The sequence below is a fragment of the Micromonospora yongxingensis genome (assembly GCF_052601155.1).
This window is the reverse complement of sequence record NZ_JBQXEO010000037.1, coordinates 1-56991: the sequence shown is the minus strand read 5'-3', so window position 1 is coordinate 56991 and position 56991 is coordinate 1. Positions and strand designations below refer to the sequence as shown.

General features: G+C 72.5%; 56 protein-coding genes (1 of these 56 only partly in view). 38 read left to right on the top strand and 18 right to left on the bottom strand.

Annotated elements, in window-relative coordinates; all coding sequences use genetic code 11:
- A protein-coding gene (gene recQ / locus ACTWLT_RS29885; protein ID WP_445321230.1) for a DNA helicase RecQ crosses the window boundary here: on the bottom strand, positions 1-146 show its beginning. It extends 1705 nt beyond the left edge of the window; only the first 146 of its 1851 coding nucleotides appear in the window; it begins with the start codon at positions 144-146; its stop codon lies beyond the left edge, outside the window.
- A gap of 170 nt (positions 147-316) precedes the next feature.
- Here recQ and rapZ point away from each other — a divergent pair, with 170 nt between their 5' ends.
- The 8 genes from rapZ (at position 317) to ACTWLT_RS29845 (ending at position 7399) form a co-directional block, all read left to right on the top strand.
- The gene (gene rapZ, locus ACTWLT_RS29880) at positions 317-1249 is read left to right on the top strand and encodes an RNase adapter RapZ (protein WP_445321229.1); all 933 of its coding nucleotides are present in this window, start codon (positions 317-319) and stop codon (positions 1247-1249) included.
- Positions 1246-2274, top strand: coding sequence for a gluconeogenesis factor YvcK family protein (locus ACTWLT_RS29875; RefSeq protein ID WP_445321228.1), 1029 nt, complete (start codon positions 1246-1248; stop codon positions 2272-2274). The genes rapZ and ACTWLT_RS29875 overlap by 4 nt, the downstream gene beginning before the upstream one ends.
- Before the next feature lie 54 nt (positions 2275-2328).
- Positions 2329-3309, top strand: coding sequence for a DNA-binding protein WhiA (gene whiA, locus ACTWLT_RS29870; protein WP_074312802.1), 981 nt, complete (start codon positions 2329-2331; stop codon positions 3307-3309).
- Between the two features lie 262 nt (positions 3310-3571).
- Entirely contained in the window at positions 3572-4576 is a 1005-nt protein-coding gene (gap, locus tag ACTWLT_RS29865; protein WP_445321227.1) for a type I glyceraldehyde-3-phosphate dehydrogenase, read from the top strand.
- A complete protein-coding gene (locus tag ACTWLT_RS29860; RefSeq protein ID WP_445321226.1) occupies positions 4573-5772 on the top strand; it encodes a phosphoglycerate kinase in 1200 nt (399 codons plus the stop codon). Before gap ends, ACTWLT_RS29860 begins: the two co-directional genes overlap by 4 nt.
- Positions 5773-6564: a triose-phosphate isomerase gene (gene tpiA / locus ACTWLT_RS29855; protein WP_252420215.1), complete on the top strand. Its 792-nt coding sequence runs from the start codon at positions 5773-5775 to the stop codon at positions 6562-6564.
- Positions 6565-6659: 95 nt separating this feature from the next.
- A complete protein-coding gene (gene secG, locus ACTWLT_RS29850) occupies positions 6660-6920 on the top strand; it encodes a preprotein translocase subunit SecG (protein WP_252420214.1) in 261 nt (86 codons plus the stop codon).
- A 137-nt stretch (positions 6921-7057) separates the two neighbouring features.
- Positions 7058-7399: an RNA polymerase-binding protein RbpA gene (locus tag ACTWLT_RS29845; protein WP_445321225.1), complete on the top strand. Its 342-nt coding sequence runs from the start codon at positions 7058-7060 to the stop codon at positions 7397-7399.
- 31 nt (positions 7400-7430) lie between these two features.
- Here ACTWLT_RS29845 and pgl read toward each other — a convergent pair whose 3' ends face one another.
- The 6 genes from pgl to tkt all read right to left on the bottom strand — a co-directional run bounded on the left by pgl (position 7431) and on the right by tkt (position 15948).
- Complete coding sequence (pgl, locus tag ACTWLT_RS29840; RefSeq protein WP_445321224.1) at positions 7431-8201, bottom strand: 6-phosphogluconolactonase; 771 nt, start codon at positions 8199-8201, stop codon at positions 7431-7433.
- A gap of 158 nt (positions 8202-8359) precedes the next feature.
- On the bottom strand, positions 8360-9376 hold the full coding sequence (locus ACTWLT_RS29835; RefSeq protein WP_252420208.1) for a glucose-6-phosphate dehydrogenase assembly protein OpcA: 1017 nt from the start codon (positions 9374-9376) through the stop codon (positions 8360-8362).
- 39 nt (positions 9377-9415) lie between these two features.
- Positions 9416-10966: a glucose-6-phosphate dehydrogenase gene (zwf, locus tag ACTWLT_RS29830; RefSeq protein ID WP_252420206.1), complete on the bottom strand. Its 1551-nt coding sequence runs from the start codon at positions 10964-10966 to the stop codon at positions 9416-9418.
- A gap of 2 nt (positions 10967-10968) precedes the next feature.
- Positions 10969-12618 (bottom strand): phosphoglucose isomerase-related protein, encoded by a 1650-nt coding sequence (locus tag ACTWLT_RS29825; RefSeq protein WP_445321223.1) that lies wholly within the window; start codon positions 12616-12618, stop codon positions 10969-10971.
- Entirely contained in the window at positions 12615-13793 is a 1179-nt protein-coding gene (gene tal / locus ACTWLT_RS29820; protein WP_252420202.1) for a transaldolase, read from the bottom strand. Before tal ends, ACTWLT_RS29825 begins: the two co-directional genes overlap by 4 nt.
- Before the next feature lie 16 nt (positions 13794-13809).
- Positions 13810-15948, bottom strand: a complete 2139-nt coding sequence (gene tkt / locus ACTWLT_RS29815) for a transketolase (protein ID WP_445321222.1) — start codon at positions 15946-15948, stop codon at positions 13810-13812.
- Positions 15949-16212: 264 nt separating this feature from the next.
- Here tkt and ACTWLT_RS29810 point away from each other — a divergent pair, with 264 nt between their 5' ends.
- The 3 genes from ACTWLT_RS29810 to ACTWLT_RS29800 all read left to right on the top strand — a co-directional run bounded on the left by ACTWLT_RS29810 (position 16213) and on the right by ACTWLT_RS29800 (position 18722).
- On the top strand, positions 16213-17166 hold the full coding sequence (locus tag ACTWLT_RS29810; protein WP_445321221.1) for a heme o synthase: 954 nt from the start codon (positions 16213-16215) through the stop codon (positions 17164-17166).
- Positions 17167-17451: 285 nt separating this feature from the next.
- Complete coding sequence (locus ACTWLT_RS29805) at positions 17452-17787, top strand: hypothetical protein (RefSeq protein WP_252420196.1); 336 nt, start codon at positions 17452-17454, stop codon at positions 17785-17787.
- A gap of 14 nt (positions 17788-17801) precedes the next feature.
- On the top strand, positions 17802-18722 hold the full coding sequence (locus ACTWLT_RS29800; RefSeq protein WP_445321220.1) for an ATP-grasp domain-containing protein: 921 nt from the start codon (positions 17802-17804) through the stop codon (positions 18720-18722).
- A gap of 237 nt (positions 18723-18959) precedes the next feature.
- Here ACTWLT_RS29800 and ACTWLT_RS29795 read toward each other — a convergent pair whose 3' ends face one another.
- Positions 18960-19925 (bottom strand): COX15/CtaA family protein, encoded by a 966-nt coding sequence (locus tag ACTWLT_RS29795; protein ID WP_445321219.1) that lies wholly within the window; start codon positions 19923-19925, stop codon positions 18960-18962.
- Positions 19926-20101: 176 nt separating this feature from the next.
- Here ACTWLT_RS29795 and ACTWLT_RS29790 point away from each other — a divergent pair, with 176 nt between their 5' ends.
- From ACTWLT_RS29790 to ACTWLT_RS29745, 10 genes are all read left to right on the top strand, one after another.
- A complete protein-coding gene (locus tag ACTWLT_RS29790) occupies positions 20102-20824 on the top strand; it encodes a helix-turn-helix transcriptional regulator (RefSeq protein WP_445321233.1) in 723 nt (240 codons plus the stop codon).
- Positions 20821-22251, top strand: coding sequence for a Fe-S cluster assembly protein SufB (sufB, locus tag ACTWLT_RS29785; RefSeq protein ID WP_074312771.1), 1431 nt, complete (start codon positions 20821-20823; stop codon positions 22249-22251). Before ACTWLT_RS29790 ends, sufB begins: the two co-directional genes overlap by 4 nt.
- Positions 22252-22312: 61 nt before the next feature.
- On the top strand, positions 22313-23458 hold the full coding sequence (gene sufD / locus ACTWLT_RS29780) for a Fe-S cluster assembly protein SufD (protein ID WP_252420188.1): 1146 nt from the start codon (positions 22313-22315) through the stop codon (positions 23456-23458).
- Complete coding sequence (locus tag ACTWLT_RS29775) at positions 23458-23784, top strand: non-heme iron oxygenase ferredoxin subunit (protein ID WP_124771052.1); 327 nt, start codon at positions 23458-23460, stop codon at positions 23782-23784. Before sufD ends, ACTWLT_RS29775 begins: the two co-directional genes overlap by 1 nt.
- A complete protein-coding gene (gene sufC, locus ACTWLT_RS29770) occupies positions 23784-24557 on the top strand; it encodes a Fe-S cluster assembly ATPase SufC (protein WP_203177985.1) in 774 nt (257 codons plus the stop codon). Before ACTWLT_RS29775 ends, sufC begins: the two co-directional genes overlap by 1 nt.
- A gap of 20 nt (positions 24558-24577) precedes the next feature.
- On the top strand, positions 24578-25912 hold the full coding sequence (locus tag ACTWLT_RS29765; RefSeq protein ID WP_445321218.1) for a cysteine desulfurase: 1335 nt from the start codon (positions 24578-24580) through the stop codon (positions 25910-25912).
- Positions 25912-26388: a Fe-S cluster assembly sulfur transfer protein SufU gene (sufU, locus tag ACTWLT_RS29760; RefSeq protein ID WP_445321217.1), complete on the top strand. Its 477-nt coding sequence runs from the start codon at positions 25912-25914 to the stop codon at positions 26386-26388. The genes ACTWLT_RS29765 and sufU overlap by 1 nt, the downstream gene beginning before the upstream one ends.
- Positions 26385-26846: a metal-sulfur cluster assembly factor gene (locus tag ACTWLT_RS29755; protein WP_252420182.1), complete on the top strand. Its 462-nt coding sequence runs from the start codon at positions 26385-26387 to the stop codon at positions 26844-26846. Before sufU ends, ACTWLT_RS29755 begins: the two co-directional genes overlap by 4 nt.
- Positions 26847-27111: 265 nt before the next feature.
- The gene (locus tag ACTWLT_RS29750) at positions 27112-27735 is read left to right on the top strand and encodes a LysE family transporter (RefSeq protein WP_445321216.1); all 624 of its coding nucleotides are present in this window, start codon (positions 27112-27114) and stop codon (positions 27733-27735) included.
- A 159-nt stretch (positions 27736-27894) separates the two neighbouring features.
- Positions 27895-28569, top strand: a complete 675-nt coding sequence (locus tag ACTWLT_RS29745; RefSeq protein WP_445321215.1) for an acVLRF1 family peptidyl-tRNA hydrolase — start codon at positions 27895-27897, stop codon at positions 28567-28569.
- A 103-nt stretch (positions 28570-28672) separates the two neighbouring features.
- Here the strand turns inward: ACTWLT_RS29745 and ypfJ are convergent, their stop codons facing one another.
- Entirely contained in the window at positions 28673-29596 is a 924-nt protein-coding gene (gene ypfJ / locus ACTWLT_RS29740; protein WP_445321214.1) for a KPN_02809 family neutral zinc metallopeptidase, read from the bottom strand.
- Positions 29597-29859: 263 nt separating this feature from the next.
- Here ypfJ and ACTWLT_RS29735 point away from each other — a divergent pair, with 263 nt between their 5' ends.
- The gene (locus ACTWLT_RS29735; RefSeq protein WP_252420253.1) at positions 29860-31464 is read left to right on the top strand and encodes an ABC-F family ATP-binding cassette domain-containing protein; all 1605 of its coding nucleotides are present in this window, start codon (positions 29860-29862) and stop codon (positions 31462-31464) included.
- 32 nt (positions 31465-31496) lie between these two features.
- On the opposite strand, the gene ACTWLT_RS29730 is transcribed toward ACTWLT_RS29735, so the two are convergent.
- Positions 31497-32096, bottom strand: a complete 600-nt coding sequence (locus ACTWLT_RS29730) for a cadmium resistance transporter (protein ID WP_445321213.1) — start codon at positions 32094-32096, stop codon at positions 31497-31499.
- 222 nt (positions 32097-32318) lie between these two features.
- On the opposite strand from ACTWLT_RS29730, the gene ACTWLT_RS29725 reads away from it, so the two are divergent.
- The 3 genes from ACTWLT_RS29725 to ACTWLT_RS29715 all read left to right on the top strand — a co-directional run bounded on the left by ACTWLT_RS29725 (position 32319) and on the right by ACTWLT_RS29715 (position 35450).
- Positions 32319-32546: a helix-turn-helix domain-containing protein gene (locus ACTWLT_RS29725; RefSeq protein WP_007462679.1), complete on the top strand. Its 228-nt coding sequence runs from the start codon at positions 32319-32321 to the stop codon at positions 32544-32546.
- Positions 32547-32592: 46 nt separating this feature from the next.
- Positions 32593-33360, top strand: coding sequence for an enoyl-CoA hydratase/isomerase family protein (locus ACTWLT_RS29720; protein ID WP_252420249.1), 768 nt, complete (start codon positions 32593-32595; stop codon positions 33358-33360).
- Between the two features lie 113 nt (positions 33361-33473).
- The gene (locus tag ACTWLT_RS29715) at positions 33474-35450 is read left to right on the top strand and encodes an ABC transporter ATP-binding protein (RefSeq protein ID WP_445321232.1); all 1977 of its coding nucleotides are present in this window, start codon (positions 33474-33476) and stop codon (positions 35448-35450) included.
- A 20-nt stretch (positions 35451-35470) separates the two neighbouring features.
- Here ACTWLT_RS29715 and mug read toward each other — a convergent pair whose 3' ends face one another.
- The 6 genes from mug to ACTWLT_RS29685 all read right to left on the bottom strand — a co-directional run bounded on the left by mug (position 35471) and on the right by ACTWLT_RS29685 (position 39762).
- On the bottom strand, positions 35471-36076 hold the full coding sequence (gene mug, locus ACTWLT_RS29710) for a G/U mismatch-specific DNA glycosylase (protein WP_445321212.1): 606 nt from the start codon (positions 36074-36076) through the stop codon (positions 35471-35473).
- Positions 36073-36834 (bottom strand): SDR family oxidoreductase, encoded by a 762-nt coding sequence (locus tag ACTWLT_RS29705; protein WP_445321211.1) that lies wholly within the window; start codon positions 36832-36834, stop codon positions 36073-36075. Before ACTWLT_RS29705 ends, mug begins: the two co-directional genes overlap by 4 nt.
- Entirely contained in the window at positions 36819-37382 is a 564-nt protein-coding gene (locus ACTWLT_RS29700) for an SCO6045 C-terminal-like domain-containing protein (RefSeq protein WP_445321210.1), read from the bottom strand. The genes ACTWLT_RS29705 and ACTWLT_RS29700 overlap by 16 nt, the downstream gene beginning before the upstream one ends.
- Positions 37379-38197: an MbnB/TglH/ChrH family RiPP precursor modification enzyme gene (locus ACTWLT_RS29695; RefSeq protein WP_445321209.1), complete on the bottom strand. Its 819-nt coding sequence runs from the start codon at positions 38195-38197 to the stop codon at positions 37379-37381. Before ACTWLT_RS29695 ends, ACTWLT_RS29700 begins: the two co-directional genes overlap by 4 nt.
- Complete coding sequence (locus ACTWLT_RS29690; protein ID WP_445321208.1) at positions 38194-39114, bottom strand: TIGR04222 domain-containing membrane protein; 921 nt, start codon at positions 39112-39114, stop codon at positions 38194-38196. Before ACTWLT_RS29690 ends, ACTWLT_RS29695 begins: the two co-directional genes overlap by 4 nt.
- A 75-nt stretch (positions 39115-39189) precedes the next feature.
- Positions 39190-39762, bottom strand: a complete 573-nt coding sequence (locus ACTWLT_RS29685; protein ID WP_252420241.1) for a TetR/AcrR family transcriptional regulator — start codon at positions 39760-39762, stop codon at positions 39190-39192.
- Positions 39763-39850: 88 nt separating this feature from the next.
- Here ACTWLT_RS29685 and ACTWLT_RS29680 point away from each other — a divergent pair, with 88 nt between their 5' ends.
- The 3 genes from ACTWLT_RS29680 to ACTWLT_RS29670 all read left to right on the top strand — a co-directional run bounded on the left by ACTWLT_RS29680 (position 39851) and on the right by ACTWLT_RS29670 (position 42526).
- A complete protein-coding gene (locus ACTWLT_RS29680) occupies positions 39851-40711 on the top strand; it encodes a carbon-nitrogen hydrolase family protein (protein ID WP_445321207.1) in 861 nt (286 codons plus the stop codon).
- A gap of 65 nt (positions 40712-40776) precedes the next feature.
- Entirely contained in the window at positions 40777-41421 is a 645-nt protein-coding gene (locus tag ACTWLT_RS29675) for an HAD family hydrolase (protein WP_252420239.1), read from the top strand.
- 172 nt (positions 41422-41593) lie between these two features.
- Entirely contained in the window at positions 41594-42526 is a 933-nt protein-coding gene (locus tag ACTWLT_RS29670; protein ID WP_445321206.1) for a serine protein kinase RIO, read from the top strand.
- Positions 42527-42575: 49 nt separating this feature from the next.
- Here the strand turns inward: ACTWLT_RS29670 and ACTWLT_RS29665 are convergent, their stop codons facing one another.
- Positions 42576-42824, bottom strand: coding sequence for a DUF2630 family protein (locus ACTWLT_RS29665; protein ID WP_445321205.1), 249 nt, complete (start codon positions 42822-42824; stop codon positions 42576-42578).
- Between the two features lie 455 nt (positions 42825-43279).
- Between ACTWLT_RS29665 and ACTWLT_RS29660 the strand changes: the two genes are divergently transcribed.
- From ACTWLT_RS29660 to ACTWLT_RS29620, 9 genes are all read left to right on the top strand, one after another.
- Positions 43280-44617, top strand: a complete 1338-nt coding sequence (locus tag ACTWLT_RS29660) for a cytochrome P450 (RefSeq protein ID WP_445321231.1) — start codon at positions 43280-43282, stop codon at positions 44615-44617.
- On the top strand, positions 44614-45531 hold the full coding sequence (locus ACTWLT_RS29655; protein ID WP_445321204.1) for a terpene synthase family protein: 918 nt from the start codon (positions 44614-44616) through the stop codon (positions 45529-45531). The genes ACTWLT_RS29660 and ACTWLT_RS29655 overlap by 4 nt, the downstream gene beginning before the upstream one ends.
- A complete protein-coding gene (locus ACTWLT_RS29650; RefSeq protein WP_445321203.1) occupies positions 45524-47143 on the top strand; it encodes a prenyltransferase in 1620 nt (539 codons plus the stop codon). Before ACTWLT_RS29655 ends, ACTWLT_RS29650 begins: the two co-directional genes overlap by 8 nt.
- 124 nt (positions 47144-47267) lie before the next feature.
- On the top strand, positions 47268-49829 hold the full coding sequence (locus tag ACTWLT_RS29645) for a sensor histidine kinase (RefSeq protein WP_445321202.1): 2562 nt from the start codon (positions 47268-47270) through the stop codon (positions 49827-49829).
- An 86-nt stretch (positions 49830-49915) separates the two neighbouring features.
- On the top strand, positions 49916-50338 hold the full coding sequence (locus ACTWLT_RS29640; protein WP_252420233.1) for a roadblock/LC7 domain-containing protein: 423 nt from the start codon (positions 49916-49918) through the stop codon (positions 50336-50338).
- 5 nt (positions 50339-50343) lie between these two features.
- Positions 50344-50730: a DUF742 domain-containing protein gene (locus ACTWLT_RS29635; RefSeq protein ID WP_252420231.1), complete on the top strand. Its 387-nt coding sequence runs from the start codon at positions 50344-50346 to the stop codon at positions 50728-50730.
- A complete protein-coding gene (locus ACTWLT_RS29630) occupies positions 50711-51322 on the top strand; it encodes a GTP-binding protein (RefSeq protein WP_252420229.1) in 612 nt (203 codons plus the stop codon). The genes ACTWLT_RS29635 and ACTWLT_RS29630 overlap by 20 nt, the downstream gene beginning before the upstream one ends.
- Before the next feature lie 94 nt (positions 51323-51416).
- Positions 51417-51752, top strand: coding sequence for a YciI family protein (locus ACTWLT_RS29625; RefSeq protein ID WP_445321201.1), 336 nt, complete (start codon positions 51417-51419; stop codon positions 51750-51752).
- A 4-nt stretch (positions 51753-51756) separates the two neighbouring features.
- Positions 51757-53025, top strand: coding sequence for an RNA polymerase sigma factor (locus ACTWLT_RS29620; RefSeq protein ID WP_445321200.1), 1269 nt, complete (start codon positions 51757-51759; stop codon positions 53023-53025).
- Between the two features lie 71 nt (positions 53026-53096).
- Here the strand turns inward: ACTWLT_RS29620 and ACTWLT_RS29615 are convergent, their stop codons facing one another.
- Positions 53097-55949: an aconitate hydratase gene (locus ACTWLT_RS29615; RefSeq protein ID WP_445321199.1), complete on the bottom strand. Its 2853-nt coding sequence runs from the start codon at positions 55947-55949 to the stop codon at positions 53097-53099.
- A gap of 261 nt (positions 55950-56210) precedes the next feature.
- Between ACTWLT_RS29615 and ACTWLT_RS29610 the strand changes: the two genes are divergently transcribed.
- Positions 56211-56867: a DedA family protein gene (locus tag ACTWLT_RS29610; RefSeq protein ID WP_445321198.1), complete on the top strand. Its 657-nt coding sequence runs from the start codon at positions 56211-56213 to the stop codon at positions 56865-56867.
- Positions 56868-56991: the final 124 nt, after the last annotated feature.

Sequence of the window (56991 nt, the reverse complement as noted above, 5' to 3'; positions counted from 1 at the left end):
CCGGTGGGCATCAGCACCAGCGCGTCGCCGCCGGCCACCACGTGGTCGATCACCTCCCGCTGGAAGCCGCGGAACGCGTCGTAGCCGAACACCCGGCGCAGGACGCCCAGCGCGTCCTCGGTCCGCAGGTCGGTGGGGGAAGCCATCCGCGGAGTCTACGAGCCGACCCCGACACCGCACGTCCGGCGCACCCCACGGGTGCGCCGGACGGGCCGACCGGCGACGGGTGCCGGACGTTGCCCGGGCGGCGGGATAGAGTCGCTGATTGACCAATCGCGGCCGAGGGCGGCCGCGGCGCCACGGCTTGGGGGTACGGGTGAGCGAGGCGCGCACAGCCGGTGACGGGATCGACGTCCCGGCGGCCACCGACGGGCAGCCGGCGGCGGAGTCGGAGACCACCCTCGTGGTGGTCACCGGTCTGTCCGGTGGCGGTCGCAGCACGGTCGCCCGGGCGCTGGAGAACGTCGGCTACTACGTGGTGGACAACCTGCCGCAGGCGTTGATGCTCGACATGGCCGAGTTGGCGTTCAAGGCCGGCGGTGCGGCGCGACGTACCGCGATGGTGCTGGACGTGCGCTCGCGCGCCTTCTCCACGGACCTCGCCGGGGCGATCCGCGAGCTCAAGGAGCGCGGTTTCTCACCCCGGGTGGTCTTCGTCGACGCCGACGACGAGGTGCTGATCCGGCGGTTCGAGAGCGTCCGGCGTTCGCATCCGTTGCAGGGCGACGGGCGGCTGGCCGACGGCATCGCCGTGGAGCGGGGCCTGCTGGAGGAGGCCCGCGACCAGGCCGACGTGATCATCGACACCAGCCACCTGAACGTCAACCAGCTCCGCCGGCGCATCGAGGAGCTGTTCGGCGGCGAGGACGCCCGCCGGCTGCGGGTGACCGTCCTGTCGTTCGGCTTCAAGTACGGTCTGCCGCCGGACGCCGACTTCGTGCTGGACGCCCGTTTCCTGCCCAACCCGTACTGGGTGCCGGAGCTGCGCGAGCACACCGGCCGGGAGGAGGCGGTCAGCGCGTACGTGCTGGGCCAGGAGGGCGCGGACGCCTTCGTCGCCTCGTACGCCGACCTGGTCAACGCCACGACGGCCGGGTTCGAGCGGGAGGGCAAGCGGTACCTGACGGTCGCCGTGGGCTGCACCGGCGGTAAGCACCGCAGCGTGGCCATCGCCGAGGAGCTGGCCGGGCGGCTGCGCCAGTCGGGGTTGGCGGCCAACGCCCAGCACCGCGACCTGGGGCGCGAATGACGTCCCGCCGGGTGGTGGCGTTCGGCGGCGGGCACGGCCTCTCCGCCTCGCTGCGAGCGCTGCGCCACTGCGCTCCCGAACTCGACCTGGACATCACGGCCGTGGTCACGGTCGGCGACGACGGCGGGTCCAGTGGCCGGCTGCGGGCCGAGCGGGGCGGCCTGCCCCCCGGTGACCTGCGGCAGGCCCTGGTCGCGCTGGCGGGGGACCACCCGGCGACGCGACGCAGCGCGGGGCTGTTCCAGCACCGCTTCGCCGCGGCGCCCGCGGACGCGGCGTGCGCGGACCCGGCGGCCGGCGAGGACGGCCGTGGCGGCCCGGCGGCGACCAGCGGCGACGGGCTGGCCGGGCACGCGGTCGGCAATCTGGTGCTCTGCGGGCTGATGGAGCTGCTCGGCGATCCGGTGGCCGCGCTGGAGCACGCCGGGGCGATGCTGGGCGCGGTCGGCCGGGTGCTGCCGATGTCCCGCCAGCCGGTGGGCATCGAGGCGCGGGTGCGCGGCGTCGACCCGGCTGCCCCCGACGAGGTATGCACCGTGCGCGGCCAGCATCAGGTGGCGGTCACCACCGGGCGGGTGGAGTCGCTGCGGCTCACCCCGGCAGCCCCGGCGGCCTGCGCGGAGGCCCTCGCGGCGATCGGGGAGGCGGACTGGTTGATCTTCGGGCCGGGCAGCTGGTACACCAGCGTGCTGCCGCACCTGCTGGTGCCGCAGTTGGCCGACGCGATCGTGTCCAGCCCGGCCCGCCGACTGGTCACCCTGAACCTCGCGGCGGAGAAGGAGACCCTCGGGCTCTCCGTCGCCGACCACCTCGCGGCGCTGCGCTGGTACCTGCCCGAGCTCAAGGTGGATCTTGTGCTCGCCGATGCCAAGGCGGTGGGTGACCCCGAACCGGTCGAACGTGCGGCAGAATCGCTGGGTGCGCGCCTGGTCCTCGCCCCCGTCGCCATCACCGACGGGACTCCCCGCCATGATCCAGCTGCCTTGGGCGCCGCGCTGGTGCCTGTCCTGGGTGCCGATCGTTAGACACGTACGTAATCTCCGGCGACACGCCGGAACCGGTCCGTGAGGGGACGCACAATGGCGATGACGGCTGCGGTCAAGGACGAGCTGAGTCGGGTCGACGTGCCCAAGCCCTGCTGTCGGCGGGCGGAGATGGCCGCGCTGTTGCGCTTCGCTGGCGGCCTGCACATCGTCTCCGGCCGTGTGGTGGTGGAGGCGGAGTTGGACACCGGCGCGGTGGCGCGCCGGTTGCGCCGGGAGATCGCCGAGGTCTACGGCTACCCCAGCGAGATCCACGTGCTGGCCTCCGGTGGTCTGCGCAAGGGCAGCCACTTCATCGTCCGGGTGGTCAAGGACGGTGAGGCCCTGGCCCGGCAGACCGGCCTGCTGGACGTGCGCGGCCGGCCGGTCCGCGGGCTGCCCCCGCACGTGGTGGCGGCGAACGTCTGCTGCGCGGTCTCGGCCTGGCGGGGCGCGTTCATGGCGCACGGCTCGCTGACCGAGCCGGGCCGGTCCAGCGCACTGGAGATCACCTGTCCCGGGCCGGAGTCGGCGTTGGCCCTGGTCGGGGCGGCCCGCCGCATCGGCATCACCGCCAAGAACCGCGAGGTGCGCGGTGTGGACCGGGTGGTGGTCAAGGACGGCGACGCCATCGCCGCGCTGCTCACCCGGATCGGCGCGCACTCCAGCGTGCTGGCCTGGGAGGAGCGCCGGGTCCGCCGCGAGGTGCGCGCCACCGCCAACCGGCTGGCCAACTTCGACGACGCCAACCTGCGCCGCTCGGCGCGTGCCGCGGTGGCCGCCGCCGCCCGGGTGACCAGGGCGCTGGAGATCCTCGCCGACGAGGCGCCCAACCACCTCACCGACGCCGGTCGGCTTCGCCTGGAGCACCGGCAGGCGTCGCTGGAGGAGCTGGGCGCGCTGGCGGAGCCGCCGCTGACCAAGGACGCCATCGCCGGGCGTATCCGCCGGCTGCTGGCGCTGGCCGACAAGCGGGCCCGGGACCTGGGCATCCCGGATACCGAAGCAGCCGTCACGCCCGACATGCTCGTGGTCTGATAGGACGGTGGGGCCGCACGGTGCGCCCGGGAGCACGACCCGGCGCAGCGTGGCCCCGCACGCTCGGATAAGGTCGCTGCGTACGGCAAGGGGGCCGACACAGGCACTCCTCGTCGTGCCCACCGCCTCGGGCGGTCAGGTCCTCAGACCGCGGCGGGGTGCCGAGATGAACCGTCAACGGCCGGCTCCAACGGTCGGCGCACACCACTCCGCCGGCCCGTTGTCTGAAGCCGGCGGACCAGAACGCGAGGAGATGGGACCTGTGACCATCCGGGTTGGCATCAACGGCTTCGGCCGGATCGGCCGTAACTTCTTCCGGGCAGTGCTGGCGTCCGACGCCGACATCGAGGTCGTGGCGGTGAACGACCTCACCGACAACGCCACGCTCGCCCACCTGCTCAAGTACGACAGCATCCTGGGTCGTCTGCCGTACGAGGTCAAGGCCACCGCCGACGAGATCACCGTCGGTGGGAAGACCATCAAGGCGTACGCGGAGAAGGACCCGGCGTCGCTGCCGTGGGGCGAGGTCGGCGCCGACGTCGTCATCGAGTCGACCGGCTTCTTCACCGACGCCACCAAGGCGAAGGCGCACGTCGACGGCGGGGCAAAGAAGGTCATCATCTCCGCCCCGGCGAAGAACGAGGACGTCACCGTCGTCATGGGGGTCAACCACGACTCCTACGACCCGGCGAAGCACACCATCATCTCCAACGCCTCGTGCACCACCAACTGCCTCGCGCCGATGGCGAAGGTCCTGCACGACACGTTCGGCATCCAGCACGGTCTGATGACGACGATCCACGCGTACACCCAGGACCAGAACCTGCAGGACGCGCCGCACAAGGACCTCCGCCGGGCACGCGCCGCCGCGCTGAACATCGTGCCGACCTCGACCGGTGCCGCGAAGGCCATCGGCCTGGTGCTGCCGGAGCTCAAGGGCAAGCTCGACGGGTACGCGCTGCGGGTGCCGATCCCGACCGGCTCGGTCACCGACCTCACCGTCAACGTTGGTCGTGAGACCACCGTGGACGAGGTCAACGCCGCGCTGAAGGCCGCCGCGGACGGCCCGCTCAAGGGCATCCTGGTCTACAACGAGGACCCGATCGTCTCCACCGACATCGTGACCGACCCGGCGTCGTGCATCTTCGACGCGCCGCTGACCAAGGTGGTCGGCAACCAGGTCAAGGTCGTCGGCTGGTACGACAACGAGTGGGGCTACTCCAACCGCCTCGTCGACCTGGTCAAGCTGGTCGGTACCTCGCTGTGAGCATCCGGACCCTCGACGACCTGCTCGCCGAGGGGGTGTCGGGTCGGCGCGTGCTGGTGCGCGCCGACCTGAACGTCCCGCTCGACAAGCAGACCGGCGACATCACCGACGACGGCCGCATCCGCGCGGTGCTGCCGACGCTGGGCGCGCTGGTCTCCGCCGGCGCCAAGGTGGTCGTCTGCTCGCACCTGGGCCGCCCGAAGGGCGCGCCGGACCCGCAGTTCAGCCTCAGCCCGGTCGCCGGGCGGCTCGGTGAGCTGCTCGGCGCGCCGGTGCACTTCGCGACCGACACCGTCGGTGAGTCCGCCCGGTCCACCGTCGCCGACCTGGCCGACGGCCAGGTCGCCCTCCTGGAGAACCTGCGTTTCAACGCCGGTGAGACCAGCAAGGACGACGCTGAGCGGGGCGCCTTCGCCGACCAGCTCGCCGCGTTCGGCGACGCGTACGTGGACGACGCGTTCGGTGCGGTGCACCGTAAGCACGCCAGCGTCTACGACGTGCCGGCCCGGTTGCCGCACGTGGCCGGCCGGCTGGTGCTGCGTGAGGTCGAGGTCCTCTCCAAGCTCACCGGCGAGCCCGAGCGGCCGTACGTGGTGGTGCTCGGCGGGTCCAAGGTCTCCGACAAGCTGGCGGTGATCGAGGCACTGCTGCCGACGGTCGACCGACTGCTCATCGGTGGCGGGATGTGCTTCACCTTCCTCAAGGCCCAGGGCCTGGAGGTGGGCACCTCGCTGCTGGAGAAGGACATGGTCGAGACCTGCGGCAACCTGCTGGAGCGGTCCGGCGGCAAGATCATGCTCCCGGTCGACGTGGTGGTCGCGGACGCGTTCGCCCCGGACGCCGCGCACGACACGGTCCGCGTCGACGGCATCCCGAGCCACCGGCTCGGGTTGGACATCGGCCCGGAGACGGTGGCCGGTTTCGCCGCCGCGCTGTCCCAGGCGAAGACGATCTTCTGGAACGGCCCGATGGGCGTGTTCGAGATGCCGGCGTTCGCCAACGGCACCCGTGGGTTGGCCGAGGCGATCACCAAGGCCGACGCGTTCACCGTCGTCGGTGGCGGCGACTCGGCGGCGGCGGTCCGTGCCCTCGGCCTGGACGAGTCGTCCTTCGGGCATATCTCCACCGGTGGTGGCGCGTCCCTGGAATACCTCGAGGGCAAGTCCCTCCCCGGCATCGCGGCCCTGGAGAACTGAATGGCGAGCACCACCCGCCGGCCACTGATGGCCGGCAACTGGAAGATGAACCTCAACCACCTCGAGGCCAACCTGCTCGTGCAGAAGCTGGCCGCGAGTCTCACCGAGAAGCAGCTCACCGCGGTGGAGACGGTCGTGTTGCCGCCCTTCACCGACCTGCGCACGGTGCAGACGGCGGTGGACGGGGACAAGCTGCTGATCGGCTACGGCGGGCAGGACCTCTCCCCGCACGCCTCCGGCGCGTACACCGGGGACATCTCCGGCTCGATGCTGGCCAAGCTCGGCTGCACGTACGTGGTGGTCGGGCACTCCGAGCGGCGCGCCTACCACCACGAGGACGACGCGCAGGTCAACGCCAAGGTGAAGGCGGCGCTGACCCACGGTCTGACCCCGATCCTCTGCGTGGGGGAGGGGCTGGACGTGCGCGAGCAGGGCACCCACGTGGCGCACTGCTCCGATCAGCTCGACGGGGGCCTGGCTGGGCTGACCGCCGAGCAGGTACGCCAGGTGGTGATCGCGTACGAGCCGGTCTGGGCGATCGGTACCGGCAAGACCGCGACACCCGAGGACGCCCAGGAGGTCTGCGGGGCGGTTCGCAAGCGGCTGGCTGAGCGCTTCGACCAGGACACCGCCGACCAGGTCAGGGTCCTCTACGGCGGCTCGGTCAAGGCGTCCAACGTCGCCTCGATCATGGCCCAGCCGGACGTGGACGGCGGCCTGGTGGGGGGCGCCAGCCTCGACGCGGAGGAATTCGCGCAGATCTGCCGGTTCCCGGAGCACATCGCCCGCTGATCGCTCGGTATCCTTGACCCCGCCCGTCCGCCGGTCGGTGCCACCGTGCCCGATCAGACCGGGCGAGGATCGCTACGAGAGGACTGACCCCAGCCATGCCGATCTGGTTCGCATACACGTTGATCGTGTTGCTGATCATCACGAGCGTTCTGCTCACCTTGCTGATCCTGCTGCACCGCGGCAAGGGCGGCGGTCTGTCGAGCATGTTCGGCGGTGGCGTCAGCTCCAGCCTCGCCGGCTCGTCGGTGGCGGAGAAGAACCTGGACCGTTACACCGTTCTGGTGAGCATCGTCTGGTTCGCCGCCATCGTCGGGCTGGGGCTCTGGCTCCGCCTCCAGATGAACAGCGGCGCCTGAGCACGCCCGTCAAGTCGTACAATCTGCGCGCGGTCCGTTACGACGGGCCGCGCGCAGGCTTTTCTCCGCTGCACCGCGTCGCCCGCCGCCCTACCCCCTCCGGCGGCGGGTCCCTCCGACGACAGGAGCGAGCAGCCGTGCCGAGTGGCAACGTCATCCGCGGCGCCCGGGTCGGGTCCGCACCCGTCCGGCCGGACGAACGGCACCATCCCGCCCCCCGACAGGACGTCACCTACTGGTGCCGCAACGACCACCGGACCAGCATCCGGATCGCCGCGGACGCCACCGCGCCGCCGCTGTGGGACTGCCCCCGCTGCGGCCTCCCGGCGGGCCAGGACGCGCAGAACCCGCCCGGCCGGACCCGCGCCGAGCCCTACAAGAGCCATCTGGCGTACGTGAAGGAGCGGCGCACTGCCGAGGAGGGTGAGGCGTTGCTGGCCGAGGCGCTGGCCGCGCTGCGCCGCCGCCGGGGCGAGTGAGAAGGGCCCCTCAGGAAGGGGCCCCTCGGTCTCAGCGGAGGCTGCGCAGGCGGGCGGGCACGTCGGCCGCCGCCGCCCGGTCCAGCAGCCAGCGGGTACGGTCCACGCCGTGCACCCCGGCGGCCGGCAGCTGCACCGGCCCGGCGCCGGCCAGCGCCATGCCGACCGCCCGGGCCTTGTCCGCGCCGCCGGCCACCAACCAGACCTCCTCGGCGGTGTTGATCGCCGGCAGGGTGAGCGTGGTCCGCAGCGGCGGCGGCTTGGGGCTGCCCCGCACCGCGCTGCACGGCCGGCTCTCGTAGTGCACGGGATGCTCGGGGAAGATCGAGGCGACGTGCCCGTCCTCCCCGACGCCCAGCATCAGCACGTCGAAGTGCGGCAGCGCGGCGTGCCCGGGGCGGGCGGCGCGCGCCAACTCCTCGGCGTACGCGGCGGCGGCCGCCTCGGGGTCGTTGCCGGCCGGGCCGTCGGAGGCCGGCATCGGGTGCACCCGGGCCGGGTCCAGCGGCACCAGGTCCAGCAGGGCCGCCCGCGCCTGGGTCTCGTTGCGGTCCGGGTCACCGGCGGGCAGGAAACGCTCGTCGCCCCACCACACGTCGACCCGGGACCAGTCCACCGCGTCGCGGGCCGGCAGTTGCGCCACCGCCCGGTACACGGCAGCGGCGATCCGCCCACCGGTGAGCACCACCGAGGCCTCGCCCCGGTCGGCTTGGGCGTCGAGCAGCTTCACCAGCAGCCGGGCCGCCACGGCCTGCGCCAGCATGTCGGCGTCGGCGTGAACGGCGACACTCGCCTCACTCATCGGTTGTGCCTTCGTTTCCCGACCGTGGGACGGTCGCTGTCGCGTTGTGCCCGGGTTGGTACGCCCGGAGGTGGCGGGGCAGGGTGCCCCGGAGGTGCCGGGGCAGGGCCGGGATCACCCCGGCCCCGCCCGATGTGGTGCGCCGGCCGTCGCCGGGCTCAGCTCTCGCCGCTCGTGCCGGAGTGCGCGGTGACCCCGGCCTCGGCGCGCTGGGCGGTGGCCGGATCCTTCCAGACGTGCACCCGCTGCGGGGAACGCTGCTCCAGCCCGCGCAGGCCGGCGGTGGCGCCCAGGGCCTCCGCGTACACCTGGTCGGCGTCGAGGCGGCGCAGTTCCTCGGCCAGTTCGTCACCGAGCGGTCGACGGACCAGCGGCAGGGCACGGTCGTCCTGGCCGGTCCGCCGGAACACCGCCATGCTGTCCTCGCGGGTCAACGTCAGCTGGTCGCCGTTGGCGCAGCTCAGCTGCACCTCACGCATCCGCGGGAACTCGTTGGTGTCCACCCGACGGGGGGTGATGCCGAGCCTGCTGGCCAACCAGCCGACCATCAGCGCCGCCGTCGGGTCGCTGGGCGGCGCGACAACGGTCGCCTCGGTGACCCGCGCCTCGGTGGTGTCGAACGCCCCGGCGACGAGGGTCCGCCACGGGGTGATCCGGGTCCACGCGAGGTCGGTGTCGCCCGGGGCGTAGTCCCGGGCCCGCTGCCGCAGCGCCTCCACCGGGTCGGTGGCCTGCGCCGTGTCGGTGATCCGCCGGTCGGCGACCACCCCGAGGAAGTCGGTGGCGATCTCGGCCGGTGGCTCGCCGTGCCACCAGGTGACCACCGGCACGTCCGGAACCAGCAGCGGCATCACGACCGACTCGGCGTGCAGGGCCAGCCGCCCGTACATCCGGGTGACCACCGCCTCGCACGGGCCGAGCCGGCCACCGACCACGATCTCCGCGTCCAGCCGGTTGCGGTCCCGCTCGATCTCGGAGCGGACCACCACCACCAGCCGGCACGGGTGGGCGGCGGCCGCGATGGTCGCCGCCGCCTCCGCCTCGCGGACCCGTTTCTCGTCCACCACGACGATGAGGGTGAGCGCCATGCCGCTGGCCACCCCGCCGGCGCTCCGCCGCTCGGCGGCGAGCGCCTTGACCACCTCACTTCCGGTGGTGTCCCACAGCCCGATCACTGGAGCCTCCTGGTTCGCTCGCTCACGCCGCCACCCCGGTCACGCGCGCCGCCACGCGCGGCCCTCGCGGGCCAGCATCTCGTCGGCCGCCCGCGGCCCCCACTCGCCGGCGCGGTACGGCTCCGGCCGGGTGCCCACCCAGGCGTGCTCCAGCGGGTCGATCACCTGCCAGCTCTGCTCGACCTCCGCCGCGTCCGGGAACAGGGTGCGGTCGCCGATCAGCACGTCCAGCACCAGTCGCTCGTACGCCTCGGGGCTGGACTCGGTGAACGCCTCGCCGTACTGGAAGTCCATGGCGATGTCGCGGACCTCCATCGTGGTGCCCGGCACCTTCGAGCCGAACTTCAGCACCACGCCCTCGTCCGGCTGCACCCGGATGACCAACTGGTTGTTGCCCAGCGACTCCATGTCGGCGTCGTTGAACGGCAGGTGGGGCGCCTTCTTGAACATGATGGCCACCTCGGTGACCCGCCGGGGGAGGCGCTTGCCGGCCCGGATGTAGAACGGCACCCCGGCCCAGCGGCGGTTCTGGATGCCCAGCCGCACCGCCACGTACGTCTCCGTCGTGGAGTCGGCGGGAACACCCTGCTCCTCCAGATAGCCGACGGCACGTTCACCGCCGACCCAGCCGGGCAGGTACTGGCCGCGGACGGTGTCGCGGACCACGTCCTTGGGCAGGGTGATCGCCTTGAGTACCTTCAACTTCTCGGTGCGGATCTCGTCGGCGTCGAAGCTGGTCGGCTCCTCCATCGCCACCAGCGCCAAAAGCTGGAGCAGGTGGTTCTGGAGCACGTCGCGGGCGGTGCCGACGGTGTCGTAGAAGCCGGCCCGGCTGCCGATGCCGACGTCCTCGGCCATGGTGATCTGCACCGAGTCGACGTACTTGGAGTTCCACAGCGGCTCGAACAGGTTGTTGGCGAACCGCAGGGCGAGGATGTTCTGAACCGTCTCCTTGCCCAGGTAGTGGTCGATCCGGAAGACGTCCTGCCGGGTGAAGACGTCGTCGACGAGGTCGTTGAGCGCCTTCGCCGAGGGCAGGTCGTTACCGAACGGCTTCTCCACCACCACGCGGCGCCAGCCGCCGGACTTCTCGTTGTCGGCCATCCCGGTGCGGGCGAGCTGCTTGAGCACGACGGGGAACGCGGCCGGGGGGATGGAGAAGTAGAACGCCGCGTTGCCGGCGATGCCGTGGCTCTGCCGCAGCTCGTCCAGTGTCGTGGCGAGTTGGTCGAACGCGTCGTCGTCGTCGAACGACCCGCCGACGAACTTGATGTTGCCGGCCAGCCGTGCCCAGACCTCGTCCCGCCACGGGGTACGGGCGTGCTTGCGGGCCGCCTCGCACGCCAGCGTCTCGAAGTCGCCGTCACCCCAGTCGCGCCGGGCGAAGCCGAGGACCACGAAACCGGGCGGCAGCAGCCCCCGGTTGGCCAGGTCGTACACCGCGGGTAGCAGCTTCTTGCGGGCCAGGTCGCCGGTCACCCCGAAGATCACCAGAGCACACGGCTCGGGGATCCGTGGCAACCGGCGGTCCTGGGGGTCGCGCAGCGGGTTCACGCCGCCTCCTCGCTCCGCTTGTGTCACGTCGTCCATCCTCACGCCCGTAGCTCACCGGCCGCGTCGAGCAGTTGGGCGACGCCGGCGGCCCGGTCGGTCAGGTGCAGCCGCAGCAGCGGACGCTCCCGGCCGGCGAGGGCCTGCCGGTCGCCGGCGGCCTGCGCCGCCTGCAACTCGCCGAAGGTGTACGGCTTGCCCGGCACCGGCAGGTCCTCGGCGACCGCGCCGGTCACCTGGAGGAAGCTGCCGACCTGCGGGCCGCCCTTGTGGTACTGGCCGGTGGAGTGCAGGAACCGCGGCCCCCAGCCGAACGTGACCGGGCGGCCGGACGCGCCGGCCAGCAGCGGCCGCAGCCGGGCCGCGTCGGCGTCGGCGAACCGGTCGAGGTACGCCATCACCGCGAGGTAGCCGTCGTCGCCCAGCCCGTCGAGCAGCCAGCGCAGCACGCCGGCCAGGTCACCGGGGGCGCCCTTCGGCGCGTACACCTCGATCGCGCCCTCGGTGAACGACGGCGCCTCCGCCGGCAGGCCCGAGGCCAGGATCTTGTTGGTGTTCTCCTTGGACTCGGTGACGTTCGGCTGGTTGAACGGGTCGATGCCGAGCACCACGCCGGCCACCGCGGTGGCGTACTCCCAGGCCAGGAACTGCGCCCCGAGCGGGCCGTTGACCGCCACGTCCGGGTCGGTGCCGCCGCCCGGCACGTCGCCGGTGGCCAGCGCGCCGCCGTAGGTGACGCTCAGCACGTCCGGCCCGGTGGCGCCGGGGCTCTGCGGGGACTCCACCACGACGGGCAGGATGCCCACCCCGGCCTTGCCGGTCGACTCGGCGATGAGCTGCTCCGCCCAGTCGCCGAACCCGTCGATACCGGTGCCGTCGGAGATCAGCGCGACCTTGTCCCGGGCCAGCGTGGCGGCCGCACCCAGCGCGGCGCCCAGCGCCAGCGCCGGATTGTCCCGGTCGTTGCCGAGCGACGCGGCCAGCGCGTCGGCCTGGTCGATCAGTTCGGCCACGTCCACGCCGGCCAACGCGGAGGGCACCAGCCCGAACGCGGTCAGCGCCGAGTACCGGCCGCCCACGTTCGGGTCGGCCAGCACGGTGAACGCGCCCATCTCGGTGGCGGTGTTCTGCAACGGCGAACCGGGGTCGGTGACGATGACGAAGTGCCGGCCGGCCTCCGCCTCGGTCATCCCGGCGTCCAGGAACGCCTGCCAGTACGCGCGCCGGTGGCTGTCGGTCTCCACCGTCGAGCCGGACTTGCTGGCCACCACCACGACGGTGCGCTCCAGCCGGTCACCGAGCGCGGCCCGGACCTGGCCCGGGTCGGTGGTGTCCAGCACGGTCAGCGGTCGGCCCAGGGTCCGGGTGATCACCTCGGGGGCCAGCGAGGAGCCGCCCATCCCGGCGAGCACCACGTGGTCCAGGTCGGCCAGCTCCGCCTTCAGTTCGGCGAGCTGGACCAGCAGCTCCCGGCTGCGCTGGTGGGTGTCCATCCAGCCGAGCCGGACCTTCGCCTCGGCCTCGGCGTCCGGACCCCACAGGCTCGGGTCCTTCGCGGCCAGCCTGCCGGGCACCTCGGCCCGGACCAGTGCGTCCCGGGTCGAGGCGGGCGCCGACTTGTCGACCGCGTCCGCGCCGTGGACCGCGAGCCCGGCGGCGGCCTCCGCCGCCCCGGCGAGAAGATCGCTCATGCGTTACCACCGGCCTTCTCGGCGGCCTTGGCGTTGCCCGTGGCGGCCTTGTTCGGCGCACCCTTGCCCTTCGCCGCGGCCTCCAGCGACTTGCGGACGCCGTCGAGCAGTTCCTGCCAGCTGGTCTCGAACTTCTCCACGCCCTCGCGCTCCAGCGTGGCGATCACGTCGGACATGTCCACCCCGACCGTCTCCAGGTCGGTGAAGACCGTGCGGGCCGCGTCGTAGGAGCCGGTGATGGTGTCGGCGCGCGTCTCGCCGTGGTCGGCGTACGCGTGGATGACCGCCTCCGGCATCGTGTTGACCGTGCCGGGGGCGATCAGCTCCTCGACGTAGATGACGTCCCGGTAGTCCGGGTTCTTCGTCGAGGTGGACGCCCACAGCGGTCGCTGCGGGTGCGCGCCGGCGTCGGCGAGCGCCTGCCACCGGTCGGAGGAGAACACCTCGCAGTAGCGCTCGTACGCGAGCTGCGCGTTGGCGACGGCGGCCTTGCCCCTCAGCGCCTTGGCCTGCTCGGAGCCGATCTTCTCCAGCCTCTTGTCGACCTCGGAGTCGACCCGGGAGACGAAGAACGACGCCACCGAGCCGATGGTGGACAGGTCGTGCCCGTTCGCCTTGGCCTGCTCCAGGCCGGCCAGGAACGCCTCCATCACCGCCGAGTAGCGGTCCAGCCCGAAGATCAGCGTGACGTTGACGCTGATGCCCTCGGCCAGGGTGGCGGTGATCGCCGGCAGGCCGGCCTCGGTGGCCGGGATCTTGATGAAGAGGTTGGGCCGGTCAACCAGCCACCACAGCGCCTTGGCCTCGGCGACCGTCCGGTCGCTCTCGTGGGCCAGCCGCGGGTCCACCTCGATGGAGACCCGACCGTCGACACCCGCGCTGGCGTCGTACGACGGGCGCATCACGTCGCAGGCCCACCGCACGTCGTACGTGGTGAGCATGCGCACCGCCTCTTCGACGTCCACGCCACGCATGGCGAGGTCGCGAAGCTGCCAGTTGTACTCGTCGGCGTCGCTCAGCGCCTTCGCGAAGATCGTCGGGTTGGTGGTCACGCCGGCCACGTGCTTCTCGCGGCGGAGCTGGTCCAGCCCGCCGGAGCTCAGTCGTACCCGGGAAAGATCGTCGAGCCAGACCGCCACGCCTGCGGCGGTGAGCTCACTCAGCCTGTCCGTCATGCCGTCCACGCTCCCCTCAGTTGCCGGTCGTGAAACCGGTGATGTCGCCCACCCGGGCCAGCGAGGCGTGTGCCGCCGCCACGACCCGGTCGGCGGTGAACCCGAACTGCTCGAAGAGCACGGTGTGCGGGGCGCTCGCCCCGTAGTGCTCCAGGCTGACGCTCTCGCCCAGGTCGCCGACCACGCCGCGCCAGGACATCGCGATGCCCGCCTCCACGCTCACCCGTGCCTTTACCCCGCGCGGCAGCACCGACTCCCGGTACGCCTCGTCCTGCTCGTAGAACCACTCCTGGCAGGGCATGGACACGACCCGGGTCGGGGTGCCGTCGGCCTCCAGCCGCTCCCGGGCGGTCAGGCACAGCTGCACCTCGGAGCCGGTGCCGATGATGATCACCTGCGGCTTGCCGTTGGACGCCTCAGCCAGCACGTAGCCACCGTTGGCCACACCCTCCGCGCTGCCCAGGACGTCGCGGTCCAAGGTCGGCAGCGGCTGCCGGCTCAACGCCAGCGCGGTCGGCCGGTCGGTGTGCTCCAGCGCCAGCCGCCAGGCCCAGGCGGTCTCGTTGGCGTCGGCCGGGCGCACCACGTCCAGGCCGGGGATGGCGCGCAGCGCGGTCAGGTGCTCCACCGGCTGGTGGGTCGGCCCGTCCTCGCCGAGGCCGATCGAGTCGTGCGTCCAGACGTAGGTCACCGGCAGCTTCATCAGGGCGGCCAGCCGCACCGAGGGACGCATATAGTCGCTGAACACCAGGAAGGTGCCGCCGTACGGGCGGGTGCCGCCGTGCAGGGCGATGCCGTTGAGGATCGCGCCCATGGCGTGCTCACGGATGCCGAAGTGCAGCGTGCGGCCGTACTCGTGGCCGGGGAAGTCCTTGGTGGCGTGCGCGGCCGGGATGAACGACGGCTCGCCCTTCATGGTGGTGTTGTTGCTCTCCGCGAGGTCGGCCGAGCCGCCCCACAGCTCCGGCAGCACCGGCGCGAGGGCCTCGAGCACCTTGCCGGACGCGGCCCGGGTGGCCACGCCCTTCGCGTCGGCGGGGAAGACCGGCAGCGCGTCGGCCCACCCGTCGGGCAGCACGCGGCCAGCCATCCGCTCGTAGAGCGCCGTGCGCTCCGGGTTGGCCTTCTTCCAGGCGTCGAACGCGGTGGTCCACTCCTCCTGGGCGGCGGAGCCGCGGCCCATCACCTTCCGGGCGTGGGCGAGCACCTCCTCGTCGACGTCGAAGGTCTTGTCCGGGTCGAAGCCGAGGATCTGCTTGGTGGCCTTCACCTCGTCGGCGCCGAGCGCCGAGCCGTGGATCTTGCCGGTGTTCTGCTTGTTGGGCGCGGGCCAGCCGATGATGGTGCGCAGCGCGATGAAGGAGGGACGGTCGGTCTCCGCCTTGGCGGCCAGCAGCGCCGCGTGCAGGGCCTCCGCGTCCTCGTGGTAGTCGCCCTGGTCGGCGTCGCCGAGACGCCAGTCGACGGTCTGCACGTGCCATCCGTACGCCTCGTATCGGGCGGCCACGTCCTCGCTCTTGGCGATCCGGGTGTCGTCCTCGATCGAGATCTCGTTGTCGTCGTAGATCACCGTGAGGTTGCCCAGCTGCTGGTGCCCGGCGAGGGCGCTCGCCTCGTGGCTGATGCCCTCCTCGACGTCGCCGTCGGAGACGATGCACCAGATGTCGTGGTCGAACACCGACGCGCCCGGCTCGGCCTCCGGGTCGAACAGGCCACGCTCACGGCGGGCCGCCATGGCCATGCCGACCGCGTTGCCCAGGCCCTGCCCGAGCGGGCCGGTCGTGGTCTCCACGCCCGGGGTGTGCCCGTGCTCGGGGTGACCCGGCGTGAGCGAGCCCCACTGCCGCAGCGACTGCAGGTCGGACAGGCTCATCGGGTAGCCGGACAGGAACAGCTGGATGTAGAGCGTCAGGCTGGAGTGCCCGGCGGACAGCACGAACCGGTCCCGGCCGGGCCAGTTCGGGTCGGCGGGGTTGTGCCGCATGACCCGGTTGAAGAGGAGGTAGGCCGCGGGCGCCAGGCTCATCGCGGTGCCCGGGTGGCCGTTGCCGGATTTCTCGACGGCATCCATGGCCAGCACGCGGACGGTATCGACAGCCCGGCGGTCGAGGTCGGACCAGTTGAGTGCGGAGTGCTCGGGTCGGTTGGCAGCCACGATGGTTGTGCTCCTCGGCAGATGGGCGGAACCCTCACTGGTGACCCTATCGAGCGTGCCTAAACGTCCGCCCGGGGATCAGTGCATGGTGTGCGGTACGTGGCAACCGGCCGCGTCGTTCAACCCTGTGGTGTGACGGCCCGCACCGTTGTCGGGTCGGCCGGGCAGCCAAAACGACAACGCGTAGTGTGTGGGTCGGTGTGCGGCCCCCGAGCGGGCGCGGCCGATCGATCTCCCCGTGGCGATGCCGGAAGGTGGCAATCCGTGAGCATGATCACCGAGCGCCCCGCGAGCAACCCTGCCGGGCAGCCCCCGGCGCGGGCGGTCGAGGCCCCGGTGGCCCGCCGGGACGTTCGCGCGGTGCTCTCGGCGTACGTGGCGCTCACCAAGCCGCGGATCGTGGAGCTGCTCCTGGTCACCACCGTCCCGGCGATGATGCTCGCCGACGGGGGTCTGCCGTCGCTGTGGCTGATGGCCGTGGTCCTGATCGGCGGCTCGCTCGCCGCCGGCGCGGCCAGCGTGCTCAACTGCTACATCGACCGGGACATCGACCAGTTGATGCGGCGTACCAAGCGTCGCCCGCTTCCGGCGCACACCGTGTCGCCGCGCAACGCGCTGGTCTTCGGTCTGGTGCTCGCGGCGGTCTCGGTCGCCCTGATGGCGGCGTTCACCAACCTGCTGGCCGCCGGGCTGACGCTCGCCGCGATCGCCTACTACGACCTCGTCTACACGCTGTGGCTCAAGCGCTCCACGCCCACGAACACCTTCTGGGGTGGGGCCTGTGGGGCCGCCCCGGTGCTGATCGGGTGGGCGGCGGTGACCGGCTCGCTGGCGCCGGCCGCCTGGGGGCTGTTCGCGGTGGTCTTCTTCTGGCAGATGCCGCACTTCTACCCCCTCGCCATGAAGTACAAGGACGACTACGCCCGAGCCGGCATCCCGATGCTGCCGGTGGTTGCCTCCACCCGCCGGGTCAACGCCGAGATCCTGATCTTCGCCTGGCTCACCGTGCTCACCTCCCTGGCCGTCTGGCCGCTGGGGCTCAGCGCGATCTACGGCGTGCCGACCCTGGTGGTGGGCGCGATCTTCCTGGTCGAGGCGCACCGGCTCTGCCGGCGGGCGACACGTGGCGAGGCGGTCAAGCCGATGCGGCTGTTCCACTGGTCGACGACGTACCTGACGATCGTCTTCGTGGCCGTCGCGATCGACGCGCTGATCTGACGCGCGTCGCGTCGCCTGCTCCACCCCTGGCGGTGGAAGCCGCTTAATCACGATCATGGATGAGTTGTCCGGGTTTAACGTCACATCAGGGTAACTTTCGGCATGAGTCGGATCGGCTCAACCTGCGGTCCTTGAGCCCTGGTTTGCCGACGTGTTTTGGGGTGGAAAGTCCGGATATAACCGGACAGGTAGTCTGTGGTCTTCCTTAAACCTGTAGGTAATTGGCATCACAAAAGGTTCATGGTTCTCGCCCGCCTGAGTGGAACTCTGCTTAGGCTTCGCGTCATGGCAGATGGTTCCGATACGACGCTGACGGCCGAGCAGACCGCCGGCGACCAGGCGCCCAACGGTCTGGTCGCGGGCCTCAAGTCGTTCGCCTCCGGGCACGGCGGGGCGAAGGCGGTCATCGAGTACGTCGGCAAGCGTGGCGCGCGAATCGTCCTCGTGGGTTCCGACGGTGAGTGGGGCGACCAGTTCGCCGAGGACACCGTCACCGCGCGCGAGGCGTGCGCCAAGGCGGGAGTCACCGTCGAGAACGCCTGGGAGCGTGAACTGATGGACCAGATGCGCCCGAGCAACGACCTCTGGCGGTCGATGGCCCGGCGCACGATGGCCCGCTGAGATAGACACCTGAATTGACCGACCACCACCAGTCGACCCGGGGGGAACCCCGGGTCGCTCTCGTGACCTGTGCCGAACTGGCCGACCTCGACCCGGACGACCGGCTGGTCCTCACCCCACTGGCCGCCCGGGGGATCGCCGCCGAGGCGGCCGTCTGGGACGACCCCGGCGTCGACTGGTCCTCGTACGACCTGGTCGTGCTCCGCTCGCCGTGGGACTACGCGCTGCGCCGCGACGAGTTCGTCGCCTGGGCAGCCACCGTCCCGGCGCTGGTGAATCCGGCCGACGTGGTGCGCTGGAACACCGACAAGCGCTACCTCGCCGAGCTGAGCGCCGCCGGCGTGCCCACCGTGCCGACGTTCTGGATCGAGCCGGGGGAGAGCTGGCGTTCACCGGCCGACAGCGGCGAGTACGTGGTCAAGCCAGCGGTCAGCGCGGGCAGCCAGGACACCGGCCGGTACGACCTGGCCGACCCGGAGCACCGGGAACTGGCGGGCGCGCACGTGCGGCGGCTGTCCGACGCCGGTCGGGTGACCATGGTCCAGCCGTACCTGACCGCCGTCGACACCGAGGGCGAGACGGCCCTGCTCTTCCTGGCCGGCCCCGACGGGCTCACGTTCAGCCACGCGATCCGCAAGGGCCCGATGCTGACCGGCCCGGATCTCGGCCTGGACGGGCTCTACAAGGGCGAGGAGATCACCGCCCGCACCGCGACCCCGACGCAGCTGGCGGTGGCGGAGCGGACCCTTGCGGTGGTGCCGGGCGGCACGAATCAGCTCCTCTACTCCCGGGTCGACCTCATCCCCGGCCCGGACGGCGCTCCGGTCCTGGTCGAGCTGGAGCTGACCGAGCCCTCGCTCTTCGTCGGTCACGCCGAGGGCGCACCGGACCGCGTCGCCGACGCCGTCGCCATCCACCTGGCCCGCCGAGGCTGACCCGACCCAGGCGTCCGCCGCCCCCACGGTCTCGGGTCGGACGGACGGACCCGCCGGCGGTGGTCAACCCCCCTTTGCTCTGCTTCAACCGACGCAACACCCGGCGTCCGATTTCCGGACGGTGGGTGTTGCGGTCGTTGAAGCAGAGCAAAGCGTGCGGATGGTGGGGGCTTCGGCCGGCGAGATCACGCGGCGGGCGGCGGCCGAGGTCTCGCTGGGCGGCGGCCTTGTGCGGCGTCAGGCGGTGGCTGGGACGGCTTCGGCCTCGGCGGGCGTGCCGGCCTGGGGTGCGGGGGTGAGCGGGTGGCGTTCGCGGGTGGACCACTGCACCGCGAGGGCGGCCAGCAGCACCAGGCAGGAGCCGAGCATGTGCGCGCCGACCAGGATCGCCGGCACGTGGGTGAAGTACTGCACGAAGCCGATCAGGCCCTGACCCAGCTCCACGACGAGCAGGACGACCGCGGCCCGGGTGGCGCGTCGTGCGCCGACCGCGCGGAACGCGAAGATCAGCGCCACCGAGAGGCCGAGGAGCAGGAAAACGCTGTCGGCGTGCACCTGGGAGATCGACTCCGGGTCCAGACCGTTGCGGGCGGCGCCCTGGTCGCCCGCGTGGGGGCCGCTGCCGGTCACCCAGGTGCCGACGACCAGCACCGCCACGGCGACGCCGGTCGTGACCCGGGTCAGCGTGCGCAGCGGCGCCGGCACCACGGCCACCGTCGGGCCGTCGGGCTCGCCGATCCGCCGCCACAGGGCGTACGCGGCGGCGATCACCGCCATCGAGGCGAGGAAGTGCAGCCCGACCACCCACGGGTTGAGGTTGGTGAGCACGGTGATGCCACCGATCACCGCCTGGGCGGGAATGCCCAGGAAGACCGCGACGGCCAGGGCCAGCAGCCCGGGCCTGCGGGGGCGGTGCGCCAGCACGGCGAGCACCGTCGCCAGCGCGATCAGCCCCACGGCGAAGGTGAGCATGCGGTTGCCGAACTCGACCGCCCCGTGCAGGCCCATCTCCGATGTCGCGACGTACGACGCGTCGGTGCACCGGGGCCAGGTGGGGCAGCCGAGGCCCGAGGCGGTCAACCGGACGGCCCCGCCGGTGACGACGATGCCCACGTTCGCGATGATCGAAGCGAGCGCGAGGCGGCGCAGCAGGGTGCCGGAGACCGGACGGACGTATCGGTTCACGGCGCAAATCCTACGCACCGTAGTGATCGAGGTTCGTCCGACTCCGCCGGGTCGGTGGTTCGGATCACCGGGACCCGGGTTTGCGACCCTCCGAGTAATTACGTAACGTTGGCGTTGTGAAAAACACGGCGGCGCTCTCGGGGCAGCAGCCGACGGCCGCTCCGGCCGTCGGTGTGTCCGCGTCCGCGCCCGTCGTGACCACGCCGACCGCGCTCGGCGGCGCCGCGGCGACCGAGGTCCCCACCCGGGACCGGGTCACCCAGCTGCTGCTGGAGCGGGGTGCCACCACCGCCGCGCAGCTCGGTTCGGCGCTCGGGCTCAGCCCCGCGGCGATCCGGCGGCACCTGGACGCGATGCTCGCCGAGGGTGACGTGTTCGCCCGCGAGCAGACGGTGCAGGGCAGCCGTGGTCGGGGACGTCCGGCCAAGGTGTTCCTGCTGACCGAGGCGGCCCGGGTCCGCTGTGGCACGCACCACTACGACAACATGGCCACCGCCGCGCTGCGCTGGATCGCCCGCAGCGGCGGCTCCGACGCGGTCGAGGCGTTCGCCACCGAGCAGGTGTCCGCCCTGGAGTCCCGCTGTCGGGCCGCCATGGAGGACGCCGGCGACGACCCCCTGGCGCGGGCGGAGGCACTCGCCGACGCGCTCACCGCCGAGGGTTACGCTGCCAACGCGACCACGATCGCCTCCGGCGGCCAGCTCTGCCAGCACCACTGCCCGGTGGCGCACGTGGCCGCCGAGTTTCCCCAGCTGTGCGAGGCCGAGACCGCGGTGATCTCCCGTCTGGTCGGCACCCACGTGCAGCGCCTGGCCACCATCGCGCACGGCGACGGGGTGTGCACCACGCACATTCCGGCCCAGCCGGCACGCGCCCAGTCCGGTAATCCCGTCACCACTGTGAGGACAGATAGATGACCGAGCAGATCGTCCAGCCCCTCACCCAGGAAGAGCAGCTCGCCGCCCTGGGTCGCTACGAGTACGGCTGGTCCGACCCGGACGCCGCCGGGGCGGTCGCCCAGCGCGGCATCAACGAGGCGGTGGTGCGGGACATCTCGGCCAAGAAGAACGAGCCGGCCTGGATGCTCGACCTGCGCCTGAAGGGCCTGCGGCTGTTCGGTCGCAAGCCGATGCCGGCCTGGGGCGCGGACCTCACCGGGATCGACTTCGACAACATCAAGTACTTCGTGCGGTCCACCGAGAAGCAGGCCACCAGCTGGGAGGACCTGCCCGAGGACATCAAGAACACCTACGACCGGCTGGGCATCCCGGAGGCGGAGAAGCAGCGGCTGGTCGCCGGCGTCGCGGCGCAGTACGAGTCGGAGGTCGTCTACCACAAGATCCGTGAGGACCTTGAGGAGCAGGGTGTCCTCTTCCTCGACACCGACACCGCGCTGCGCGAGCACGAGGACGTCTTCAAGGAGTACTTCGGCACGGTGATCCCGGTCGGCGACAACAAGTTCGCCGCGCTGAACACCTCCGTGTGGTCCGGTGGCTCGTTCATCTACGTGCCGAAGGGCGTGCACGTGGAGATCCCGCTCCAGGCCTACTTCCGGATCAACACCGAGAACATGGGCCAGTTCGAGCGGACGCTGATCATCGTCGACGAGGGTGCGTACGTGCACTACGTCGAGGGCTGCACCGCGCCGCTCTACTCCTCCGACTCGCTGCACAGCGCGGTCGTGGAGATCATCGTCAAGAAGAACGCGCGCTGCCGCTACACGACCATCCAGAACTGGTCGAACAACGTCTACAACCTGGTCACCAAGCGCGCCGTCTGCCACGAGGGCGCGACCATGGAGTGGGTCGACGGCAACATCGGCTCCAAGGTGACCATGAAGTACCCGGCGGTCTACATGACCGGCGAGCACGCCAAGGGCGAGGTGCTCTCGGTGGCGATGGCCGGCGAGGGCCAGCACCAGGACGCCGGCGCCAAGATGGTGCACGCCGCGCCGCACACCTCCTCGACCATCGTCTCCAAGTCGATCGCCCGGGGCGGCGGCCGCACCTCGTACCGCGGTCTGGTGCAGGTGCTGGAGGGTTCGCACCACAGCCGGAGCACGGTCAAGTGTGACGCGCTGCTGGTCGACACCATCTCCCGCTCGGACACCTACCCGTACGTCGACATCCGTGAGGACGACGTGTCGATGGGGCACGAGGCGACCGTCTCCAAGATCAGTGACGACCAGCTCTTCTACCTGATGAGCCGGGGCCTGAGCGAGGACGAGGCGATGGCCATGATCGTGCGTGGCTTCATCGAGCCGATCGCCAAGGAACTCCCGATGGAGTACGCCCTGGAGCTGAACCGGCTCATCGAGCTCCAGATGGAGGGCGCGGTCGGCTGACGCCGCCCGCCCCGCCGACCCCGCACCAGACACCGTCGTTGCAGAACAGACCAAGGAAGACATGACTACCCAGGCTTCCGCGCCGCCGCCCAGCACCAAGTCGCAGGCGCTGCGCTCGTACGACGTCGCCGACTTCCCGGCCCTCACCGGCCTGGAGGAGGAGTGGCGTTTCACCCCGCTGAAGCGGCTGCGCGGCCTCGCCGGTGAGCCGCAGGCCGCCACCGGCACGGTCCGGCACGAGTACGGCGACCTGCCCGAGGGCGTGGCCGTGGAGCGGATCAGCACCGACGACCCGCGGGTGGGCAGCGTGCTCACCCCGGTCGACCGGGTCAGCGCGCTCGCGTACGGCGGTGCCGACCACGCGCTGCTGTTCTCGGTGGCCAGCGACGTCGTGGTGGGTGCGCCGGTGACCGTGCGGGTGGTCGGTGACGGCGCCGAGGGTCTGGCCTTCGGGCACACCTTCGTCGAGGTGGGCCGGTTCGCCGAGGTCACCCTGGTGCTGGAGCACGTCGGCTCGGCGACCCTGGCCGACAACGTCGAGGTCTCGGTGGCCGACGGGGCGAAGCTGACCCTGGTCACCGTGGCGGACTGGGCCGACGACGCGGTGCAGGCGCAGCACCTGAAGATCAAGCTGGGTCGGGACGCCCGGGTGGTGCACGTCCAGGTCAGCCTCGGCGGTGACCTGGTCCGGCAGTTCACCTCGGTGGAGTACACCGGCCGGGGCGGCGAGGCCGAGCTGTACGGCGTCTACTTCGCCGACTCCGGCCAGCACCTGGAGCACCGGCAGTTGGTCGACCACAACGTTCCGGACTGCCGCAGCTACGTCGGCTACCGGGGCGCGCTGCAGGGCGAGGACGCGCACACCGTCTGGGTGGGCGACGTGCTGATCCAGGCCGAGGCGACCGGCACCGACACGTACGAGATCAACCGGAACCTGCTGCTCACCGACGGCGCGCGGGCTGACTCCGTACCCAATCTGGAGATCGAGACCGGCGAGATCGCCGGCGCCGGCCACGCCAGCGCGACCGGCCGCTTCGACGACGAGCAGCTGTTCTACCTGATGGCCCGGGGCATCCCGGAGAGCGAGGCCCGCCGCCTGGTGGTCCGCGGTTTCTTCGCCGAGCTGATCAACAAGATCCCGGTGGAGCCGCTGCGCGAGCGCCTGGGCGACGCGATCGAGGCCCGGCTGGCCAAGGCGGGCGCCTGATGATCAGGATCTGCTCCACCGAGGACGTGCCGAAGGGGACCGCGATCAGCGCGGACGTCGACGGCACACCGATCGCGCTGGTGCACGGCGAGGACGGCGAGTTCTACGCCGCCTACGACGAGTGCTCGCACGCCTCGGTCGCCCTCTCCGAGGGTGAGGTCGACGGCTGCACGCTCGAGTGCTGGCTGCACGGCTCGCGCTTCGACCTGCGCACCGGGGAGCCCACCGGGCTGCCGGCCACCGAACCCGTACCCGTCTACCCCGTCGAAGTCCGCGACGGCGACATCTACCTCAGCCTGACGCCGAGTAATGGAGTGACCCGATAATGAGCACCCTGGAGATCCGCGACCTGAAGGTGTCGGTCAAGCTGCCCGAGGGTGAGCTCAAGCCGATCCTGGCCGGTGTCGACCTGACCGTCCGCTCCGGTGAGACCCACGCGATCATGGGCCCGAACGGCTCCGGCAAGTCGACCCTGGCGTACTCGATCGCCGGTCACCCCAAGTACGAGATCACCGGCGGCTCCGTCACCCTCGACGGCGAGGACGTGCTCGCCATGACCGTCGACGAGCGGGCCCGCGCCGGCCTCTTCCTGGCCATGCAGTACCCGGTCGAGGTGCCCGGCGTCTCGGTGGCGAACTTCCTGCGCACCGCGAAGACCGCCATCGACGGCGAGGCGCCGAAGCTGCGCACCTGGGGCGGCGAGCTGCGCGGCGCCATGGAGCGCCTCCAGATGGACCCGGCGTTCGCCCAGCGCAACGTCAACGAGGGCTTCTCCGGTGGTGAGAAGAAGCGCCACGAGATCGTCCAGCTGGAGCTGCTCAAGCCGAAGATCGCCATCCTCGACGAGACCGACTCCGGCCTCGACGTGGACGCCCTGCGGGTGGTCAGCGAGGGCGTCAACCGGGTCCGCGACACCGGCGACACCGGCGTGCTGCTGATCACCCACTACACGCGGATCCTGCGCTACATCAAGCCGGACTTCGTGCACGTCTTCGTGGCCGGTCGCATCGTGGAGCAGGGCGGCCCGGAACTGGCCGACAAGCTCGAGGCCGAGGGCTACGAGCGGTACGCCGCCGGGGCCGGCACGGCCAAGGCCTGAGCGGGAGAGGCGCTGCCGAGATGACCAGCATCGCGATCCCGACGGGGATGCCGCAGTACGACGACGTGCCGCGTTTCGACGTGGCCCGGGTGCGCGCCGACTTCCCGATCCTCGACCGGGAGATCAACGGGCACCCGCTGGTCTACCTTGACAGCGCCAACACCTCGCACAAACCGCGCGCGGTGCTCGACGTGCTCAACGAGCACTACGCGCGGCACAACGCCAACGTGTCGCGCTCGGTGCACACCCTGGGCACCGAGGCCACCGAGGCGTACGAGGGCGCGCGGGCCAAGATCGCCGCGTTCATCAACGCGCCGAGCCCCGACGAGGTGGTGTTCACCAAGAACTCCACCGAGGCGATCAACCTCGTGGCGTACGCGTTCTCCAACGCCTCGCTGCGCCCCGACGCCTCTGTGCTGGCTGCTCCGTCTCGCGAGACGGACGAGCGCTTCCGTCTGGGCCCCGGCGACGAGGTGGTGATCTCCGAGATGGAGCACCACTCGAACATCGTCCCCTGGCAGTTGCTCTGCGAGCGGACCGGCGCGACCCTGCGCTGGTTCCCGGTCACCGACGGCGGACGGCTCGACGAGTCCGGCCTGGACGACCTGGTCACCGAGCGGACGAAGATCGTCTCGCTGGTGCACATGTCGAACATCCTCGGCACGATCAACGCCACCTCCCGGATCACCGCGCGGGTCCGTGAGGTGGGCGCGCTGCTGCTGCTGGACTGCTCGCAGTCGGTGCCGCACCTGCCCATCGACGTGGTCGACCTCGACGCCGACTACATCGTCTTCACCGGGCACAAGATGTGCGGCCCGACCGGCATCGGTGTGCTCTGGGGCCGGGGTGAGCTGCTGGCGGCGATGCCGCCGGTGTTCGGTGGCGGCTCGATGATCGAGACGGTCACCATGGCCCGGTCGACGTTCGCCGCGCCGCCGGCCCGGTTCGAGGCGGGCACCCCGCCGATCGCCGAGGCGGTCGCGCTCGGCGCCGCGGTGGACTACCTCACCGGGATCGGGATGCCGGCCATCCAGTGGCACGAGAAGGAGCTGACGGCGTACGCGCTGGACGCCCTCGGCTCGGTGCGCGACCTGCGGATCTTCGGCCCGACCGTGCCGGTGGGCCGGGGCGGCACCATCTCGTTCGCGCTGGGTGACGTGCACCCGCACGACGTGGGTCAGGTGCTCGACTCGCTCGGCGTGCAGGTGCGGGTGGGCCACCACTGTGCCAAGCCGGTGTGCACCCGGTTCGGCGTCCCGGCCACGACCCGGGCCTCGTTCTACCTCTACACCACCACCGAGGAGATCGACGCTCTGGTGGCCGGTCTGGAGCAGGTGCGGAAGGTGTTCGACTGATGCGACTCGACCAGCTCTACCAGGAGATCATCCTGGACCACTACAAGCACCCGCACGGGCGTGGCCTGCGCGACGCCGACGACTCGGGCGACCAGGTCGCGGAGGCGCACCACGTCAACCCGACCTGCGGCGACGAGGTCACCGTCCGGGTGGCCACCGACGGCGCCGTGCTGCACGACATCTCGTACGACGGGATGGGCTGCTCGATCAGCCAGGCCTCGGCGAGCGTGCTGCACGAGTTGCTGCGCGGTCGGGGCACGGGTGAGGCGTTCGCGGTGCACGAGGCGTTCGTCGAGTTGATGTCCGGCCGTGGCCAGGTCACGCCGGATGAGGACGTACTCGGTGACGGGGTGGCTTTCGCGGGCGTTGCCCGCTACCCCGCCCGGGTCAAGTGCGCGCTGCTGCCGTGGATGGCGTTCAAGGACGCCGCGGCACGCGCCGGGGTGGGCGTGAGCCCGGAGGAGGTGAAGGCATGAGCGAGAACACCGCTACCGAAGCGACGCCGGAGGCCGGTGACGCCACCGCGACGCCGCAGACCGACGCCGTGACGACCGACGGTGCCGCCACGCAGGGTGCCGGCGACGCCGCCGCCCCGGCGGCCGGCGTCAGCAAGGCCGTCATCGCCGAGATCGAGGAGGCGATGAAGGACGTCGTCGACCCCGAGCTCGGCATCAACGTGGTCGACCTGGGCCTGGTGTACGGGGTGCACGTCGACGACGAGAACGTCGCGACCCTGGACATGACGCTCACCTCGGCGGCCTGCCCGTTGACCGACGTGATCGAGGACCAGGCCCGGCAGGCGCTGACCACCGGCCCCGGTGGCGGCCTGGTCAACGACATCCGCATCAACTGGGTCTGGCTGCCGCCGTGGGGCCCGGACAAGATCACCGATGAGGGTCGGGACCAGCTCCGTTCCCTCGGCTTCAACGTCTGAGCCGACCCCGGTCGGCGGCATCGAGCGCGGTACTCCTCCGGGGTGCCGCGCTCGACGCTTTCCGCGCAGCCGCGTCCCGATGACCCGCTGCGGCGGCGGGCGACCGTGGTGGTGCGACGGAAATGCGGTGGCGGGGAACGGGCCGGGTCACGCAGCATGAGCGGATGATCGAGGCGTACCGGATGCAGCTTCCTGTCGGCGCGGCCATCGTCGCGCGTCGACAGCGCACGCTTCCGCGTCGCGCCTCGGCCCGGCAGCGACGACCGTGACCGGGGCGTTCCTCGCCGGCCTCGTCGCCGGCTACGGCGTGGCCATTCCGGTCGGGGCGATCGCGGTGCTCATCCTGGGGCTCAGTGCCCGTACCTCGTTCCGGGTCGGCGCGGCCGGCGCGCTCGGCGTCGCGACCGCCGACGGCCTGTACGCGGCTGTCGCCGCCGTGGCGGGTGCCGCTGTCGCCGGCGTGGTCGAACCGGTGGCCGGTCCACTGCGGATGGCGGCCGCCGCGGTGCTGCTCGCGCTCGCCGCGCACACCGCGTGGCGCGCCCTGCGGCCCGCGCCGGTGACCGATGCCCGGCGCCGTCGCGGCCTGGACACCCCGTTGCGCGCCTTCGCCGGCATTCTGGCGCTCACACTGCTCAACCCGGCGACGGTGGTCTATTTCGCCGCGCTGGTGCTCGGCCGGGGCGACGCCGCCGACCCGGGTGGGGCGGCGGCCGCGCTGTTCGTGCTCGGCGCCTTCGTGGCCTCGGCGAGCTGGCAACTGCTCATCGCCGGCGGCGGCACCCTGGTCGGCCGCATCCTCACCGGCCCCGGTGGCCGAAAGGCCACCGCCCTCACCTCCAGCGCCATCATCGCCACCCTGGCCCTAACAGTCCTCCTCCACACCTAACCCCGGCCCCCACCCCACCCCACCCACCCACCCACCCCGGTGATCATGAAGTTAGCGTCCTCGATGCCGGCGTGTCGTGACGCCAACTCATGATCACCGCGAGTCGGCGGGGACCGTGCCGGGGTGGGGGTGGGTGGGGTGGTGCCGTAGGTTCGGGGGATGTCGAGTCGACCTGCTGCCGGTGGTGGCCGCTGGGTGGAGGTCGATCCGGCCCGGCTCGGTCGCTGGGTTGACGGCTTCGCCGAACGGCACGGTCCGCCCAGCGTGGCAACCCGGGGGTACGGTCTGTTGCTCGCCGCCCCCGACGGTGCCACCGCTGAGCTGCACGCCCCGCCCGGTGCCGCCGGCACTCCCGGCGCGGTGGCGGACGGGGGGCTGGCCGACTTTCTCGCCGCTGCCGCCGCGCCGCGGCGGATCGGCCTGCTGCTGGCCCGCAAGAGCGCGGTGGCGATGGGTGTGGCGGCGGGGGAGGACCTCGTGGTCTCCAAGGTGGACAGCCGCTACGTGCAGGGCCGTACGGCCGCGGGCGGCTGGTCCCAGCACCGTTTCGCCCGTCGGCGGGACAACCAGGCGAAGGCCGCCCTCGGCGAGGCGGTCGAGTTGGCGGTACGGCTGCTGCTGCCGGAGGCCGGCACGCTCGACGCCGTGGTCGCCGGCGGTGACCGACGCACGGTGGACGGCATCCTCGCCGACCGGCGCCTGGCCCCGCTCGCGGCGCTGCGGGCCGAGAGGCTGCTCGACGTTCCCGAGCCCCGGCACGCCGTGCTGGTCGCCGCCGTGGCCGCTGCCCGGGCGGTCCGCGTCCTGGTCCGCGATCCCGCCCCGGCTGACTGACGCGGGCACACCGGGGCGCGGCCGTCGCGTCGCCTGATCATGCGAAGGGCGCCCCGACGGTCGGTACCGGCCGTCGAGGCGCCCGGTCGGCGCGGTGGGATCGTCAGAGCTGGTCGGTGCCGAAGGTGTCGCAGGCCCGCGGGTCGCCGCGGTCGTAGCCCTGCTGGAACCAGCGCTGCCGCTGCGCGGAGGTGCCGTGGGTGAACTGGTCGGGGTTGACCTGCCCGCCGGAGCGCTCCTGGATGCTGTCGTCGCCGATCGCCTCGGCGGCCTGCACAGCCTCGCTGATGTCGGTCGGGGTGATGGACTTGAACAGCGGCTCCTGGCCGGTCTCGTCCCTGCTCTCGGTGGCGTGCCTGGCCCAGGCTCCGGCGTAGCAGTCGGCCTGCAACTCCAACCGGACCGAGGCGGAGCGGGGGCCGCTCTGGTCGCCCTGGCCGGCCCGCTCGTTGGTGCCGAGCAGGTTCTGGATGTGGTGGCCGTACTCGTGGGCGAGCACGTACGGCGCGGCGAACTCGCCCTTGGCGCCGAACCGGGAGGCGAGCTCGTTGTAGAAGCTCAGGTCGATGTACACCTGCTTGTCGGCCGGGCAGTAGAAGGGGCCGACTCCGGAGTCGGCCTGGCCGCAGCCGGTGTTCACGGCGGCCTGGAAGAAGTTGGTGTCCGTCGGCTCGTACTTCCCCTTGCCCAGCTCCGGGTACGCCTTCTCCCAGTAGCCCTGGATGCTGTTGACGTAGAGCAGGTTGCGGCAGCGCACGTCCTCGAAGCGCTGGGCGTTGTCCCGCGAGCACAGCTGCTCCAGGTCGGTGCCGCCCGCCTGCCCGCCGCCGTCCTCGCCGTTGGTCATCGCGTTCAGGCCGAAACCACCGCCGAGGAGCGCGACCAGCACGGCCACCACGATGCCGATCAGCCCGCCGCGACCACCGCCGCCGGGCAGTGGAATGCCGAGGCCACCGCCCCCTCCGCCGCCCCGGCCCTGGTCGTTGACCTGGGAGGTGTCGAGTTCGGCCCGCTCGTTGAGTTCCATGCTGACCCCGATCGCCGTATGCCGGTGATTGTCGTTTTGATGTCGTTCTGTCACTGAAATGCCGGACGGGGTCCGGACAGCGGTTCCGGTACCCGATGATCTTGGTTGGTAATCCGGACGGGGCGTCCAGCGGCGCCCGGTACACTTGTCGGGTGCTGCGCTGCGAAGGCTGAACCGCCCCGCGCCGCCGGGCCACCAGAGCCCGCCGGCCGTTTCGCGTGCCCCGAGTCAGCCTTCCACTCCCCGAGAGCGAGCCCGAAGAAATGATCACCGCCACCGGCCTGGAACTCCGTGCCGGCTCCCGGATCCTGCTGTCCGACACCACCCTGCGCGTGCAGCCCGGTGACCGGATCGGCCTCGTCGGCCGCAACGGTGCCGGCAAGACCACCACGCTGAAGGTGCTGGCCGGCGAGGGGCAGCCGTACGCCGGGCAGATCGACCAGCGCAGCGCCATCGGCTACCTGCCGCAGGACCCGCGCACCGGCGACCTCGAGGTGACCGGCCGCGACCGGGTGCTCTCCGCACGCGGCCTGGACGTGCTGATGGCCCAGATGCAGGAACTCGAGGCCCGGCTCGCCGAGGACACCGACGAGAAGCTGGTCCGCCGTTACGGCGCGCTGGAGGACCAGTTCGCCGCCCTGGGCGGGTACGCCGCCGAGGCCGAGGCCGCCCGGATCTGCGCCAACCTCGGCCTGCCGGACCGCGCGCTCGCGCAGACCATCGGCACCCTCTCCGGCGGTCAACGCCGGCGCATCGAGCTGGCCCGGATCCTGTTCCGCGACGCCGGCGAGAACGGCGGCGGCATCCTGCTGCTCGACGAGCCGACCAACCACCTCGACGCCGACTCGATCACCTGGCTGCGCGGCTTCCTCGCCAACCACAAGGGCGGCCTGATCGTCATCTCCCACGACGGCGCGCTGCTGGAGTCGGTGGTCAACAAGGTCTGGTTCCTCGACGCCACCCGGTCCGTGGTCGACGTGTACAACCTGGGCTGGAAGGCGTACCTGGAGGCACGGGAGACCGACGAGCGGCGTCGCCGCCGGGAGCGGGCCAACGCGGAGAAGAAGGCCGGCGCCCTGATGGCGCAGGCCGACAAGATGCGCGCGAAGGCCACCAAGACCGTCGCCGCGCAGAACATGGCCCGTCGTGCGGAGAAGCTGATCTCGGGTCTGGAGGAGGTGCGGGTCGCCGACCGGGTGGCCAAGGTGCGCTTCCCCAACCCCGCGCCGTGCGGCAAGACCCCGCTCACCGCGACCGGCCTGTCCAAGTCGTACGGCTCGCTGGAGATCTTCACCGACGTCAACGTGGCGGTGGACCGCGGCTCCCGGGTGGCCATCCTCGGGCTCAACGGCGCCGGCAAGACCACGCTGCTGCGGATGCTCGGCGGGTTGCTCACGCCGGACACCGGCGAGGTGCACGCCGGGCACGGGCTGCGGCTGGGCTACTACGCCCAGGAGCACGAGACGCTGGACGTGGAACGGACGGTGCTGGAGAACATGCGCGCCGCCGCCGTCGAGCAGTCCGACACCGACCTGCGCAAGATCCTCGGAGCGTTCCTCTTCTCCGGCGACGACGTGAACAAGCCGGCGGGGGTGCTCTCCGGCGGTGAGAAGACCCGGCTGGCCCTGTCGACCCTGGTCTGCTCCGGTGCCAACGTGCTGCTGCTGGACGAGCCGACGAACAACCTCGACCCGGTCAGCCGGGAGCAGGTGCTCGACGCGATCGCCAACTACCCGGGTGCGATCGTGCTGGTCACCCACGACCCGGGTGCGGTGTTGGCGCTCAAGCCGGACCGCGCCATCCTGCTGCCCGACGGCGACGAGGACGCCTGGAGCGACGACCTGCTGGAGCTGGTCGAACTGGCCTGACCGGGGCCGGTTCGGGCCGTCCGGCCCGGCTCTCAGCCGAGCAGGTCGACCAGTCGGCCGAGCACGCCGGAGCTGACCAGGATCACCACCCCGATCGCGACGAAGATCGCCGGCACCAGCCAGTGGCCCGCGCGTTCGACCAGCCGGACCACCCGGGGGTGCCCGCCCAGCCAGGCGCCCGCGGCGCACCACACGGCGATGAGCACCACGAAGACCAGCAGGAAGGCCGCGCTGTCGGCGGGGCCGAGGGCACGGAAGACGGGTACGTACACGGCCACGTTGTCGGCGCCGTTCGCGATCGTCACCCCGGCGACCCCGAGCGTGGAGGCCACCACGGCGGGCGCCTCGTCGCCGTCGCGTCGCACGAGGGCGCGGACGCCGAGCGCGATGGGCAGCAGCCCGAGCAGGCCGGTCCACGGGTCGGGCACCACCAGCAGTCCGGCGGCGATCACCGCGCTGGCCAGCGCCAGCGTCCCGATGCCGAGGTACTGCCCGGCCACGATCTGCCAGGGCCGTGGTCGGCCGGTGCGGCGGGCGGTGACGAAGAACAGGGTCAGGATGACGATGTCGTCGATGTCGGTGGCGGCGAAGACAGCGGCCGCCCCGGCCGCCGTGCCCAACAGGTCGATCATGACCGCAGGGTACGGGTGGTCGGCGGGCGCTGCCGCGCGGCGACGACGGTGGTACGGCGGGCCGGTGTCGCCGGGCCCGTCGGCAGGATCACGCTATCGGGAAGCTGACATTGCATAGCGTGTCGGTTGGCGAAGAGTTGATATCTGGCGCATGATCGTTCGAGGCGGTCTAATAGGTGGGACCGTATCCGAACCGCACAGTCTGGGACGTGAGGACACAGCATGGCAGCCACTGGCACAGCCACCAGCACTGAGAAGGGTCGCCGGATCGTCGGAGCCGAGCGTCAGACGCTCGCCAAGGACCTGGTAAAGCGGTACACCTCGGGGGAGAGCATCCGCGCGCTGGCGGCCTCGACCGGCCGCTCCTACGGGTTCATCCACCGAGTGCTCACCGAGTCCGGGGTGCAGTTGCGTCAGCGCGGCGGTGCCCGGCGCCGCAAGAAGGCGTGACCCGCCCCCCAGCGTCGTCCACCAGCGCCGCGCCCCGGGTCGTCCGGTGACCGCCGAGGCGACCGGGGTCCGGCTGAGCTGCGACGGGCCGGTTGCCACGGTGACCTTGTGCCGGCCCGACGTGCTCAACGCCCAGACGCCCGCCATGTGGCGCGCGATGAGCGATTTCTCCCGCGACCTGCCCGGCGACGTACGGGTGGTGGTGGTCCGGGGCGAGGGCCGGGCGTTCTCCGCCGGCCTCGACCTCGCGGTGGCCGGTGCTTCCGGTCCGGGGTCCTTCGCCGAGTTGGCCACGCTGCCCGAGCAGGAGTGCGCCGACCGGATCGCCGAGTTCCAGGGCGGCTTCACCTGGCTGCACCGGCCGGATGTCATCTCGGTGGCGGCCGTGCAGGGTCACGCGATCGGTGCCGGCTTCCAGCTCGCGCTCGCCTGTGATCTGCGGGTCCTGACCACCGACGCGAAGCTGTCGATGGCCGAGGTGACCCTCGGTCTGGTGCCCGATCTGGCCGGCACCAAGCGCCTCGTCGAGCTGGTCGGCTACGCGCGGGCGCTGGAGATCTGCGCGACCGGCCGCCGCCTGGACGCCGCCGAGGCGGACCGGATCGGGCTGGCCACCCTTGTCGTACAGCCCGCCGAGTTGGACGGTGCGGTCCGTGACCTGACCGCCGGCCTGCTCGCCGGTGCCCGCGACGCGGTGGTGGAGATCAAGGCGTTGATCGCCGGCGCGGCCGGGCGGTCCCACGCCGACCAGCAGCGCGCCGAGCGGGAGGCGCAGACCCGCCGGCTGCGTGACCTCGCCGGCCGGGGAGAATAGTAAGGACCGTACGGGAAGATCCGGGTTACGACCGAGGTTGTCAGAGTCATCGGGAGAATTGACCTGACGGTGTGGTCTGCCCGACAACCCGGAGGTGAGTGGTGTCCAACCCGATGTCCGGCGGTGGCATGGCGGGCTGGAGCATGCTGCGGTCGATGCGCAACCGCGACGAGGTCTCCACCCACCGGCTGAAGCGCGGCGTGGCCCGTCGGATCGTGGCCTTCGCCCACCCCTACCGGCGCGACATCGTCGTCTTCCTGGCCACCGTGGTGCTGGCCGCCGTCATCGGCGTGGCCACCCCGGTGCTCGCCGGCGACGTGATCAACGCGATCAACCGGGGCGGCACCGAGGCCGGCCGGCTGGTGGTCCGGCTGGCCCTGTTCATCGCGGCTCTGGCGGTCGCCGACGCGATGCTCTCCCTCGCCCAGAGGTGGTATTCCGCCCGCATCGGCGAGGGCATCATCCTCAACCTGCGCACCCGGGTCTACGACCACGTGCAGCGGATGCCGTTGCAGTTCTTCACACGTACCCAGACCGGCGCTCTGGTCAGCCGGCTCAACAACGACGTGCTCGGCGCCCAGCGGGCGTTCACCTCCACCCTGTCCGGTGTGGTCAGCAACGTCATCCAGCTGGTGCTCACCGCCGCGGTCATGTTCACCCTCTCGTGGCAGATCACCGCGCTCTCACTGGTGCTGCTGCCGATCTTCATCATCCCGGCCCGCCGGGTCGGCAAGCGGCTGGCCGACATCACCCGCGAGGCGTACAACCTCGACGCCAAGATGAACGCGACGATGACCGAGCGGTTCGGGGTGGCCGGCGCGCTGCTGGTGAAGCTCTTCGGCCAGCCCGAGATCGAGGCCCGCCGGTTCGCCGGCCGGGCCGAGCGCGTGCGGGACATCGGCATCCAGTCCGCCATGTACTCCCGGACGTTCTTCGTGGCCATGCTGCTGGTCGCCTCGCTGGCCCAGGCCCTCACGTACGGCCTCGGCGGCTGGCTCGCGGTGACCGGCGGTGTCAGCGCCGGCACGGTGGTCACCCTCGCGCTGCTGCTCACCCGCCTCTACGGCCCGCTCACCGCGCTCTCCAACGTCCGGGTGGACGTGATGAGCGCACTGGTCTCCTTCGACCGGGTCTTCGAGGTGCTCGACCTGAAGCCGGGCATCGTGGAGAAGCCCGACGCGGTGCCGGTGCCCCCGAACGCCGGTCGGGTCGACTTCCGTGACGTGCGGTTCCGTTACCCGAGCGCGGCCGAGATCTCCCTCGCCTCGCTGGAGGAGGTCGCCACGCTCGACCGGACCGTCAACGAGCCGGTGCTCAAGGGGGTGTCGTTCAGCGTCGAGCCGGGCCAGATGGTCGCCCTGGTCGGCCCGTCCGGCGCCGGCAAGTCGACGCTGTCCATGCTGATCTCCCGCATCTACGACGTCACCGACGGGCAGGTGCTGGTCGGCGGGGTGGACGTGCGCGACGCGACGCTCGCCTCCCTGCGCGACGAGATCGGTGTGGTCACGCAGGATTCGCACCTGTTCCACGAGACGATCGCCGAGAACCTGCGCTACGCCAAGCCGGACGCCACCGACGACGAGATCTGGGCCGCGCTGGCCGGCGCCCAGGTCGCCGACCTGGTCCGGTCGCTACCCGACGGGTTGGACACCACCGTCGGGGAGCGCGGCTACCGGTTCTCCGGCGGCGAGAAGCAGCGCATCGCCATCGCCCGGCTGCTGCTCAAGGCCCCGTCGATCGTGATCCTCGACGAGGCGACCGCGCACCTCGACTCGGAGAGCGAGGCTGCGGTGCAGCGGGCGCTGTCGGTGGCGCTGGCCGGGCGTACGGCGCTGGTGATCGCGCACCGGCTCTCCACCGTCCGCGACGCCGACCAGATCCTGGTCCTCGACGGCGGACGGATCGTCGAGCGGGGGCGCCACGAGGAGCTGGTGGCGGTCGGCGGGCTCTACGCCGAGCTGTACCGCACCCAGTTCGCGGTCGCCGACTCGCCGTCCCCGTACGTGGACGCGACCGGCCCCGAGCCGGTGGTGCTGCCGCTGGGCACCTACGTCGCCGACGAGGCACTGCCACCGGCCGCCGCCAACTGACGCACCCGGCCGCCGCCGGTCTAGGCCGGGCGGCGGTCGGGCAGGCCGGTCGCGACGCGCAGTTCGGCGAACGCGGCGCCCAGGGTGACCGGCGTGAAGTGCGCGTTCAGGCCGCTCGGGTTGGGCAGCACCCACAGCCGCGCCCCGGCCAGCGGCTCCGGCTGCGGGCCGAAGGTGGCCTTCGGCCGGCCGAACCCGACCCGGTACGCCGTCACCCCCACCACCGCCACCCAGCGCGGCCGGTACCGGGTCACCTTGGCGGTCAGGATTCCGGCGCCGTCGAGCAGCTCGGCGGCGCTCAGTTCGTCCGCGCGGGCGCTGGCCCGGGCGGCCATGTTGGTGATGCCGAGCCCGAGGGCGGGCAGCTCGTCCTGCTCGCTCGGGTGCAGCAGCCGGGGTGTGAACCCGCCCTGGTGCAGCGCCGGCCAGAACCGGTTGCCGGGTCGGGCGAAGTGCCAGCCCGTGGCCGCCGACCAGAGGCCGGGGTTGATGCCGACGAAGAGCACCGCGAGCCTCGGCGCGAGAACGTCCGGGATGGTCCGGTCCGCGGCGGCGGCCAGCTCCGCGCGGGTTGGCCGGGGATGCCCGGCACCGTCGCTGTCCCGCCGGCGCGGTTCGGGCGTCACAGGCCGCGCAGCGCGCCACCGTCGACCGGCACGGTGATGCCGGTCAGGTAGCTCGCGGCGGGGGAGAGCACGAACGCGGCCACCCGCCCGAACTCGGCCGGGTCGCCGATGCGCCGGAGCGGGATGGTGGCCTCCGCCTCGGCGCGGGCCCGCTCCGGGTCACCGGTGGCGGCGAAGAGCTCCCGGTTACGGTCGGTGAGGATCCGGCCGGGCAGCAGACCGACGACCCGCACGCCGCGTGGGCCGTAGTCGTCGGCGACGTCCTTGGCGACCCCGACCAGACCGGGCCGCAGACCGTTGGAGATGCCGAGCCCGGGCACCGGGCCACGGGCCGAGGTGGAGAGCACCAGCCCGATCGCGCCGCCCTCGGGCAGCGCGTCGGCGACCGTGCGTACCGCCCGGACGGTGCCCAGGAAGACGGTCTCGAAGGACCGCCGCCACTGCTCGTCGCTGATCTGCGCCGCCTTGCCCGCTGGCGGCCCGCCGACCGAGATCAGTGCGCCGTCGAGCCGGCCGAAGTGTTCCCGGGCCGCCGCGACGAGCTGCCCGGGGGTTTCCGGGTCGGTCAGGTCCGCGGCCAGCCCGACGGCCCGCTCCGGTCCGCCCAGCCGCTGGGCGGCGGCGGCCACCGCGTCGGCGTCCCGGGCCGAGAGCACCACCCGGGCCCCGTCGGCGACGAGGCACTGAGCGGTCGCGTAACCCAGGCCGCGGGAGGCGCCGGTGAGGACGTACACCCGGTCGGTCAGTCCGAGATCCATGCCGCCGATCCTGCCGCATCCGCCGCACCGTCGCCATCGGCGTGGGGCGGCGCCGGTGGGCGCGGAGCGGGGCGCAGCAGGCGTACCCGACCGGCGATCTGCACCGCGACGGCGCCGTCGGCGCGGGTCACCGCCGGCAGCCGGCGCGGACGCGGCGCCCGTCGCCCGTCGTAGCGCAGACCCGCCTCCCGGACGGCCAGCTCGTCCGCGCCCGCCGGGGGCAGCACGCCCCGCTCGTGCAGTGCCCGGGCGAGGTCCCATCCGTCGCGCAGCGACCCGGCGGTGGGGCGGTCGGCGGCCCAGCGGGCGAAGGTCGTGGCCCAGCGGGCGCCGAGGCCGGCGGCGAGCAACGGCCAGTGCCGGGCGACCTCGCCGGCCCGCTTGCGGAGCAGGGCCGCCCGGGTGGCGGCCAGCGGACCCGGGGCGAACCCGGCCGGCGGGGGACCCCCGGCGACGAGTGCCGCGACCAGCTCCGCCTGCCGCTCGGCGAGGCGGCCGCCGTGCGGATCGCTCCCGGGAGCGCTGGTGGGCGGGGAGGCGTCGGTCATGTCACGGCCGGGAAGCCCGCGGTGGCGGCCAGGGCGTCCAGTTCGGAGCGGAGCGCGGCCGCCGGTGGGTAGCCGCCGTCGCGCTCCAGCAGCAGCGCCGGCGGTCGACGGCGGGCGCAGAGCGCGCCGACCAGCTCCAGCACCGGTGGCGGCACGGGGTCGGTGTGCGTGTCGTGGTAGTAGCCGCCGTGTTCGGCGCCACCGGCGACGTGCGCGTAGGCGACCCGGTCGAGCGGCAGCCGGTCCAGCAGCGCGAGCGGGTCGGTGCCCCGGTTGCGGGCGTTGGCGTACACGTTGGCGACGTCGAGCAGCAGCAGCGCCCCGGTCCGGTCGAGGATCTCGGTGAGGAAGTCGCCCTCGTCCAGCTCGTCGTCGGGCCAGTCGACCAGCGCGGCGATGGGTTCCAGCGCGAGGGGCACCGGCAGCTCGGCCTGCGCCCGGGCCACGTTGGCGCAGACCACGTCGACCGCCTCCCGGCTGCGCGGCAGCGGCAGCAGGTGCCCGGCCTCCAGGCCGCCGGCCCGGACGAAGGCGATGTGCTCGCTGACCAGCGGGGCGTCGACCCGCTGCGCCACCGCGGCCAGGTGGGCGACGCGGGCCGGGTCGACCGGCTCGGCGCCGCCGAGGGAGAGCCGCACCCCGTGCGGTACGACGGTCACGGCGCGCTCGCGCAGTTGCGCCAGGCCCGACGGGAGCGGCCCCTTCGCCGGCACCGACTCGGCCACCACCTCGACGAAGCGCAGCCCGGGCAGCTCGGCCACGAAGCCGGCGATCTCCGGCCGCCAGCCGATGCCGACGCCGGACGGTCCCGTCATCCGCCGCACCCCCCACCACCGCCGCAGCCGCCGCCACCGCCGCACGAGCTGCCACCACTGCACGAGCTGCCCCCGCCGTCGCCCGACGTCCCGCCGCTGGAGCCCGACCAGCCGCCGGACGCCGCCTGGCGCTGGATCTCGGCCTGCTCGGCGAAACCCGGGTCGAGTGCCCAGAGCGAGGCGGTGCCGAACAGGGCCACACCCATCGCCGCGCCGGCCGCCCCGTACGTGGCGAACGCCGGCGCGGAGGCGGGGGCCAGGTGGGTGTGCTGGCGGCGCACGTCGCGCAGGGCGGCGCGGCCGGCGCGGGTGCGCTCAGGCACGCGGCGCAGCAGCAGCGCGGCGACGAAGACCGGGATCAGGGCGAGCATCAGGTAACCCACCGGCCGGTCGTTGAACAGGCCGGAGACCACCCGGATGACGCCGAGGCCCAGCAGGGCCAGCACGAACCCCGCCCAGCGGCGGGCGGTGTCGTGCTGCGCCTTGCTCCGCAGCAGCCCGCGCTGCTCCAGGCCGACCCGGAGCTGGTCGAGCGCCTCGCGGACCCGCCGGTCCTGCGGCAGGTCACCGGCCCGGGCCCGCTGGTGGGCGGCCCAGTGGATGGCCTGGTCCAGCGGGGTGAGCCCGGACGGCGTCGGGCCGGTGGTGAGCAGCCGACGATCCGCTCCCACGCCGATCGCGCCACTGCTGCGCAGACCGCCGACGGCGGCGTGCACCGCGAGGCGGGGCCCGCCGTTGAGGTACGCGACCTGTTGCGGACCGAGCGGCCCGGCGCTGGTGTCCGTGGAGCCAGCCCCCGGACGGACCCGGTAGAAGACCGCGAGCGCCACCACCACGGCGGTCGCCAGCAGGTAGAGCCGGAGGAAGGTCGGGCCGGGGATGCCCCAGGTGTCGCCCGACGAGGCGAGATCGATCATCGGCTGCTCCTGTCGCCGCAGGGATCGGCGGCCCCATTGTGGAGCAGCGCCGCCACGTCCGGCGGGGCGGCCCGCTCAGCGACGGCGGACGGCCTCCTCGACGAGGTCGAGCACCGGGCCCATCTCGCCTGCGGGCCGGCCCATCGCCAGGTGCAGCACCAGGCCGTCGTAGGCCAGCTCCAGGAACTGGGCCAGCACGTCGATCGGTACGTCCTCGCGCAGCACGCCGGCGTCGCGCTGGCGGGCCAGCCGGTCCCGGGTCGCCTCCGCGATGGCGGCGGACCGCTCCGCCCACCGCTTGGCGAACGCCGGGTCGGTGCGCAGGCGGCGGGAGACCTCCAGTTGACTGCCGAGCCAGCCGGTGGTGTCCGGGGAGACCGCGCGGGCCAGGAGATCGCGCATCACCTGGACGAGGCCGTTGCGTGCCACCGTCTCGACCATGGCGGCCGCGTCGTCCTCGGCCACGGCGAGGAAGAGCGAGTCCTTGTCGCGGAAGTGGTGGAAGATGGCGCCCCGGGAGAGCCCGGTGGCCTCCTCGAGGCGACGGACGGTCGCCCCCTCGTAGCCGAGCCGGGCGAAACACGCCCGCGCGGCGGCGAGGATCTCCTGCCGGCGCGCGTCGAGCTGATCCTGGCTTACTCTGGGCACGCGTCGATCGTCGCAGGTCACCCCGGGCCGTGCAAACCGTACGTACGGCTTGGTATGCCGCAGGGCAGCTCACCGCTACCATCGCCCCGTGACCCCGCCCCGCACCGCGCCCACCGCTCCGCTGACCGTGGCCACCGTCCAGGCCACCCCCACGCCCGGTGACGTCGCCGGCAACGCGGTCGCCGCCGCCGACCTGGTCCGCCGGGCCGGTGGGCAGGGCGCCCGGGTGGCCGTCCTGCCCGAGCTGTACCTCTGCGCGTACCACCCGCCGACCCTCGCGGCCGACCCGGCCGGCACCGACGTCGCGGCCGACCCGGCCGGGGTGGTCGCCGACCCCCGGCTCGACCCGTTACGCGCCGCGACGCGCGAGGCCGGCGTCACCGTGCTGGTCGGCGCCGCGGTCCGGCACCCGGACGGCCGGCGGACCATCGCCGCCCTGGTGGTCGACCGGGCCGGCACCGTGCGCGTCGGGTACGACAAGCAGCAGCTGTGGGGCGACGAGCGCGAGCTGTTCGTCCCCGGCGGGCGGGGAGCCACGCTGCTCGTCGACGACTGGCGGCTCGGGTTGGGCATCTGCTACGACGGCTGCTTCCCCGAGCACGGCCGGGCCGCCGCGCTCGACGGCGCGCACGGCTACCTGTGTCCCAGCGGCTACCTGGCCGGCTCCGAGCACCGCCGGGACCTGTACTACGCCGCGCGCGCCCTGGACAACACCATGTTCGTGGTCTTCGCCAACGCCGTCGGGGGTGCCGACCCGTGGCGGTTCAACGGCGGCGCGGCGATCTACGACCCGCAGGGACGGGCGCTTGCCCGGGGCGCCGACGAGGGCACGTCGGTCCTGGTGGCGACGCTGGATCCGGCCGAGCTGACGGCCACCCGCGCGGCCCATTCGATGCTCGCCGACCGGTTGCCGCACCAGGGCGGTCCGCGGGTGTCGCTGACGGGCTGACCCCCGTCGTCAGGTCGATACCGGCGGGTCTGTTGGCGGACACGTCGGTCCCGTAGGGTGCCCGAGTGCCACTGCTCCTGCTGGACCTGGACAACACCCTGCTGGATCGGGCTGGGCCGTTCCGCCGCTGGGGTGAGCGCTTCCTGGACGGCATCGGCGCGCCCTCCACCGACATCGACTGGCTGATCTCGATCGACGCAGACGGGCTGACCGATCGCTGGGACCTGGCCGACGCCATCCGGGACCGCTACGAGCTGCGTATGCCCTCGATCGACCTGGTGGAGGAGCTGCACGACGGGGTCGTGGCACAGACCCGCCTCGATCCGCTGACCGCCTGCGCGCTGCGGATCGCCGACGACGCCGGCTGGGTGCCGGTGGTGGTCTGCAACGGCACGGTACGGGTGGAGGACGCCAAGATCCGCCAGACCGGCCTGGACCGCTACGTCGCGGACTGGGTCATCTCCGAGGAGGCCGGGGTCAGCAAACCCAACCCGCGCATCTTCGCGCTCGCCGCGCAGCGGGTCCGGATGCCGCTGCGCGGCGCCTGGGTGGTGGGCGACAGCCCGGAGGCGGACATCGGCGGCGCCGCCGCGGTCGGCCTGCCGAGTGTCTGGCTGCACCGGGGGCGTACCTGGTCCGACGTCCGGTTCGCGCCCAGCCGCACCGTGGACGGGCTGATCGCCGCCGTCGCCACCGTGCTCGCGGGCTGACGGACGGCGCTTCGGTAATTCGGTTGACCGCTGCCGCGTCGGCGGCGAGCATTGTCGGCGCATCGTGCACCCCGGGCGTGCGCCCGGTCGAGGAGAGGGGGTCGGTCATGGCCGTCTTCGCAGGTCGCTTCCAGCTGCCTTCATCAGCCTCGACCAAGGGAACCTCACCACAGTGCGCGATCACGACCTTCCGGCGCTTGAGCGCCGGAGCCGCGGCAGGAGCCGCTTTGACGACGACGAACCGCAGTTTCTGAAGCGCGGGCGGCCCACCGAGCCGCCCGCGGACCCCGACGGCGAACCCGACCCGGACACCGGCGACCGCTGGTCGTCCTGGGACGACGCCGTGCACGGGCCGCAGCCGTACCCGGACTGGCTGGTCACCGAGTTGGCCGCCAAGGACACCGAACTCGGTGTGCTGAAGACCGGCAAGGAGGCGGACGTACACCTGGTCCGCCGGGCGGTGCCCGACACCGACCGCTCGTGCCTGCTGGCGGTCAAGCGGTACCGGGACGCCGAGCACCGGCTGTTCCACCGGGACGCCGGCTACCTGGAGGGCCGCCGTGTGCGCCGGTCCCGCGAGAACCGGGCGATGGCCGGCCGGACCGCCTTCGGCCGGCAGATGATCGCCGGGCAGTGGGCGGCGGCCGAGTTCGACGCCCTGGCCCGGCTCTGGGAGATCGGTGCCGGGCACGACCGGATCGCGGTGCCGTACCCGGTGCAGCTACGCGGCACCGAGCTGATGCTGGAGTTCGTCGGCGACGCCGAGTCGGGGCAGGCCGCGCCCCGGCTGGCTCAGCTTCGGCCCGGCCCTGCCGAGCTGCGCGACCTCTGGGCGCAACTGTTGGAGGCGCTGCGGGTGCTGGCCCGGGCCGGCTACGCGCACGGCGACCTGTCACCGTACAACCTGCTCGTGCACCAGGGCCGGCTGGTGGTGATCGACCTGCCGCAGGTGGTCGACGTGGTGGCGAACCCGCAGGGACCCGAGTTCCTGGCCCGCGACGTGCGGGTCGTCGGCGCCTGGTTCGTGGCCCGGGGGCTGCCCGCCGAGCAGGTCGATCCCGGCACGCTGACCGGGGAGCTGCTGCGCGAGGCGGGCATCCGCTGACGCCGGCGGGTCGGACGGCCAACCTGGCCGTCCGACCCGCCGGTGCGGGTCACTGCAGGTAGCGCTCCACCTCGGGCTTGGGGCGTTCGCCCTGGGAGTCCGGGTCGCCGTGGCTCTGCCGGGCGGCCCGGCGGCGGCGCAGCAGGTCCCAACACTGGTCGAGGGACTCCTCCAGGTCGCGCAGCCGCTCGCTGGCCTCGCCCTCGGTGCCCGACTCGTGGGCCTGGGCCGCCGCGCGCAGCTTGTGTTCCTCGTCGACCAGCTCGGAGATCCGGTTCAGGATGGTCTTGTCGTCCATGCCACAGAGCCTGGCACAGGGTGCCCGGCATCGCCCGGATTCGGGGGTACCGGTGCGTCCCCGGTCACGTCACGGTCGCGGCCGGTCGGGCGTCGCCCGGTGGCCCCGGTGTCCCGGTCCCTCGGCGCTGACGGCCGCCCGGGCAGCGCGCCCGGGGCCGTTCGGGCGGGGTGCTGCCCGACCTGCGGCGGAAGCCTTCCTGAGCGTCCACTCAGGACTACCAGGGGGTCGCGTCCGCCGGTGGGAGCTTGGCGCGGCGAGGGAATCTCCACGAACACAGGTCTGGAGGTGCTTCGCATTTGGTGAGATGCTTCCGTCGCCCAGAAGGTGGAAGTTCCACAGTCCCGACCGGCCGAAGTGGACCGCTCCGGCCAGCGGTACGACGAGGAGACGTGGTTGCGATGTCCCAGGTGTCCGATGCCGGCCCCGCCCCCGTCAGCACCGAACCCCGGATGATCCCGCTTCGTCGCGTCCTGCCCGCGCTGGCCCGCGACCCGCTGGGCGCCCTGGTGGGCTTCGCGGACGCCGCCGCCGGCGAGGTCGTCCGGCTGAACCTCGGCTCGTTCCGTCCCTACCTGGTCAGTCACCCCGAGCACCTGCAGAGAGTGCTGCGGGACAACGTTGCCAACTACACCCGTGACGGGGACGGACTGCTCTGGCGGCCGGTCCGCCGGATCGTGGGCGACGCCATCCTGGTCGCCGAGGGTGCGGTCTGGGAGTCCAGCCGGGGAGCGCTGCAACCGCTGTTCACCGCCAAGCGCGCCGAGACACTGGTCGACAGGATGGCCGAGGCGATCAACGAGGCGGTCGACGAGTGGCTGGAGCCGGCCCGCGAGGGCCGCCCGATCGACGGCGGCGCCGAGCTGACCCGGATCGTGCTGCGCACCACCATGCGGGTGCTCTTCGCCGACCGGATCTCGGTGCCGGACGCGCTACGGATCAGCGCCGCGCTGGACACCGTCACCACCGCGATGCTCCCGCGCCTGCTGGTGCCCTTCGTGCCGTACGCGGTGCCGATGCCCGGCGACCGGCGCTTCCGCGAGGCGGTGCGGACCATCGACGACGTGGTGCTGCCGATCATCCGGGAGGCCCGGGCGCGGCCCACCGACGGCGACGACATCATCTCGACCCTCTGCCGGCCCCGCGCCGACGGGCGCGAACCCGACGAGTACGCCATCCGCGGCGACGTGGTGGCGATGTTCTCCACCGCCACCGAGACCACCATCGCCCTGCTCTCCTGGCTCTGGCCGGTGCTGTCGTCCCGGCCCGACGTGGCCGAGTTGATGACCGACGAGATCGAGCGCGTGGTCGGCACCGACCGGGTCCGCCGCGAGCACCTGCCCGAGCTGCGCTACGGCCGGATGGTGCTCGACGAGATGCTGCGGCTCTACCCGGCCGGCTGGATGATTCCCCGCACCGCCGTCGGCGACGACGTGCTCGGCGGGGTGCGGATCAAGGCCGGCGGCACGGTGCTGGTCAGCCCGTACGTCACCCAGCGGATGTCGACGTTCTGGGACGACCCGGATCTCTTCGACCCGCAGCGTTTCGCCCCGGAGCGGCCCCGCCGGCCCTACCGCTACTCCTACTTCCCGTTCGGCGGTGGCCCGCACCAGTGCCTCGGGCAGTACCTGTTCCTGCTGGAGGCGCAGCTCATCGTCAGCACCGTGCTGAGCCGCTACCGCTTCCGGCTGCGCCAACCGGTCGACCTGACGCCGCGGATGGGCGCTTCCCTGCAACCCAAGCAGCGCGCCGAGCTGATCCTCACCCCGGTCGAACGCCCGGTCGCATCGTGACGGGGGCGCCGCGGCCGGTGCAGACCGATCACGACGCCGTCGCCGAGCAGGGCCGGGTCTCCGCACTCGCCGTGCGCGGCGTACGCGACCTGCAGGACGTCACCGCCACCCACCCCGAGTTGTTCGCGGCCGGGCCGTTCGACCCGGCGTTGCTCAGCTCGGTGGCCACGGCGATCGCCTTCACCGCGCCCTGGCACACCGCCGCCGAGCTGCGGATCACCACCCGTACCCTGCTCTGGGTCTTCGCCGCCGACTGGCAGGTCGACTATCTCGCCCGGTCCGCCGACGACGTCCGGGCGGTGGTGACCGACTGCCTGGCGGTGGCCGACGGGGCCACGCCACCACCGGGGCGGCACCTGGCCCGGCTGCTGGCCGACCTGCGCGACGACCTGGCCGCCGTGCCGGCCTTCGCCCGCCTGCGGCCCGTCTGGCGCGACGAACTGGCCCGGATGCTCGACGCGGTCGCCCGGGAGTGGGACTGGAAGAAGCTGCCGACCGACCCGGCCACCGGGCAACGCCTGCCGGACCTCGACGGCTACCTGGACAACGCCGACAACCTCGCCTGCTCCTTCGTCAACGTCACCCACTGGATCGCCACCGGCGACGACGACACCCTCGCCCAGTTGACCGACCTGCTGGCCGTCGGGCGTGGCGTGCAGCGGGTGCTGCGGCTGGTCAACGACCTGGCCACGCACGGCCGGGACGCCGAGTGGGGCGACCTGAACGCGCTGCTGCTGGTCGCCGATCCGGCACAGGTGCACACCCGGCTGGCCGAGCTGACCGCCCGGTCCCGGGCGGAGCTGGCCGCCCTCGGCGAGCGGTGCCCGCGCCAGGCGGACTACCTGCACCGCCAGATCTCCTTCACCGGCGGCTTCTACCAGGTGTCGGACTTCTGGGGGGTGCGTGATGAGTGACCGCGCGTACCGGGTGCTGGCCGACCCGGCCACCGGCGGCGACCCGGCCACCGACGCGGCGCGCGAGCTGATCGCGGGCCTGGCACTGCGGCCCTGGGGGCAGGTCGCCTCCTCGGTGTACGAGACCGGCCGACTGGTCGCCGACGCGCCCTGGCTGGCCGGGCACCAGCAGCGGATCGGGTTCCTGCTGCGCGCCCAACGCACCGACGGCGCGTGGGGCCCGCCGGAGGGGTACGCGCTGGTGCCCACGCTGAGCGCCACCGACGCGCTGCTCGCCGCCCTGGCCGACGGCGGGGCTCCGGCGGACCTGGTGACGCCGGTCGCGCGTGGACTGGGCGCGCTCGCCGGCATGCTGCTCGCCACCGACGCCCGGGCACTGCCGGACACTCCGGCGCTGGACCTCATCGTCCCGGCGCTCGTCGACTCGATCAACGCCCGACTGACCCGGCTGGACCGGGCGACCGCCGAGCGGCTGCCCCGCCCACCGCTGGGGCTGCCCGCCGGGCTCGGCCCGGACCGGCTGCACGCGGTGCGGGCGGCGGTCGCCGCCGGCGTGCCGCTGCCGGCGAAGCTGGCCCACTTCTACGAGGTGCTGGACGCGACGCCGGCGGACGCCGGACCCACCCTCACCGCCGTGGGCGCGTCGCCCGCCGCGACCGCGACCTGGCTGACCAGGGCCGGCCCGGACGCCGGCCCCGCCGCGCACGCCTTCCTGCGGCAGTTGATCCGCGACGGTGGTGGCCCGGTGCCCTGCCCGGCGCCGATCACCGTGTTCGAACGGGCGTGGGTGCTCAGTGGGCTGCGTCGCGCCGGTGTCGCCGTCAACCCGCCGGCAGCGGTCCTGGAGAGCCTGACCGGGGCCGCCGGCGCCGAGGGCATCGCCACCGGCGACGGCCTGCCCACCGACGCCGACACCACGTCGGTGGCGCTGGACGCGCTGGCCCGCCTCGGCCGCCCGGCCGACCCGGCCGGCCTGTGGGCGTACGAGACCGCGGACGGCTTCTGCACCTGGCCGGGGAGCGAGGACGGTTTCTCGGTCACCACCAACGCGCACGTGCTCGACGCCTTCGGCCAGCACCTCGCCGCGCACCCGGACGCCGACGCGCGGTACCGGCGGACCGTCGACCGGCTCAGCGTCGTCCTGCCCGGGCACCAGCGGGCCGATGGTGGCTGGCAGGACCGGTGGCACGCCTCGCCGTACTACGCCACCGCCTGCTGCGTGCTGGCGCTGGTGGAGTTCGGCCGGGGCGCGGGGGTGGCAGACGCGGTGCGGCGGGCGGTGCGCTGGGTGCTGGAGACCCAACGCGCCGACGGCTCGTGGGGGCGGTGGGTCGGCACCGTCGAGGAGACGGCGTACGCCCTGCAGATCCTGCTGGCGGCGCCGACAGTCGTGGCGGGGGTCGACGACGCGGTGGCTCGCGGGCACGCCTACCTGCACGAACCGGCCCTCCGGGACCACCCTCCACTGTGGTACGGCAAGGAGCTTTACTGTCCACTGGCGATCGTCCGCTCCGCGGTGCTCGCCGCCTGCCGGCTGGCCGCGATCCGCACCGAGGGTCTCGGCCGTTCGGTGGTGGATTGTGGTTACCGGGCAACAAAAACAACAACTTGAGGGGTTGTGTGGACACTGCTAGCGTACGCAGAGCCTCAGCCCCGTATGCCCCGCTGCGGTGGGACGTCGCCCTCCATGATCACCCGTTGATGAGCTGAGTCAACGCCCTGCCTGGGACGGTTCAATGCGTTCTCGCGGTACGAGTATCCGCACCAAGGTTGTCGCCCTGCTGCTCTCCCTTGTCGCGCTCTGGATGTTCGCGGCGTGGGTGACCCTGCGTGACGGCTTCAACCTTCTCGGTGTCCAGCTGCTCAACAGCAAGGTCTATGCGCCGAGTGAACCGCTGCTCCAGGAGCTTCAGCTGGAGCGGCGGCTGACGCAGGCGTACCTGAGCAACCCCGACGCCGAGCAGCGGGCGGCGCTGGAGGCCGAGCAGCGCAAGTCCGCTCAGCTGGCCGCCGACTTCGCCGACTCGGTCCGCAACTGGCAGGTCGACGTGGCCGGCAGCTCGGCGCTCGACACCCAGCTGGCCACGTCGATCACCCAGATCAACGCGCTCGAGCAGACCCGCGCGGCGGTGCTGGGCCGCTCGATCGACCGGATCGCCGCCGCCGACGCGTACACCGGCGCGATCGAGTCGATCTTCCAGATCTACGACGTCACCGGCAGCCTGGACGACAAGGAGATCGCCGCCGACGCGGCCGCCCTGATCCAGCTCAACCGGATGAAGGAGCTGATCTCCCAGGAGGACGCGCTGCTCAGCGGCCTGTTCGGCAACGGCCGGATGAGCGGGCCCGAGTACGCCCGCTACGTCGCCCTGGTCGGCGCCGAACGGTTCCTCGGTGAGGAGACCCGCGCCCGCCTGGGCGACGCCGACGAACGCCGCTACCAGCAGCTCGTCGCGGGCGAGGAGTTCACCCGGCTGCGCGCCGTGCAGGACGGCATCATCCGCGAGGGCCGACCCGCGACCCAGCTGCCGGTCAGCGCCGAGCAGTGGCGCGGCACGGTCGAGCCGGCGCTGGCCGAGGTGAACGAGGCGGTGGCCGCCGGCGGCGAGGGCATCGTGGGCCGGGCAACCGGTGTCGCCGTGATGGTCGTCGTCCGGCTGGTGCTCGCCACCGGCCTGGGCCTGCTCGCCGTCATCGCCTCCGTCGTCGTCTCGATCACCACGGCCCGGACCCTGCTGCGTCAGCTGGAGCGGCTGCGCCAGGCGGCCTGGCAGCTCGCCCACGAGCGCCTGCCCCGGGTGGTGGAGCGGCTCGGCCACGGCGAGGAGGTCGACGTGGCCACCGAGGCGCCTCCGCTGGAGTTCGGCACCGACGAGATCGGCCAGGTCGGCAAGGCGTTCAACGCGGTGCAGGAGACCGCGCTGCGCACCGCCGTCGAGCAGGCCGAGCTGCGCCGCAACGTCCGCGAGGTCTTCCTCAGCCTGGCCCGGCGCACCCAGGCGCTCGTGCACCGCCAGCTCACCCTGCTGGACGCCATGGAGCGGCGCGAACACGACGCGGAGGAGCTGGAGGACCTGTTCCGGGTCGACCACCTGGCCACCCGGATGCGGCGCAACGCGGAGAACCTGATCGTGCTCTCCGGCTCCACGCCGGGCCGGGCCTGGCGGCGCAACGTGCCGATGGTCGACGTGGTGCGCGGCGCCGTGGCCGAGGTGGAGGACTACACCCGGGTCAACGTGCTGCCGCTCGGGCCGGTCTCGCTCGCCGGTCGCGCGGTCGGCGACATCATCCACCTGCTCGCCGAGCTGATCGAGAACGGTCTGTCGTTCTCCCCGCCACACACCACAGTGGAGGTTCGCGGTCAGCTGGTGGCCAACGGGTTCGCCATCGAGATCGAGGACCGGGGCCTCGGCATGAGCGAGGAGGACCTGGCCGCGGCGAACCACCGGATCGTCGACCAGTCCGAGCTGAACCTCGCCAACGCCGCCCGCCTCGGGCTCTACGTGGTGAGCCGGCTGACCGAGCGCCACGGCGTGAAGGTACGACTCAAGGAGTCGGCGTACGGCGGCACCACCGCCGTGGTGCTGATTCCGCTTGAGCTGGTCACCGGGAACGGCGTGGACCCGGACGACTCCGGCGCGATCAAGGCCGGCTCGCCGGCCGTCCCGCTGCCCTCGACGCCGACCGCCGGCCCCACCGACACCGGCCGCCCGGCCCTCCTCGCGCCGGTCGCGTTGGCCTCCCCGGCCACGCCGGACGCACCGCAGCCGGTGACCCCGGCCGCCCCGTCGGCGGCCGACACCAGCACCCCGACCGCGCAGACCGACGGCACAGAGGTGGAGGCCGCCCTGCCCACCCGACAGAGGACGACGCCGGCCACCGCGACGCCGGACCTGCCCAGCCGGTCCCGGCGCGACCCGGGCCAGCCGGCTCTGGAAGGCCCCACGGTGCCCACCGGCCTGCCCGCGGTCGGGCCGGCGGACAGCGGCGGCGCCGGAACGCCGGGCACCGACGGCGACGGGGGGCCGATGCCGGCCCGGGCCGAGACGGACCGCACCGGCTCCGGCCTGCCCGTCCGGATCCGGCAGGCCAACATCGTGCCCGAGTTGCGCGACGACCCGGCGGCGAGCGAGACAACCGAGGACGAGGACGTGGCACGCCCGCCGGAGCAGGTGCGCCGGATGATGAGCTCCTACCAGACCGGCACCCGGCGCGGTCGGACCGACGCGGCGCGACTGCTCGGCGGCGGGTCCGGCGCGCCACCGGAGCCGACCGACGAGGACCCCCAAACTACCTGACCTGCACCGAACCGGGTTTCCGCGTGGTGTGACGGTCAGCCCCAGACGAGTACGGCGACAACAGCCGGGGGAGAAGAGGACGACGAGTGGGCCAGAAGACGGCTTCGAGTGCCGACCTGACGTGGTTGCTGGATGATCTGGTGGGCCGGGTGAAGCAGGCCGAGCATGCGGTCGCGCTCTCGACCGACGGGCTGCTGATGGCCTCCTCGCAGGGGCTGAGCCGGGACGACGGCGAGCACCTCGCGGCGATGGCGGCTGGCATCCAGAGCCTGGCCCGGGGCGCTGGCAAGCGCTTCGGCGGCGGGCAGGTGCAGCAGACCATCATCGAGATGCAGTCGTCCTTCCTGTTCGTCACCGCGGCCGGCCGCAACGCCTGCCTGGCGGTCCTGGCCAGCGAGGACGCCGACGTCGGCCTGATCGCGTACGAGATGGCGATGCTGGTCACCCGGGTCGGCAAGTACGTGGCCTCACCCTCGCGCGGCGCCGACCAGCCGGCCGGCGAGAAGTAGCGGCCATGACGGTGCAGGGAGAGTCCGCGGACCAGCAGTGGGTGGATGACCATGCGGGTCCGGTGGTGCGCCCGTACGCGATGACGCGCGGCCGGGCCCGCCCAGTCACCGGCACGTTCGACCTGATCTCCCTGGTCACCGCGACCCGAGCCGACGTCACACCGGAGGTCGGCCTCGGTCCGGAGCACCTGGCGATCGTCGGACTGTGTCAGCGCATGCAGTCCGTCGCCGAGATCGCCGCCCATCTCGACCTGCCGGTGGGCACCATCCGGGTGCTCCTCGGTGACCTCGCGGCTCGCAGCCTGGTTCAGGTCCGCGAGCCGCAGACCACGGCCGGTCTTCCCGACAACAGCATCTTCGAGGCGGTAATCAATGGACTACGGGCACTCTGACCGGCCGGCGGGAGCGACCCCACTGCCCACCGCGATCAAGATCCTGGTCGCCGGTGGCTTCGGCGTGGGCAAGACCACCATGGTCGGCGCGGTGAGCGAGACCCGACCGTTGCGTACCGAGGAGGTGCTGACCGAGTCCGGGGTGGGCATCGACGACCTCTCCGGGGTGGAGGGCAAGACCACCACCACCGTGGCGATGGACTTCGGCCGGATCACCATCAGCGACGACCTGGTGCTCTACCTGTTCGGTACGCCGGGGCAGGACCGGTTCTGGTTCGTCTGGGACGAACTGGCGCTCGGGGCCATCGGGGCCGTGGTGCTGGCCGACACCCGCCGGCTGGCCGACTGCTTCCCGTCGATCGACTACTTCGAGGGCCGGGGCACCCCGTTCGTCGTCGCGGTGAACTGCTTCGAGGGGTCGCGGCAGTACCGGCTCGACGAGGTGCACGCCGCTCTGAACCTGGACCCGGGGGTGCCGGTGCTGCTCTGCGACGCCCGCCAGCGGGAGTCCAGCAAGGAGGTGCTCGTGACGCTCATGGAGCACGCCATGAAGACCCGGGAGGCCCGCCGCCGCGCAGCCGGCGCGAACTGACCGACGGTCGGCGAGATTTCCGGCACCCGGTGTCCGGAACGGCCACGGCCGATCGTCATGCTGGCGATACCCGGAAACAACAGGGAGCGCCCACATGAAGTACATGATGTTCGTCTGCACCGACAGCGAGCCGGACACCGACCCGACCGACGTCCCCGACATCCACGCGTGGGTGGCCGAGAACGATGCCCGGGGCCGCCGCGTCCACGGCGACGCGCTGGCACCCACCACCGCGGCCACCACGGTGCGGGTACGCGGCGCTGAGCTGCTCGTCTCCGACGGGCCGTTCGCCGAGACCACGGAGGTCATCGTGGGCTTCGACCTGCTCGAGTGCGCCGACCTCGACGAGGCGATCGAGGTGGCGCGAGCCCACCCGATGGCGCGGCACGGCCGGCTGGAACTGCGCCCGTACGCCGGCCTGCCCGCCTGACCGGATGACCCGCGCCGGAGCCGCCGAGCGGCACGGAGACGCCGGCCCGGTGACCGGCACGGCCGCGGCGGCGGACGCCGTCGCGGCCGCCGGCGCCGAGGCGTACCCCCGGATCGTCGCGACCCTGATCCGCGTGACCGGAGACTGGGCGCTGGCCGAGGACTGCGCTCAGGAGGCGCTGACCGTCGCCCTGGAACGCTGGCCCGCCGACGGCGTGCCGGCCAACCCGGGCGGGTGGCTCATGACGGTGGCGCGCAACCGGGCGGTCGACGTGCTGCGCCGGGCCGCCGTGGAGCGCCGCAAGCTGCACGACCTGGCGGTGCTCACGCCGGTCGACGCGGAACCCTCGGACGGGATGGGGGAGGACGTGGTGGACGACCGGCTGCGACTCATCTTCACGTGCTGCCACCCGGCGCTCGCGATCGACGCCCGGGTGGCGTTGACGCTGCGAACCGTCTGCGGCGTACCGACCGCCGCCATCGCCCGGCTCCTCCTGGTCAGTGAGTCGACCATGACCCGGCGGTTGACCCGGGCCCGGACGCGCATCGCGCAGGCCGGCATCCCGTACCGGGTGCCCAGCGGGCCGGCGCTGACCGAGCGGCTGCCCGGCGTACTCGCCGTGCTGTACCTGCTCTTCACCAGGGGCTACGTCGCCGACGGCGAGCCGGCGTTCGCCGACGAGGCGGTCCGGCTGGCCCGGCTGCTCGACCGGCTCATGCCGGCGCAGTCCGAGGTGGCCGCGCTGCGGGCGCTGTTCCTGTTCCAGCACTCCCGCCGGGAGGCGCGCCGGGACGCCGCCGGTGCGCTGCTCACGCTTGAGCGGCAGGAGCGCCGCCGGTGGGACCAGGCCGCGATCGCCGAGGCGCTCGACGCGCTGGCCCGGGTACGCGACGACGGGCCGTACGCGTGGCAGGCCCGGATCGCGGCCTGCCACGCCACCGCCGCGTCCGCCGAGGCAACCGACTGGCCGGCGATCGCCCGGGCCTACGACGCGCTCACCGTCCTCCGGCCCTCGCCGGTGGTGGCACTCAACCGTGCCGTCGCGCACGGCTACGCGTACGGTCCGGCCGCCGGGTTGGCGCTGCTCGAGGCGGCCCGCGCCGGGGGCGGGCTGGACGGCTACCCGCTCGCGGTGGCGGTGGAGGCCGACCTGGTGGCCCGGCAGGGCGACCGGCTGCGTGCCGCCGCCCTGTTCCGGCAGGCCGCCGACGCGGTGGACTCCGCCGCCGAGCGGCGTGCCCTGTCGAGCCGGGCGGCGGAACTCGCGCCGTAGCCGGGCGTCCCGGAACGCGACAGGGCCCCTGACCGCTCGCGGCGGTCAGGGGCCCTGGTGACGTCGGTACGTCAGTTGGCGATCATGCGGCGCAGCACGTACTGCAGGATGCCGCCGTGCCGGTAGTAGTCCGCCTCGCCCGGGGTGTCGATCCGCACCACGGCGTCGAACTCGACGCCGGTGTCGGTGGTGACCGTCACCGTGCGCGGGACGTCGCCGTCGTTGAGCGCGGTCACCCCGGTGATGGTGAACGTCTCGGTGCCGGTGAGGCCGAGCGACTCGGCGGTGGTGTCCAGCGGGAACTGCAACGGCAGCACGCCCATGCCGATCAGGTTGGAGCGGTGGATCCGCTCGTAGGACTCGGCGATGACCGCCCGGACACCCAGGAGCATGGTGCCCTTGGCCGCCCAGTCGCGCGACGAGCCCGACCCGTACTCCTTGCCGGCCAGGATGACCAGCGGGATGCCGGCCTCCTGGTAGGCCTGGGAGGCGTCGTAGATCGAGGACTGCTCGCCGGTGAGGTGGTTGACGGTGAAGCCGCCCTCCACCCCGGGCACCAGTTGGTTGCGCAGCCGGATGTTGGCGAAGGTGCCCCGGATCATCACCTCGTGGTTGCCCCGGCGGGAGCCGTACGAGTTGAACTCGTGCCGCGGCACGCCGTGCTCGGCGAGGTACCGCCCGGCGGGGGAGTCGGCCTTGATCGAGCCGGCCGGCGAGATGTGGTCGGTGGTCACCGAGTCGCCCAGCTTGGCCAGCACCCGGGCGTCGGCGATGTCGGTCACCGGGCTCGGCTCCTGCTGCATGCCCTCGAAGTACGGGGGCTTGCGCACGTAGGTGGAGTCGTCCGCCCAGGCGAAGGTGTCACCGGTCGGGGTGGGCAGCGACTGCCACCGCTCGTCGCCGGCGAAGACGTCGGCGTACGCGGCGCTGAACCCGGTGGCACCGATCGCCTGGGCGATGACGTCCTGGATCTCGGCGCTGTTCGGCCAGATCTCGCGCAGGTAGACGGGGTTGCCCTCGCTGTCCTCGCCGATCGGCTCGTTGGCGAGGTCGATGTCCATGGTGCCGGCGAGCGCGTACGCGACCACCAGCGGCGGGGACGCCAGGTAGTTCATCTTGACGTCCGGGTTGATCCGGCCCTCGAAGTTCCGGTTGCCCGACAGCACCGAGACGACGGCGAGGTCCTTCTCGTTGACCGCGGCGGACACCTCCTCCGGCAGCGGGCCGGAGTTGCCGATGCAGGTGGTGCAGCCGTAGCCGACCAGGTTGAAGCCGAGCTTGTCCAGGTACGGGGTGAGACCGGCCCGCTCGTAGTAGTCCATGACGACCTTGGAGCCGGGCGCCAGGGTGGTCTTGACCCACGGCTTGCGGGTCAGGCCCTTCTCCACCGCGTTGCGGGCCAGCAGCGCGGCACCGATCATCACCTGTGGGTTGGAGGTGTTGGTGCAGGAGGTGATCGCGGCGATCACCACGGCGCCGTGGTCCAGCTCGTACTCCACGCCGTCGGCGCCGGTCACCCGGATCGGGTCGCTGGCCCGACCGCCGGAGCCGACCGCCGCCGTCTCCAGGTCGCGGGGCTCGTCGGCCGGGTCGCTGAACTCGTTGGCCGGCGGGTCGCTGGCCGGGAACGACTCGGCGCTCGCCTCGTCGGCGGGACCGTTGGCGCCGATCGGCAGCTGCTCGCGCGGCACGCCCGGCTTGAGGTCGCGCTCACCGGCCTCGTCGTTGGCGACGTAGTCGGTCAGCGCCGAGCGGAACAACGTCTTGGCGCTGCCCAGGGGCACCCGGTCCTGCGGGCGCTTCGGGCCGGCCAGGGACGGCTCGATGGTGCTCAGGTCGAGCTCCAGCCGCTCGGAGTAGTCCGGCTCGGCCTCCGGGTCGTGCCAGAGGCCCTGCTCCTTGGCGTACGCCTCGACGAGCGCGACCTGCGCCTCGTCCCGGCCGGTCAGCTTCAGGTAGCGGACGGTCTCGGCGTCGATCGGGAAGATCGCCACGGTGGAGCCGTACTCGGGCGACATGTTGCCGATGGTGGCGCGGTTGGCCAGCGGCACGGCGCTCACGCCGGGGCCGTAGAACTCGACGAACTTGCCGACCACGCCGTGCTTGCGCAGCATCTCGGTGATGGTCAGCACCAGGTCGGTGGCGGTGGTGCCGGCCGGCATCTCGCCGTGCAGCTTGAAGCCGACGACCCGGGGAATCAGCATGCTGACCGGCTGGCCGAGCATCGCGGCCTCGGCCTCGATGCCGCCGACGCCCCAGCCCAGCACACCCAGGCCGTTGACCATCGTGGTGTGCGAGTCGGTGCCGACCACGGTGTCCGGGTATGCCTGGCCGTTGCGCTCCATGATGGTGCGGGCCAGGTACTCGATGTTGACCTGGTGCACGATGCCGGTGCCGGGCGGGACGACCTTGAACTCGTTGAACGCGGTCTGGCCCCAGCGCAGGAACTGGTAACGCTCCTTGTTGCGCTCGTACTCCAGCTCGACGTTGCGCTCGAAGGCGTCCGCGCGGCCGAACAGGTCGGCGATGACGGAGTGGTCGATGACCAGCTCGGCCGGGGCGAGGGGGTTGACCTTGGTGGCGTCGCCACCCAGGTCGCGTACCGCCTCGCGCATGGTGGCCAGGTCGACCACGCAGGGCACGCCGGTGAAGTCCTGCATCAGCACCCGCGCCGGGGTGAACTGGATCTCCACGCTCGGGGCCGCGGTGGAGTCCCACCCGCCGAGCTGGCGGATGTGATCGGCGGTGATGTTCGCGCCGTCCTCGGTCCGCAGCAGGTTCTCCAGCAGGATCTTCAGGCTGTACGGCAACCGGGCGTGGCCGTCCACCTTGTCGATCCGGAAAATCTCGTAGCTCGCGTCTCCGACGCGTAGCTGGGTCTTCGCACCGAAGGTGTCGAGGCTCGCCACGTCGTACTCCTTCACACCAGCGACCGTGAGTAGTCCTGAGCAGTCTGTCGCACCGGCCGGGGTGCCGCCGAGGTTAGGTAACACTTACCGCCGATTCCGCTCTCAACAAAACCGTACGTCCGTCTTGCTAGTTGCGCAACCCGGCATCGACCCCGCGCTCCCCCCTTATCCCTAGCCTCCTAGGACGCGTTACGGGGTGTGGCACCCGCACCGCACGGGCAGGTCGGCTCGACCCGCCGCGGGTAGGGTTCGAGGCCGGCCGGGGAAGGGGTCACCGTGTTCGACGTCCAGCACTGGCTCGTGTCGCTGCCACCGATCGCGGTCTACCTGCTCGTCGCCGGGGTGATCGGTGTGGAGAGCATGGGCGTCCCACTACCCGGCGAGATCGTCCTGGTCAGCTCCGCGCTGCTCGCCGCCACCGGCGTCGTCGAACCGGAGTGGGTGGCCACCGCCGCCGCCACCGGCGCGATCGTCGGCGACTCCATCGGGTACGCGGTGGGCCGCCGAGGTGGCCGCCCGCTGCTGGCCCGACTGGGCCGGCGCTTCCCCCGGCATCTCGGTCCTCCACAGCTCGCCCGGGCCGAACAGAGCTTCGCCCGGTACGGCGTCTGGGCCGTCTTCTTCGGCCGGTTCGTGGCACTGCTACGGATCCTGGCCGGCCCGCTGGCCGGGGCGCTGCACGTGCCGTACCGGCGGTTCCTGGTGGCCAACGCGGCCGGCGGGCTGGTCTGGGCGTTCGGCACCACGTACCTGCTGTTCACCGTGGGTCGGGCCGCCGAGCACTGGCTCAAGGACATCTCGTGGGCCGGGCTGGTCCTCGCGGTGCTCGCCGGCCTGGCCAGCACCTGGTGGCTACGCCGCAGGGCCCACCGGTTCGAGTCGGCCGACCCGACGCCGGACGCCGAGCCGGTGCGCGCGGGCGGCGAATCCTGATCCGGGCATGACGAAGGGCCGGGCCCCTGTGTGGGGTCCGGCCCTTGTCGTGTGGTTTCCGCGGGGTCAGCTGGTGGCGTAGCCGCGGGTGGCGATCCAGTCGGCGAGGTGCTCGACGGTGACC

Bases quoted from the DNA above. Each gene is read 5' to 3' on its own strand.
- ACTWLT_RS29875 (WP_445321228.1), top strand. From the start codon at position 1,246: ATGACGTCCCGCCGGGTGGTGGCGTTCGGCGGCGGGCACGGCCTCTCC.
- whiA (WP_074312802.1), top strand. From the start codon at position 2,329: ATGGCGATGACGGCTGCGGTCAAGGACGAGCTGAGTCGGGTCGACGTG.
- tpiA (WP_252420215.1), top strand. From the start codon at position 5,773: ATGGCGAGCACCACCCGCCGGCCACTGATGGCCGGCAACTGGAAGATG.
- secG (WP_252420214.1), top strand. From the start codon at position 6,660: ATGCCGATCTGGTTCGCATACACGTTGATCGTGTTGCTGATCATCACG.
- pgl (WP_445321224.1), bottom strand. From the start codon at position 8,201: ATGAGTGAGGCGAGTGTCGCCGTTCACGCCGACGCCGACATGCTGGCG.
- zwf (WP_252420206.1), bottom strand. From the start codon at position 10,966: ATGGACGACGTGACACAAGCGGAGCGAGGAGGCGGCGTGAACCCGCTG.
- ACTWLT_RS29825 (WP_445321223.1), bottom strand. From the start codon at position 12,618: ATGAGCGATCTTCTCGCCGGGGCGGCGGAGGCCGCCGCCGGGCTCGCG.
- tal (WP_252420202.1), bottom strand. From the start codon at position 13,793: ATGACGGACAGGCTGAGTGAGCTCACCGCCGCAGGCGTGGCGGTCTGG.
- ACTWLT_RS29805 (WP_252420196.1), top strand. From the start codon at position 17,452: ATGGCAGATGGTTCCGATACGACGCTGACGGCCGAGCAGACCGCCGGC.
- sufB (WP_074312771.1), top strand. From the start codon at position 20,821: ATGACCGAGCAGATCGTCCAGCCCCTCACCCAGGAAGAGCAGCTCGCC.
- sufD (WP_252420188.1), top strand. From the start codon at position 22,313: ATGACTACCCAGGCTTCCGCGCCGCCGCCCAGCACCAAGTCGCAGGCG.
- ACTWLT_RS29775 (WP_124771052.1), top strand. From the start codon at position 23,458: ATGATCAGGATCTGCTCCACCGAGGACGTGCCGAAGGGGACCGCGATC.
- sufC (WP_203177985.1), top strand. From the start codon at position 23,784: ATGAGCACCCTGGAGATCCGCGACCTGAAGGTGTCGGTCAAGCTGCCC.
- ACTWLT_RS29765 (WP_445321218.1), top strand. From the start codon at position 24,578: ATGACCAGCATCGCGATCCCGACGGGGATGCCGCAGTACGACGACGTG.
- sufU (WP_445321217.1), top strand. From the start codon at position 25,912: ATGCGACTCGACCAGCTCTACCAGGAGATCATCCTGGACCACTACAAG.
- ACTWLT_RS29755 (WP_252420182.1), top strand. From the start codon at position 26,385: ATGAGCGAGAACACCGCTACCGAAGCGACGCCGGAGGCCGGTGACGCC.
- ACTWLT_RS29745 (WP_445321215.1), top strand. From the start codon at position 27,895: ATGTCGAGTCGACCTGCTGCCGGTGGTGGCCGCTGGGTGGAGGTCGAT.
- ypfJ (WP_445321214.1), bottom strand. From the start codon at position 29,596: ATGGAACTCAACGAGCGGGCCGAACTCGACACCTCCCAGGTCAACGAC.
- ACTWLT_RS29735 (WP_252420253.1), top strand. From the start codon at position 29,860: ATGATCACCGCCACCGGCCTGGAACTCCGTGCCGGCTCCCGGATCCTG.
- ACTWLT_RS29730 (WP_445321213.1), bottom strand. From the start codon at position 32,096: ATGATCGACCTGTTGGGCACGGCGGCCGGGGCGGCCGCTGTCTTCGCC.
- ACTWLT_RS29725 (WP_007462679.1), top strand. From the start codon at position 32,319: ATGGCAGCCACTGGCACAGCCACCAGCACTGAGAAGGGTCGCCGGATC.
- ACTWLT_RS29715 (WP_445321232.1), top strand. From the start codon at position 33,474: ATGTCCGGCGGTGGCATGGCGGGCTGGAGCATGCTGCGGTCGATGCGC.
- ACTWLT_RS29705 (WP_445321211.1), bottom strand. From the start codon at position 36,834: ATGGATCTCGGACTGACCGACCGGGTGTACGTCCTCACCGGCGCCTCC.
- ACTWLT_RS29700 (WP_445321210.1), bottom strand. From the start codon at position 37,382: ATGACCGACGCCTCCCCGCCCACCAGCGCTCCCGGGAGCGATCCGCAC.
- ACTWLT_RS29695 (WP_445321209.1), bottom strand. From the start codon at position 38,197: ATGACGGGACCGTCCGGCGTCGGCATCGGCTGGCGGCCGGAGATCGCC.
- ACTWLT_RS29690 (WP_445321208.1), bottom strand. From the start codon at position 39,114: ATGATCGATCTCGCCTCGTCGGGCGACACCTGGGGCATCCCCGGCCCG.
- ACTWLT_RS29665 (WP_445321205.1), bottom strand. From the start codon at position 42,824: ATGGACGACAAGACCATCCTGAACCGGATCTCCGAGCTGGTCGACGAG.
- ACTWLT_RS29650 (WP_445321203.1), top strand. From the start codon at position 45,524: ATGAGTGACCGCGCGTACCGGGTGCTGGCCGACCCGGCCACCGGCGGC.
- ACTWLT_RS29645 (WP_445321202.1), top strand. From the start codon at position 47,268: ATGCGTTCTCGCGGTACGAGTATCCGCACCAAGGTTGTCGCCCTGCTG.
- ACTWLT_RS29635 (WP_252420231.1), top strand. From the start codon at position 50,344: ATGACGGTGCAGGGAGAGTCCGCGGACCAGCAGTGGGTGGATGACCAT.
- ACTWLT_RS29630 (WP_252420229.1), top strand. From the start codon at position 50,711: ATGGACTACGGGCACTCTGACCGGCCGGCGGGAGCGACCCCACTGCCC.
- ACTWLT_RS29625 (WP_445321201.1), top strand. From the start codon at position 51,417: ATGAAGTACATGATGTTCGTCTGCACCGACAGCGAGCCGGACACCGAC.
- ACTWLT_RS29620 (WP_445321200.1), top strand. From the start codon at position 51,757: ATGACCCGCGCCGGAGCCGCCGAGCGGCACGGAGACGCCGGCCCGGTG.